Below are 57,671 nucleotides of genomic sequence, written 5' to 3' on the forward strand. Positions count from 1 at the left end.
CGAACCCCCGGTGGGTTTGACCCCACGTCTGATTTCAAGTCAGGTGCATTAAACCGGGCTCTGCCAACTCTCCTGAATTGCTGCGTATCTTAATGATATTTTTATGACTGTAAAGCGAAAAATTAAAAAAGTTGTCTAAGTGCCGAGATTTCAATCAAATAGACTGTTTAGCACGTATAAGAGATGTTTTTATATTCACCTGACACCATTTTCATCTGAAACTACTTGAAAATGGGAACTAAAACCCATACAACATACACTAAATAATTGTGTACCATTTTGGTCATATCATAAGTCCTGTTGGAGGAAACAATGGATCAACGTTCGATGTATTCAAGTGCATCTCAACCATCGGTATTGCAGACGAACAAGGTTCTACGCAACACCTATATGCTGCTTGCGATGACACTGGCGTTTAGTGCGGTTTGTGCTGGTATAGCAATGGCAGTAGGCATTTCTCCTATGATGTCTCTTGTTATGACTATCGGCGCTTTTATTACGTTATTTGTAGTTCAGAAAAAAGCTGATTCAGCATCTGGTATCTACTGGGTGTTTGCATTCACAGGTTTAATGGGTGCATCACTAGGTTACACGCTTAATTTCTATCTAGGCGTTGCGGGTCCAGGCTTGATCATGGAAGCGCTGGGTGCAACTGCGCTTGTATTCTTCGCGCTATCTGGCTACGCGTTAACCACAAAGAAAGACTTCTCATTCATGGGCGGCTTCTTGGTTGTAGGCCTAGTTGTAGTGCTTGTTGCGGCAATTGCGAATATCTTTTTCGCGGTTCCAGCGGTAAGCTTAGCAATCAGTGCAGCGATTGTGTTTATTATGTCAGGTTTCATCTTGTTTGATACGAGTCGTATCATCCACGGTGGTGAAACAAACTACATTCGTGCAACAGTTTCGCTATACTTGAACATATACAACTTGTTCACGTCTATCCTTCACCTTCTAGGTGCGTTTGGTGGCGACGATTAAAACAGCGTTAAAGGTTTAAAGAGAAACACCCCTTAACCGGGGTGTTTTTATTTGTATGGCAGAATATTCAGTACTTATCACATCATCACCGTTTCAAGGCGATACAGCGTTACGCGCCCTCTCCTTTGCACAAGGTGTAATCGATAATGGTGATGTAATAAACAACGTTTTCTTTTATAGCGAAGGTGTACACCACACCAATAACTTAATGCTAAAGACGGGCGACGAGCTGTTCGTACTTGATAGCTGGAAGACTCTAGCTACTGAGCACAACGTGAAATTACTTGTATGCATTACCGCCGCCGTTAAGCGAGGTATTGTTAGTGAGTTAGAGGCGAAAGAGAATGGGTTGTCTCAGGCCAACTTAACCGCGCCTTTCGAGCAAGCTGGTTTGGGCGAATTCTTCACTGCGCTCCATGATTGCAACAGGTTGGTACAATTCTAATGGCGCAACTACTTATTAGGTTTACGCAAAGCCCTTTTTCCAATGCTAAAAGCCAAGACGGTTTAGATTTTGCGCTTGCTGCAACAAACTATGGGCACGATGTTAAAGTGCTTTTTGAAAGCCAAGGTGTACTGCAGCTTGTTAAGGCAGCGTCTACCAAAGGACTAAAAAATCACACCAAACGTTTAGCTAGCATGCCGTTTTTCGATATCGAAGATTGCTTTGTGTGTAGAGCAAGTGCAGATACCTATGACATTGAACAGGTTCTTGCTAATAACAGTTTAGTTGATGAGTTAGACTGTGAGTGGATAACCCCAGAAGAAAAAGTCACGCTTATCCAAAGCGCAGATCATGTGGTGACATTCTAATGCTTATTACTATTTCAACGCCAAATTTGTGCACTGAATACAAACAGCTTATTGAAGCCACTTATGAGCAATCGACTTCTACTTATGTTGTATTTGTTGGTGATGGCGTTTATGCCCCTGCATTAAACATCGCGTTTTTTGAGCGGCTGGCCAATACGGTAAAAGGCACGGCAAAAGACAAACCAACGCTAAACCTGTCGTTCTTGAGTACAGATGCGGATACCAGGGGCGCAAATCTTCCCGAACATTTTAATCCAATTTCCCACAAAGAACTTGCTGCAATATCAGCAAAAAATCAGCACTGGATACCCCTTTCATGACACAAGAAACCTATAGCTTCAATTATAAAGGGCAAGCGATCCCTACAGACAAAGCCGGGTATTTACTCGACTATACCCTTTGGGAAGAAGATATGGTTGAGTTGCTGGCGCAAGAAGAGAACATTGAATTAACCGAAGCCCACTGGGAAGTGGTGCGCTTCGTACGCGCATTCTATGAAGAGTACGAAACCAGCCCAGCGATTCGTGCTTTGGTGAAAGCTATGGCCAATAAGTTTGGGCCAGAAAAAGGTAATAGCCGCTACCTGCAGCGACTCTTTAAAAAAGGCCCGGCTAAGCAAGCCACCAAACTGGCAGGGTTACCTAAACCTGCGAAGTGCTTGTAAAGGCGATCGCACATTATATTTAAAGTGCTAGCGCCCCCGGCTAGCCTTCTGCTAAAAGCACTTGTTGATTTGCTTCACGGGTTGAAACCCGATTTAAGGTAGCTATCAGAAGAGCCACCCTATTGTTAACTGTTTTAGCCTTGGTGTTGATATTGCAACTCCCCTCCTACATTGGCGTTTTATCTCGGGTTTCAGGCATATTTTTCATACTTGCCTTTTACCGAACACCATAAACGTGAATGTTTTACATAAATGGACATAGGAGGCTGTATGACAGTTCAAAAACACTACGTAATTGTGGCCAACCACGACGACGCCACAGCTTACACCTATACCAACCACGGAAGTGCACTTGTTGAAGTAAAAAAGTGGCATAACGAGTTTAGTGGCGCGAGTGACCAAGACATTTATACAGATAAACCCGGCAGACAATCGGCTCCCGCTTCGCAAGTACCAGGCGTTGATAGCATGAATCGAAAAGATGCCGCAGAACTCGAAGATGAACGATTTGCTAGTGACATTGCTGACTGGCTAGATGGTGAGCGTAAACGAGGTGCGTTGGGCTCGATAGATATTATTAGTGGGCCTGGATTTCTTGGTAAATTGAGAAGCGGAATGTCATCTCAATGTTCAGACGTCGTCGACAAAGAAGTGAAAAAGAATGTTTTAGGCGCGGACGAAGAAACCTTGCTTTCCTACCTTAAATAAAACGTTATTTAGTAGTTAGATTGTCACAGGCGGCTGTTGTCATTGCCGCCTTCTCTTACTCGCTTATAAGTAAAAGTTAGCGGTTTTCGTCAGCTTTTAACACATTAACCTCACCGATTGCCTCGGCGCTTTTAAACGTCTTTACTCGCGTGACTTCAAGATCGGTATAAATACGAGGATTATTCAAAATATATTCTACCTCATTGTTCAATGAGCCTTGTTTGTCAGCCGCTAACCACGCATTTATCGCATGTGCATTATGTGGAAGAAAGCAAGGAATGGATTTTTCATGATACTGGCTAAATCTCTCTACGGGTGGGCGCGTCACTACTGCACAGGAAAATAGGCCATTACTAAACCGCCGGTATACCGCGCCAATTAACAATGCACCAGTAGCCGGTTTCATTAAAAAGTGCGCTTTCCCTTTACCAAGTGGGTTTGACTCCCCTACTGCAGTTGCGACAACCACAGCGCGTCGTTCACGAATGAACTTGCTCCAATAAGGGCTATCGAGATTTCGAGCGTTAAATGTTGTTCTATCACCTACGGTAAGCGCGTTTCCATTAGGTTTTGCGTCAAACCACCACGTTGCATCGATGGTGCTATCACCAGATACAATTAAATTGGTAATTTGTCGTTCTGGCACTTTTCCAAATGCAGGATAAAAGTTAATAACATTGCTTGTGGAAGATTCATTGACAAAAAGCGGAATGGTTTGTGTAAGCCCGACTTCTTCAAGTAGCGCAATAACGTCAGGTGAGTCAGTAATACGCTGTATAAATCCGCACATAAGTCCTCGTATTGAAAAATGCTTCCGCCATTTTAAAATTCTATAGGTTCCATATCTCAAAATATTGCATGGTAAATGAAAAAAAGGAAAAGGGATTCACCCATTTCCTTTTTTTAAAGATAAACTTCAGTTTGTTCAGACTAACTATTTAGCGGTGTGTTTATCAAAAAACTCAATCATTGCAGTCCAACGCTCGACGTTGTTTTCTTCTTTATAGAAACCGTGTGCCTCGCCAGACTTCATCATCCATTCGTACTGTTTATTGCGCTTTTCTAACTCTTCTCGTAACGCAAAAGCATGCTCTTTGGGTACGCGGACATCTTCCTCACCTTGGATGATGAATACAGGTACCTTTATTTTATCGACGTTTTTTACCGGAGATTGGCTATCACCATCAGGCAATACACGATTCAAGTAGTTTATACCAGATTGAGACTCTGGAATGTCGCCTGCAGATTTCATCAGTGCTAGGTCATACACTCCTACAAAACCTACTGTACACTTATATAAGTCAGGTTCTCTAATGACACTTTGGAGGGCGGCATAACCACCATAAGAAGCACCATAAACACACATTCTATTTTGATCAACAATGCCTTGCTCAATTAGATAATTGACGCCGTCGGTCATATCGTCAATCATTAGTGTTCCCCAAGATTTGAAACCTGCTTTCAGAAATTCTAAGCCATAGCCTCCTGAACCTCTGAAATTAGGTTGGAATACAGCATAACCGTGAGCCGCCAACACTTTAGCATCGCTTCTCATTTCAGTAAGTGTATCTTTTATACCGTGAGGACCACCGTGTGGATGCATTATTAAAGGAAGGTTTTTTGATACACCTACTGGTAAAGTAAGAATGCCCGAAATCTCCTGACCATCTCTTGCCTTATAGGTAACAATTTTAGATTGGGGCATATCAAAATCGTTTAACCATGGTCGCGTATCAGTCAGTTTTGCTAACTGTTTTTTATTTTTATTAAACAGATAATAAGCCGTGGGTTGATTAATCCCGCCAACTGCTACAATCATCTTTGAGCCGTCATACGTCGAAGATGTGATAGACACTACACTGCCCTTAAACGCTTGACGTAAACTAGCTAAAATTCGTTGTTCATCAGTATTTTTAACTTCACTAAAGTAAGTAGCACTGAGGTCTTTATATTCATATTCCGCGCCTATGACTTCTTGCACTTGCCCTCTAACTTCGTGCAATATCGGCTCCACATCAACCATTTCATGGGCAGCTAAAACAGTGTGCTTTTTAGTATCAATGTTATAAGTTGCGACAGCATCTGTATCAGTTTCAATAGTACTAAGTCCAACTAGCGTTTTATCATCGGCCAAAAATACTAATGGATTGAAAAATGAATCAAATGATTCCGCCTGAAATGCCACTTGCCAGTCGTCGTCTACTGAACTTCGTACCATTAGCGTTACTTGATTATTTTCATTAGGATCTGAGCTCGTCATTGCCAAAGCTTCACCTTTGCTGTTGGTTATGATTCGTAAGCTATCTCCTGTGGATTTATACATACGTAACGGCATTCTACCCAACGATGCTTTTCGCCCATTGCTCACCTTCATTTTATAGAGATCCAAAAAAGGCTCTTTTGTTGACCCTTGAACGCTAAAAACGACGATGGCATCTGGATCGTCTGGTAAAAAATCTACGACCTGAGAGTATCGGGTATCACCACTTTTAGAGCGGTAGCCAGTGAGGACCACGTTATCACTGCCATCTGCATCCATCGCTAACAACTCTCCAGTCGGGACTGGTTGCTCCAGGGCGCCGACTTCACGCACCATGCTCAGTAAGAGACGTTCATCATTTAACCAGTTGAAACTGCCGACTGACTCTTTTCCCCTTCCTCGAGTGATCGATTGTACTTTTTGCTTTTCAATATCAAGTACCGTAAGGAAAACAACGCCATCATCATCTCTGGAAGTAGATGCCAGATATTTACCATCTGGGGATATTTTAATTTGTAAATACTGAGAGTGTTTTGCGAAAGCCTCTAAAACGGGCGTTTTCACTTCAGCATTTGTAGAAAAAGAGAAAGCTAGGCTTCCCAGCATAATCGTTTTCAAAAGCGATAAACGAGCTTTCATTTATAATTATCTCCATGTAAAAAAGCCCCCTATATTCGGGGGGCTTAAACAATCAAATCACTAGATTAAAAGCTGTAGCGAACATTAGCAAATACGCGACGACCAATAAAATCATATTGAGAAAATAGCGCAGCATTACCCAACTCAAATCCGCTCGCAGAAATACGAGGAGGCTCTTCATCAAATAAATTAGCTACACCTACGATGACGTCAAAATCTTCGTAAGCAAATGAGCCAGACACCGCGTGGTAAGTTGTCCACCTCGTTTCGTCAATAAATGTTACTGTCTCATCATTCAGCGTGGTCGTGTTTGTTTCACTACCGTAGTACTCGTAATCATTAGTAGAGTCAAAGTAACTGGCCGTCCACGTTATACTCCAGTCATCTTTACCATAGGTAAGACGAGCTACACCTGTATGCTTAGGAAGACCATTTTCGCCTACTTCGTTGTTGTACGGTGAATCTTCAAATAGTAGACCGTACTTTTCAATTTGCATTGTATGTTCTACTCGGAATCGAACATTACCCCAATCGAACTCTTCGTCGTAAGTAAAATTATAATCTACACCACGAACACGCTGATATGAGATGTTTACGTATCCACCGTTAACCACATCTATACCATAATCGTTAGTTTCACTATCGTTACGACGCGTAAATAAATTACACAATGGTTCATTTTCAAAATCGATAGAGTCGTAACAGCGATCGACAATATCAGCACCACCAAGGTTGTCTATCTCATTTGAGATCTCGATATTGAAATAATCGATAGAGAAAGCATAAGTATCTTCGGGGCTGGTCAAAACAAGACCGATGCCTTCTGCAACAGAAGTTTCCGCTGAAAGACGCCCTTCACCGCCGCTCGTAATAAGTAAAGCTGAACTGCCGCCCTGATCATAATCAGCAGGAATGCCATCAGCCTGACAATTCGCGAAAACAGTATCGGTAATATTACCCGCTTCAAATTCACTTACATAATCAAGACATGGGTCAACAGATAACTGACCGCTAAAACCCGTCTGCTCAGCAAGATAAAGCTCATAGAGGGCCGGCGCTCTAAATGAAGTACCACGGCTAGCACGGACACTAACACCATCAACAATAGACCAGTTCATACCTAACTTAAACGTGGTGTCGTTGCCGTAAGTGTCGACATCATTCCAACGACCAGAGGCTGTCAGATCTAGTCTTTCTATGCCGGTTATACCTTCAAGAAGTGGAATTTTTACTTCTGCATAAATAGCTTTGGTTAACTGATCGCCAGCGGTGATGCCACCACCAGATAGCCCCCACGAGTTGCCATTTAACGTGTGCTCTCCAGGCGTATCTTCAATTTCATCTTTCTGGATTTGGAAACCAAACGCAGCGCCAACCTCACCAGCAGGAAGAGAAAAAAGATCACCCGTCACGTAACCTTCAAGCGTTTGTTGGTCGTAAGTGGTTTTGCCATTATCTCGTCCGAACAAAAAAGCTTCTTGTGCAGGCGTTCGATCACCATAGAGAAAATTAGGATCTGTCCACGGAATATCAACACATGTATTACCGCTAAATTCTGTTACCTCTCCAGAACAACTTACGCCATTAAAGGCATTGCTCTGCGCCATCCACATTGCATCATCATAGATGATATCCTGACCGTATTTACCGTCATTGTGGCTATATTGATAAGAAAGATCCCAGGTCCAAAAACCGATGTCGCCGGTAGCGCCGATTACGCCTCTAGTGTAATCGACTTCAATTTCAGAACTGAAATGATCGGTTAGTGCTACTGCCATTACACTACCATCACCATCAAAGCCATCTAAAACATCAGTTGGAAGTCGCGGAATATCGGCCGTCCAAAATTGGCGGTAATCATCAGTTTTTGTTTTACGTTTACTATAAATAAACTCACCGTAAAGTGTTACGCCATCTGATAAGTTATAATCTCCGGTTGCATAAATAGATGCATTCTGTGTTTCTGGTACTACCGTTTGTTGCCCCAGGAATGGATGATTTAAGTCCCACCACCCTTCACTTTCATAATTATCATTGAAAGAAACCGGATACCAACCTTCCGGTGTAGTGAACCCTACATTTGCATCATTAAAACTCTCAAAACCATTGTTTGCAAAAAAGTTGTCGTAGTCATAAGCAGCGTTCAAACCACGGCCATATGCATCATTAACACCACCCGAAAGCCACAGGCCATAACCGGCTTCACTACAATGATAGTCGCCAGTGCGCGGGTCAATTGGGTCGGCACGAGTTCCATCTTGGTTAAATTGAAGACGTTCAGTACAGTTAAAGTAGTCACGGTCTCCACGGCGAAGCATAGACACTTTACGATAGTCAGCGGTTACACGAAACGAGCCTTCAGAGTATTCTTCACCGAATGAAATGTTAACACGACGGTCTTCACCACCAGATTCCATCGGCTGACTAATATCAACGTTGATGGTCTTCTCATCACCTTTTTTAGTGATGATATTAATTACGCCTGCTACCGCATCAGATCCGTATAGCGCCGATGCACCATCTTTCAGTATCTCTACACGCTCAACAGCTGAAAGTGGGATACTATTCAAATCAAATGCAGAAACACCACCACGAGTACCGGCGGGCCCGGCACGACGGCCGTTTAACAATATAAGTGTTCGATTTGGACCAAGGCCTCGAAGACCTACCGTTTCTGCACCTGTACCACCATCAGTAACATAGCCTACGGTAAGTGCCGCAGTGATTTGACTTGAACCAGAAGCAGCGGTGCTTGTACGAAGTAGCTCGCCAAGTGTTTTTAAACCTTCACCTTCGGCGTCGGCAACTGAAATGATGTCTATAGGCGTATCATTAGCAAAAGAGTCTGTGCGGATACGAGATCCTACCACTGAAATCTGCTCTACTGTGTCAGCGTCTTTTTCTACCGTGTCCTGAGCAGAAACGAAAGGAGTAGCACTAATTCCAAGTGCGACGATTATCCCCTGAGATAATCTATTAAGTGTGTTTCGATTTTCCATATCTATTCCCTGGAAATTTGCTTTCCGGACAAACAGAAACACCCGATGGGTAAGTCCGTTTATCCATGAAGCTTTCATATGTAGGTAAAATGTAAATGCGACCTATTTTCATTTTTGAAGCTTGGGGAGATTTACATTTCATTAATGTTACGCAATGCGCAACAGTAGCCAAAAGTATAAGATATAGCTAAAGGTGTCAATTGTGACATTAGTGACTGAAATATAAGTAATTTAAGAGGAAAAACGCTTTTTATTTACATTTAGAAACAACTTTGATGGCACGAATAAATGAACCATAAGATGCTGTTTATATAATAAAATTATTACGTGTAAAGATAATTTTGCGCTGACTATACACGTCACTTTTTGATAGGTATGGAAGTAACGATGTAAAAAGAAAAAACCCGATAACTCTTCACAAGATATCGGGTTGTTACTAATTAAGTCGCAACTATTAGACTTAAATTAATGTTGTGATTTAAACTGAAAAGTAAATTTACACGCTAGTCGCTGTGATAACCTCTTGGCCTGCCATGTAAGGCACAAGCGCCTTTGGAATCGTAACGCTTCCGTCTGCTTGCTGATTGTTCTCTAAAATAGCTACAAGCGTACGCCCTACCGCTAAACCAGAACCATTCAATGTGTGCAGAAGTTCAGTTTTATTCGTTTCTGGGTTACGGAATCTAGCCTGCATGCGTCGTGCTTGGAAGTCCAACATGTTTGAACATGAAGAAATTTCACGATAGGTATTTTGCGCAGGTAGCCATACTTCAAGATCGTAGGTTTTACATGCACCAAAGCCCATATCACCAGTACAAAGCAACACTTTGCGGTACGGTAATTCTAGCTTTTGAAGAATAACTTCTGCGTGTCCTGTAAGTGCTTCTAGTGCGTCAAAGCTATCTTCCGGCTTAACTAACTGTACAAGTTCTACCTTATCGAACTGATGCTGACGAATAAGGCCACGGGTATCACGACCGTACGAACCAGCTTCTGAGCGGAAGCAAGGCGTATGCGCAGTCATTTTCACAGGCAGCGTTTTCGCATCTAATATTTCATCACGTGCAATATTAGTTAGCGGAACTTCCGCCGTTGGAATTAAGCTAAGCCCCTGTCCTTCTTCAGTTGCTGGCTTGGTGTGAAATAGGTCTTCACCAAATTTAGGTAACTGACCTGTGCCATAAAGGCTGTCAGCGTTAACCAAGTAAGGCACATACATCTCTTGGTAGCCATGTTCTTGTGTATGGGTATCCAGCATGAATTGAGCAATTGCACGATTTAGGCGAGCAATATCGCCGCGCATCACTACAAAGCGGCTTCCCGTAAGCTTACTTGCGGTAGCGAAATCTAAGCCGTTGTTTAAGCCTTCAGCCACATCAACATGATCTTTAACTTCAAAATCAAACGTGCGTGGTTCGCCCCATCGAGAAATCTCAACATTGTCATCTTCGTCTTTACCCGCTGGTACAGACTCGTGTGGCAAATTAGGAATGCCTTGCGTAAGGGTGTTAATTTCTTCCAACAGTTCGCTAAGTTCCGCTTTAGCGGCGTCAAGCTCGTCACCAAGCTTACCCACTTCAGCCAATAGCGGTGCAATATCTTCGCCCTGCGCTTTTGCTTTACCTATGGATTTACTTCGTACGTTACGCTCGTTTTGCAGATCCTGTGTTCTGGACTGAAGTGTTTTTCTTTTTTCTTCAAGCGAACTGAAAGCTGCTACATCGAGGTTAAAACCACGGGCAGCTAATCGCTTAGCTGTTTGTTCTATATCGCTTCGCAAACACTTTGGATCTAACATGTGTTTCTAATTATCCTTTCATCAATTGAATGGCTAGCCAACCTGCTATTAGGCAAGCGCCAACGTTAAGAAATACATTTGCTGCGGCTTTAAGCCACAACCCGTTTTCTAATAAAGTTAAGGTTTCAACGGAAAATGTTGAGAATGTAGTAAAGGCACCTAATAGCCCTACACCGATAAGCGCTCGGTAAGGAGAGTCGCTTAAATCATGACGTTCGATAAAACCGTACAGTAATGCGAGTGCAAACGACCCGACCACATTCACCGTTAGTGTACCAAACGGCATGTGTTTTCCAAATAAGGAATCAACACTTGTGGTAACAAAATAGCGTAAACAGGCGCCGGTCGCACCGCCAGCGGCAATAAAACAATACAAAGCTAACCCTTGAGGCACGAAAACTCCCTAGCGCATTTTTTTATTAACTAATTCATATAATCTGAACTAGTTGAGTTACTTGTCTGCAACTTTACCTTTTATTGTTACTTCTCGCATTAAGTGAATCGAGAAATTCACGCTTGGCTTTCAAAGCTTTCTCTAAACCGCGTTCATTGGGGTTATACAAGCGAGTTCCGGTAAGGCTTTCTGGGAAGTAAGACTCACCCGCGGCAAACGCGTTCGGCTCGTTGTGAGCATAGCGGTAACCATCGCCATGACCGAGCTCTTTCATTAGCGACGTAGGCGCATTGCGTAAATGCATGGGAACAGGTGCATCAGAGGTTTTACGCGCCAATGCTTTTGCTTCGTTAAACGCCATATATACCGCGTTACTTTTTGCAGCTAACGCACAATATACCGCAGCTTGAGCAATAGCGCGCTCGCCCTCTGCGGGCCCTACTCGGTGAAACGTGTCCCAGGCATTAATACAGAGCTGGATTGCTCTTGGGTCTGCATTACCAATGTCTTCAGACGCGATAGCAAGTAGACGTCTTCCTACATACAGCGCGTCTCCCCCGCCATCAAGAATTCTTGCGTACCAGTAAAGGGCTGCGTCTGGATCTGAGCCTCTAACAGATTTATGAAACGCGGAGATTAGGTCGTAGAAGGTGTCGCCTTTATTGTCGTAACTAGCAACTTTTTCGCCTACCGCATGCTCAACATCGCTTACGGTTATTTCGTTTGCTCCGGTGAAGTCGGCAGCAAGCTCTAAATAGGTGAGAAGACGACGTGCGTCGCCGCCACTTAAATCGATAAGCGCGTTTCTGGCTGTTTCTTCAATACCAAGGGCTCTGTCACCCAGACCCTTTTCGGTATCGCTTAGCGCTCTATCAATCAATTCAGACAGTGCTTCGTGTTCGAGTGTCTTTAGCACATAAACACGTACACGAGATAAAAGCGCTTTATTTAATTCGAACGAGGGATTCTCTGTCGTTGCGCCAATAAAGGTAACAACGCCAGACTCAACAAATGGAAGAAACGCGTCCTGCTGACTTTTGTTGAATCGGTGTACTTCGTCTACAAACAACAAGGTTCGCTGGTTATAACGGGCGTTTTCTTCAGCCGTATCCATGGCGGCTCTGATGTCTTTTACCCCAGAGGTAACCGCAGAAATACGCAATACAGATGCGTTGGTGTATTGAGCAATGAGTTCAGCAAGGGTAGTTTTACCGGTACCGGGCGGACCCCACAAAATCATAGAATGGCAGTGACCCGCCTCTAACATTTTACGAAGAGGCTTACCTTCGCCAAGTAAGTGTTCTTGACCGCTGTACTGCTCTATGGTGACCGGGCGCATTCGCGCCGCGAGGGGCGCGAAACCTTGATTAACGCTGGTCATCAATTATGAAGCTGTCTGGAATATCAACTGAGAACGTATCAGCGGGCACTGGAAAACGCGTTTCAATATTACTGAACTCCAAAGTGCTGATTTGCTGTTGCGCATCGAGCATATTAAGCGAAGCGAGTTCACTGTCTTGGTTAAAAGTTAATGTAAGCGTAGCGATTTGGCCGCCTTGTTCTTTAGGCGTGATTTGGTAGCTTTTTGTTGCGCTACCACCATTGATGTTGTCTGCCGCGCCCTTTTCAGGTTTTAAAGCCGATGAACCGCTATTTAATTGATCGATAGAGAACTTTGACCACGTTGCTTCATCTGTCGATGTAAGCAAAACAATAGGGTTATCTTTAATCGCATTGTCTTGAGATAGGACTGTCACCTGCTCTACAAAGGTATCCACATTCCAAACCGCTTCGCCATCGGCAACCAAAAGGGTTTCATCAGGAAACGTTGTTTCCCAGCGAAGCTTATTAGGGCGGGTCATGGTCAGCGTGCCTTGTGCTTCGTGAACGACATTTTGCTGTGCATCGACTACTGTCTGCGCAAAGCTTGCACGAAACTGCTTCATATTGCTTAACAAAGCCTGCAGTGAAGTACTCGCAGAATCTTTGATAAGCGATGAAGTTTTAGGCTGACTAGTGTTTACTGTGGCATTAGCCTGAATAGCGTCATGAGCACTGACTACCTCGTCAGCATTGTTCTTGCCATTAGTTGAACCTGTTGTATCTAATTCTACCGCAGCGTTAGCAGCAGTCATTGCTGTACCTGCCGTTACCAATGCACTCACAAAATAAACCGAAACTGCTTTATTCATTTATTCAATCCATTCGTTATTCTTTGTGGGGCGGCGGTGCAAGAACCTCACGGTTCCCGTTGTGCCCCTGTGCACTTACGACACCACTCATTTCCATTTGTTCAACCAAGCGCGCAGCCCGATTGTAACCAATTCTAAACTTACGCTGCACACTCGACACACTAGCTCGACGTGTTTCAGTAACAAACGCCACGGCTTCATCATAGAAGGCATCAAATTCTTGATCCTCACCCTCAGGCTGTTCGCCTGGCAGTAAGACTTCAGCCGTCGCTTCGCCATTCAGGATCTCATCAATGTATTCAGGCTCACCACGTTTCTGCCAGTCTGCAACTACAGCATGTACTTCGTGATCATCCACAAATGCACCGTGAACACGGGTTGGCACAGGGCTACCAGGAGGCAGATAAAGCATGTCACCCATCCCTAGCAAAGTTTCTGCGCCTTGTTGGTCTAGAATTGTTCTTGAGTCTATTTTACTAGAAACTTGGAATGCACAACGGGTTGGAATGTTGGCCTTGATCAGACCTGTAATAACATCTACAGATGGACGCTGTGTGGCAAGGATAAGATGGATGCCCGCAGCACGTGCTTTCTGTGCGATACGTGCGATAAGCTCTTCCACTTTTTTGCCCACTATCATCATCATGTCGGCAAATTCATCGACCACTACCACGATAGCAGGAAGCTTGGCTAAGTCAGGCGCTTCAGCATCCATACTTTCTTCATTCTTCCACAGTGGGTCCTTTATTGGTGTGCCATTAGCAATAGCTTCTTCTACTTTCGCGTTATAGCCTTTTAGGTTACGCACGCCAAGAGCGCTCATTAGACGATAACGACGCTCCATCTCACCCACGCACCAACGAAGGGCATTGGCGGCTTCTTTCATGTCGGTAACCACTTCAGCAAGCAAGTGAGGTATGCCTTCATAAACGGAAAGCTCAAGCATTTTCGGGTCAATCATGATCATGCGAACATCTTCTGGCGTGCTCTTATAAAGCAAACTAAGAATCATAACGTTCACACCTACAGATTTACCTGAACCTGTAGTACCCGCAACCAAAAGGTGAGGCATTTTGGCTAAATCGACCACCACTGGCTGACCTGAAATATCAGCGCCCAACACCATGGTTAATGGTGATTTATTAGACTGAAAAGTATCGCAGCTAATAACTTCGCTCAGCCGCACCATTTCACGTTTTTTATTCGGCAGTTCTAAGCCAATTACTGACTTACCCGGAATAACTTCCACTACACGCACCGAGATAGCTGACATAGCGCGGGCTAAGTCTTTCGACAGTCCTGAGATCTTGCTCACTTTTACCCCAGGTGCTAAATCAAGCTCAAACCGGGTAATAACAGGGCCAGGGAACACGCCAACCACCGTCGCTTCAATGTTAAAGTCAGCCAGTTTTTCCTCTACCAAACGAGAAATACCTTCAATTTCTTCTGGCGTAAGCGGGTTTTCATGTTTGTCGGCACGTTCAAGTAAATCAAAGGACGGCATAGGTGGTAAATCAGGATCTAGTTCACCTGCCCTCGCCTTCACGGGTTTGGCACCTAGTGCAGCAGGCGTAAATGCTTGGTTAGCACCTTGACTCGCTCCCTGAGTTTCAACAGTTTGCGACTGTAGCGTTTCCGTATTTGGTTCGCTACCTTCAACAGATGGCGCGCTGTTATTTGCAGAAGTTATTGGCTTGCTTCCAGTTTCGTAAGGCAAGTCTTCATCAAACTCTTCTAAGTCGTCGAAGTTAATATGCGGACTTTGCTGCGCTTGGTGTTTATGTTCATGTTGACTGCTATCATCTTCTGACTGAACTGAGTCATCTTGGCTCGATTTACCCAAACCCACTTTGTCTTTAAAGCTACCAGTAACCGCACTACGCATACCTGACAATGAGAACGACGACTTTTTCGTCTCAGCTGCATCTACATCTGCACTTGATGTCGCATCGTCTTCCTCGGCGTTGACAGTATCGTTGGGATTAGATTGAACAGACTTGTCTCCGTCATAGGTATAAAACGGCGGTTCATCATCTACATCGTCAATGCCAAAGGTAGGCTCACTGCGTGATGGCGTAGTTTTCTGTGTCTGTGATGGTTTTGTCTGTGCAGTAGAAGCCAAAGGTTCAGCGCGCATACTAGTAATATCTAGCTCTGCACCTTCGTCGCCACTTTGATTAGACGATTTGTTAGCTAGGGCTAGTCGCGGCATTTCGAATGCTAACAAACTCTGAGGCGCTGAAAGGGTCTTACGTCCTAACCACAGCGTACCTTCACCTAACCTGTCGATAATAGTGAGCCAGCTAATACCCGTTAGTAAGGTAAAGCCCGTACAGAAGAAACAAAGAAGTAGCAAAATTGTGCCAGCGGTATTGAAGTAAGGCACTAGCGCTGAACTAATTACGTCGCCAACAAAACCGCCGGCTGAAAAGTTGTAAATGTCGTCAAAATTTATACTGGCGATGCCCGTTGCACCTAGGGCCATCAACAGCCCGCCGATAATTCTTAATCCAATAGTAAGGTAATCGAATTCATCGAGTTCTTTAATGTGTTGGAATAGAAACCACCCTAAGAAGGCGGAGCCGAAAGGCAGCAAATACGCTAAAAAACCAAATGAGAATAGCAGAAGATCAGCGACCCACGCCCCTGTTGCTCCAACCCAGTTGTGAACGTCGAGTTGTAATCCAGCCTGACTCCAACCTGGGTCTCCTGGATGAAAAGATGCTAGTGCCAGCAATAAGAAGAAGGCGAAAACACAGGCGATAATCATACCTGCTTCCCACACTCGCTGAACCCCTGTTAATCGCGCCATAACCCTAAAAAACCTTCAATTTCCATCGCATGTATTACCGCAGATAGCTTTTTACGCTATGCGGTAACCGCAGTACTAACCGCAACAAAGAGCTTAGCGAACTCTTTGCTATTCCTACATAATTATTATTGATTTACCTTTTGGTAAGTTACTGAGCGCACAACTGAATTAATACACCCATCCCCTACCCTGTGCTTTAGCGTGCTGTTAATCCTTTGGTAAAACACAAACACTGTATTTTTGCACAGCCTACCACAAAACCACGCTATTGAGCCACGCTTTCATTACTTCAAATTAATGCGCAGCGACGATGTACTTTTTACTTCTTCCATCACAACGTACGTCCGCGACTCACTTACTCCGGGCAAGCGCAGTAAAGTATCACCTAATAATTTCCTATAGCTTCCCATATCTGCAACGCGTGCTTTAAGAAGGAAGTCAAAATCTCCGGACACCAGGTGACATTCTTGTATATCGTCATGCAGTTTTACCGCAGCAGAAAATTCTGCAAAGATATCTACCGATGTTTTCGTTAACGTAATCTCTACGAACACAAGCATAGCTGCGCCGAGCTTTTCTGGGTCAACGACAGCATGATATCCTTTTATATAGCCCTGAGCCTCCAGCCTCTTAACTCTCTCAAGACAAGGGCTGGGGCTTAATCCCACTTCTTTAGCAAGTTCGACGTTTGATATACGCCCGTTTTTCTGTAACTGTACCAGGATATTCCTGTCTATTCGGTCTAGGTGTTTTGGTGTCTTTACCAGCATATAAAATATCTTAAAAGCATCTTTTAGGAGAATTATATGCTACAAACGCCCATTCTTCAGCAGATAGTTCGTTTTTTTATCACGTATACTCCGCAAATATGTTCACGTGCTTCAAAGCCGAACACTATTCATCAAAAGTTCAACCAGAGCCGCTTAGAAGCTCACTATAAGATTGAGGACTATACATGTTAGTTGGTGTACCAAAAGAAATTAAGAACCACGAATACCGTGTTGGCTTGACGCCAGCAGCTGTAAAAGAGTTTGTTAGCCACGGTCACAGCGTTTTAGTAGAAACGAACGCAGGTGAAGCAATAGGTTTCACTAACGAAATGTATGTCGAAGCAGGCGCAGCCATTGCATCAACGGCTGAGCAAGTGTTTGCTGAAGCAGAAATGATCGTAAAAGTTAAAGAGCCTCAGCCTAACGAGTGTAAAATGCTTCGTAAAGGCCAGACACTATACACCTACCTACATTTAGCGCCTGATCCTACGCAAACAAAGCTGCTTGTTGAGTCTGGTGCAACGTGTATCGCATATGAAACAGTGACTGACGACCGCGGTGGGCTTCCACTACTCGCACCAATGAGTGAAGTAGCTGGCCGTATGTCGGTTCAAGCTGGCGCGCACTACCTTGAAAAAGCACACGGCGGTAGCGGTACACTTCTTGGTGGCGTTCCGGGTGTAGCACCAGGTAAAGTACTGGTTATCGGCGGTGGTGTTGTTGGTACTAACGCAGCAAAAATGGCACTAGGCCTTGGTGCTGATGTCACTATTCTTGACCGCTCGCTTCCTCGTCTTCGTCAAATCGATGATATCTTTAACGGACAAGTAAAAACGGTTTACTCTACCGTTGACGCTATTGAGCACTACTCTTCAAAAGCTGATCTTGTTGTTGGTGCGGTACTTATTCCTGGCGCTGCAGCTCCGAAGCTTCTTACTCGCGAACAGATTAAGGCAATGAAGCCTGGTTCAGTGCTTGTTGATGTTGCTATCGACCAAGGCGGATGCTTTGAAACATCTAAAGCAACAACACACCAAGACCCAGTTTATATTGTTGATGACGTGGTTCACTACTGTGTTGCAAACATGCCAGGTGGCGTTGCGCGTACTTCTACAATGGCACTTAACAATGCCACATTGCCATTCGGCTTAGCCCTTGCAAACAAAGGCCCTGCGAAAGCGATGCTAGAAGACAAGCACTTGCTTAACGGTCTAAACGTGCACGAAGGTAAGGTAACGTACAAAGCTGTGGTTGACGCGCTAGGTGAAGAACTAGGCCTTACCTATACACCAGCTGAAGTAGCGCTTAAAGGCGAATAATTTCTAAAGATTAGTCTCGGGTAGGGCTGTGGCCATACCCTTGAATAAGAATATCGGAATAAAAAAGCTCGGTATGTGAACATCACATCCGAGCTTTTTTGTATTTGAAATAAGTCTAACCGTTTATTGATGCGTTTACTGCTTTCAGTACGGCAATAGGGTCTTCCGCTTTAGTGATAGGTCTTCCCATAACTAAATAGCTCACGCCAGCTTTCATAGCATCGGGAGGCGTCATGACGCGCTTTTGATCACCAGCATCTGCGCCTACTGGGCGAATACCTGGTGTAACTAGCAGAAAATCGTCGCTGTGTTTTTCGCGTAATGCGTTGGCTTCCTGTGCCGAGCAGACAATGCCGTCTAATCCTGCTTTTTCTGTTAGTGCCGCCAGACGCAGCACTTGTTGCTCTGGTGTCACACCGCTTACTACATCCGCCAACTGCGCTTCATCCATGCTGGTAAGAACGGTAACCGCAATAAGTTTAGTTTGAGGGTTGCTGCTTGTTGCAATCGCCTCTTTAGCTGCTTGCATCATAGGTAGGCCGCCCGATGCATGTACATTTACCATCCATACACCCAGCTCCGCCGCTGCTTTACACGCTTTCGCTACAGTATTTGGAATGTCATGGAATTTAAGATCCAAGAAAACGTCAAAGCCTTTAGCGATTAGCGCTTTTACGAATTCTGGTCCAAATAAGGTGAACATCTCCTTGCCCACTTTTAGCTTGCACAAGCTTGAATCTAATTTATCAACAAACGCCAATGCAGTATCTTTATTGTCATAGTCTAATGCAACAATAACGCGTGGGTCATGCATGTTCTTTTATTCTCCGTCTAGCCCTTTGATAGGTTTTACTACGCCCCACTTTTTACAGCTAGGGCATAACCAATATAATTTTCGACCGGAAAAGCCACAGCTGCCACAGCGGTATTTAGGGCGCTGCAACATTTGCTTTTCCACCAATTCTTTAAGTAAGCGTAAGCTATCAGCCGTGGTTTTATCTGAAAGCTGGTCAATGTAAAGCCCCATAAGGGTTTTAAAGCCGCGCATAGTCGGGCGTTTGCGAAGTTGCTCAAGTAAGTATTCAGCCGCCTGTGCCGTTTCACCGCGCTTCATAAGCACATCAACCATGGCTAAATAGGACGTAGCACACTCTTGCCAGTGTGCTTCTAAGTTCTTCTGAAAACTTTCCCAGTCGTCAGTTTCTTCAGCAATTTTTTCCAAACTAGGTACGGCTTCGCTGAACCAATTGATATCGCGTTCGGCCACTTGCGTAAAGTACGCGCTGGCATCAGTAAAGCGTTTTTGATCAAGCGCTATATCACCTAACATAAGCCACGGCCTAACCGCATGTTCGTCGGCATTTACCGCTTTTTGTAATAAGGTCAATGCCGCCCCTTGGCTATCGTTCTTCAACTCAACCGATGCTTGTTCACAATAAAAGTGTGCAAGGCGTTCGCACAAATCATCATTGTCACCATGACACTGCACCATACGTTCGGCTAATTCGATGGCTCTTTCCCACTCTTTCGTGGTCTGGTAGATACTGAAAAGTTGCTGTTGAGCTACAAGGTAGTGTTTATCGCTGTTAAGCAGTTGAAGAAAAGCATTTTCAGCACGCTCTAGAAAGCCTGCTTGTGTGTAGTCGTGACCAAGCTCCCTCAGTGCATTTTCTCGTTGAGCCGGCTGGAGCTCATCACGGCTAACTAAATTCTGGTGGACTTTAATTGCGCGGTCTATTTCACCTCGGTGACGGAAAAAACTCCCCATCGCGATATGCGTCTCTACTGTGTCGCTATTCACGTTAATCATTTTGATTAGCGTATCGACTGCTTTATCAGGTTGGTCTGAGAGAAGGAAGTTTAGCCCCTTGTAATAATGCTTAGATAGAATGCTAGACTGCTTTCGCTGCGCTTGACGGACACTATTTCGGCCCATTATCCAGCCGTAACCTGCCGCAACAGGCAAAAGGAGAAACAGCAGTTCGAGCATTAGTGTTCTTGTTCCAGACTCTGTATTTTAGACTGCGCAGACATCAGCTGAACACGTAATTTTAGCCAGCTCATTAGCATTACCAAAATTCCGATACCAACGCCAATTGAAAGTGTTATCGCTATTAACGTCGATAAGCGAAGATTCGCCTGAGCAATTAAATAATTAACTGTTACTTGTGCTTCATTTTGTGAGCCAATGACAAACGCGATCGCGAGCAGCACCAAAATGATAAGAAACGTTAGGATCCCTTTCAACACTCAACCCTTTTTTGTTGATTTATTTACAAGAATAGCAAAATGCGAAAAGAGATAACACTAAAAGCGTAAGTGAAATGATGTTATACCAATCCGCATAGATATTTGCCCACTCAGAAGGCTTTGGCATTAAGCAGCGCCTTCGCTTTCTAGATCCTGACGTTGGGGTTTGGCAATAAGATTGTCTACCACTAAATCGTGGTGAAGGGCTGACATATTAGTAATAAAAATACAGTGTGTATAACCCGCCTGCATCGTTTCGAGCTTGTCATACATGGCTTTGTCTAGCTTTGATAGCTGGGCAAGACGCTTCTTAGTTAATGGCGTTATCGCGCCGTGACACCGGATAGCGGTGACATCTGTGGCACTGAGATGTATTTTTTCTTCATCTAATTGAGTTTTTATTTGTGTTCGCAACTTAGAAAAAAGGAAGTCGCGTTCTTTTATATACACTAAGCGGCTGTCGCTCTTTCTAACGCAGTGAACCACTAACGCTTGTTCAGATGTTTCTTTGAACATCGCCTCTAGAATTTGTGACTTGGGCTTAGCCTGCCCTTTGTCTGCAAAAAAGCCGTGCAGTGGGATAATATTTTGAGTGCGCGAAAAAGGATAAAGGTCATCAGATGCGTCACTTTGATACACCGTTTTGAGCCTGTCTAACGTAAAGCGGTTCATCACACATAGTACCGATAAAGACGGCATATGCCTAACCGCCAATTCCCAGATATAACGGTGAGTTGAGCGTTGAATACGCGCAATATCTCTTACTTTGAAATACGCGGTATTTTCTTCAACCATATGATCGACGCTCGAGCTCACTTTAGCCTTACGTGTATCTTCAACAAGACACAACCTCACCACGCCCGTTTCCGCTTGGTAGTGCACAACCTTATATTTTTCACCTTTAATTTTCAGTTCCGGTACTGAAACACGAATTTCCTTTTGTAGCTCACTTTTCGGTGCAACAATTAACTTCATTCCACTTGCACTTAAATCAGCAACCCGCGCATCAATCGATGTCAGCAGTCCAACTTTAATAGAGGCAGGTTTATCAATAACGTAACGTGTCTCACTGCGTCTATCTAAATCCTCTTCCATTACATAATCAATTCGCCAATTATTGCCGCTAGCCCTCAAGGTTTTTGACAAGGGTTTGAAATCGCATTTTGCTGAAAGAGTCAGATTAGTAAGATAAGCAGACACGTCTTTACAGTAAAGAACATGGGAGATCTGCGCCAGTTGCTCAAATTCTTTACTGGCAATATCGTGAATAGCAAACGCTTTTTGTTTATCTTCTCGCGTCACGCTATCAAGTCGACAATGGGTACAGATGAAGTCGCCACTTTTGGCAAGAAGATAAACCAACGCGTTAAGCTGTTTTAATGCTAGCAGTTGTCTATGCGTCGCTGTTATTTGAACGTTACCATTTTTGGTTTTGATGTTGCCATGAAAGACATATGCTTCATTATACTTGCGTAGCTCGTCAACTAACGTCGCGAAGATAGGCTTATCTTGTAGGCTAGCCAAGAGTTTTTCGGCGTCGTTATGCTCGACATTGGCTTTGGTAAACAGGGCAATAATGGGCTTAAGCGACTTCTTCTCTGGCGCGAGAAACACGGGCAACCACGGGCTATTTTCAAGTATTCGGTCGCGTTCTAGTTCTTGCATGGCGCGTTCTATTTCTAAATCACGCTGCAAAGGCTGTTTATACGCGGTAATCGCTACATATCGTTTAAGGGTTGCAAGAAAGCCTTTATCCACGTCGTCTTGAAAAACAAACGATGTCTCATACTTCCCTAAGTGCTTGTTGTATTTTACCGACTCTAGTTCAAGCGTTATTTCAGTCGGTTCTTTAGTAAGTCCTTTAACTTCAGGAATAGTGAACGTAATAATGTCACCAGTAGAAGCGTTCGGTGGCCTTTTCGTTTCAAGAGCAATGCCTTTGTGTGACATCGAACTGATTGAACAATGACGGCCTTTCTCAAAATCGGGGGAAGAAATAGTAAAGTTTGGACGAATTGCGATGTCATCGCCGAAATCTATATCAGTAAACGATTGGCTTTCAACATTAAAAGCATCGACAATTTTTTTGAACTGTTCTTTTTTTATTTGGTTTTGGTAGAAGTCTGAGTTCATTACTGACTCAAACACGCCTACCGTATATCTGTCTTGATAAAGTGATGTTTCGTTTTTGAGTATCTGCGCGCCGACTTTATCAAGGCGCATTTGAACCCCGAAGTGCTTGAATTTCATGACGGGGAATTGAGCAAAGGCAGAGTTATCAGCAGGAGCGTCGGTTAACGACGTTAATCGAACAACCTCCTCTTTTACTACTTTTCGAACACTACTAGGTAGACGCTTCGAAAACTTGTTAATTCCTTCTAACAGCTTGTTTTGTTGTTCATAAGGAATTAACGCGCGAATGAGCGGCTGATATTGTTTTATTATTGCTTGTTCGTCGCCGGCTGACATTACTTCTATGAATACCGTTTATTATTATTTGAACAATATATAACCCTATTCGAGTTGGGGTCAATAGGTATCAAAAATTAAACGAAAGTATATCAGCAATAACGAGCGCCTTATTTTAGCTAAGGAAAATAGACCATTGAATTTTACTAAATAACAATAAGGCAGCAGACACAAAAAAGCCGCTTTTCAGCGGCTTTTAAAATGCATTATGCGATTGAGGCGTCTACCCTTTCGCGAAGCTCTTTACCAGGCTTAAAGTGCGGTACATATTTACCGTCAAGTTTCACTGTCTCACCCGTTTTTGGGTTTCTACCTACGCGTGGAGCGCGGTAGTGAAGAGAGAAACTGCCAAAACCTCTAATTTCAATACGCTCACCCTTTTGGAGAGTTTGCGCCATTTGCTCTAGAAGTTCTTTTATCGCCAGCTCAAGTTCCTTCGCCGGAATATGACGCGCTTGATCCGCGAGCCGTTCAATTAATTCAGACTTGGTCATGCTTAACCTCATTGTCAATATTATTGTTTAAACAGCTATCGCGAATTGGGTGTGCATCTGCACACCCACAAAAGCATTATTCGCCTTTAGCAGCTTTAAATGCTTCTGCCATCGCGTTAGCGAAACCAACATCTTCTTGCTGGTTAACTTTATCGATAGCTTCTTTTTCGTCAGCCTGATCTTTCGCTTTAACAGATAGGTTAACAGTGCGGTTCTTACGGTCAACGCCCATGAACTTCGCTTCGATGCTATCACCAACGCTTGCTACTTCTGTTGCGTCTTCAACACGCTCTACAGCAAGATCTGCAACGCGGATGTAGCCGTCAACTTCTTCAGCTAGGTTTACAGTAACGCCTTTCGCATCAACTGCTGTTACTGTACCAGTAACGATAGCACCTTTCTTGTTATCTGTCAGATACTTGTTGAAAGGATCTTCTTCGATTTGCTTAACGCCAAGAGAGATACGCTCACGCTCTGGGTCGACTTGAAGTACAACTGCAGAGATTTCGTCGCCTTTCTTGTAGTCGCGAACCGCGTCTTCACCAGACTTGTTCCAGCTGATGTCAGAAAGGTGAACTAGACCGTCGATGCCGCCGTCAAGACCGATGAAGATACCGAAGTCAGTGATTGACTTGATCTTACCAGACACTTTGTCACCTTTTTCGTGTGACTCAGCAAATGTTTCCCAAGGGTTAGCAATGCACTGCTTAAGACCTAGAGAAATACGACGACGCTCTTCGTCAATTTCAAGAACCATTACATCTACAGTGTCACCTAGGTTAACAACTTTAGATGGGTGGATGTTCTTGTTAGTCCAATCCATTTCAGAAACGTGTACAAGACCTTCAACGCCGTCTTCGATTTCAACGAAGCAGCCGTAGTCAGTAAGGTTAGTAACCTGACCGTTGATCTTAGTACCTTCTGGGTAACGAGAAGCAATTTCTTGCCATGGATCGTTGCCCATTTGCTTCATACCAAGAGAAACACGCTGCTTCTCTTTGTCGAACTTAAGTACTTTAACGTTGATTTCGTCACCAACATTCACGATTTCACTTGGGTGCTTAACGCGCTTCCAAGCCATGTCAGTGATGTGTAGAAGACCGTCTACGCCACCAAGGTCAACGAACGCACCGTAATCGGTAAGGTTCTTAACGATACCCTTGATTTCATGACCTTCTTCAAGGTTAGCAAGAAGCGTCTCGCGCTCTGCGCTGCTTTCTGCTTCGATAACTGCACGACGAGAAACAACAACGTTGTTACGCTTAGCGTCAAGCTTGATAACTTTAAATTCAAGCTCTTTGCCTTCAAGGTGCGTAGTGTCACGTACCGGACGTACGTCAACAAGAGAACCAGGAAGGAACGCGCGTACACTGTTAACTTCAACAGTGAAACCGCCTTTAACTTTACCGTTGATAACGCCTTTGATAGTAGCTTTATCTTCGTAAGCTTTTTCCAGCTCAACCCACGCTTCGTGACGCTTCGCTTTTTCGCGAGAAAGGATAGTTTCACCGAAACCGTCTTCAACTGCATCTAGTGCTACGTCTACTTGGTCACCGATAGCGATTTCTAGTTCGCCTTCAGCGTTTTTGAATTGGTCAGCTGGGATAGCACTTTCTGATTTCAAGCCTGCATCAACAAGAACGATGTCTTTGTCGATAGAAACAACAGTACCTTTTACAATTGAACCAGGACGTGTTTCTAGTTCTTGTAAGCTTTCTTCAAAAAGTTGTGCAAAATTTTCAGTCATAAGTCTCAAATAACTTTTAAGTTGATATCCACGCTTCTTATCCGGATAACGCGGGGTTATTAAAATTAGTCGCCACTTCCTGTAGCAACACTGCTTTGGATGCGATCAGCTCTCGTCATTAAAGGCGTGAGGAAATAATATCCATCGCTTTTTCAAAGACTTGGTCAATATCCAAGTCCGTTGAATCTATAATTACTGCATCTTGTGCCGGTACCAAAGGAGCCACTGCACGCTGTGTATCGCGCTCGTCTCTTGCCTTGATATCGGTTAAAAGGCGCGCAATATTAACATCCATGCCCTTTGCTTTCAACTGGCTATAGCGGCGTTCTGCACGGGCTTCTGCGCTTGCTGTAAGAAAAATCTTTACAGGCGCTTCGGGAAATACCACTGTACCCATGTCGCGACCGTCGGCAACAAGACCAGGATCTTGTTGGAAAGCACGCTGTCTGCGAAGTAGTGCTTCGCGAACCCGGGGTAATGCCGCAACTTTTGACGCCACGGCGCCAACTTCTTCGGTGCGAATATCGTCAGTAACGTCTTCGCCTTCTAAGATTATGCGAGTGCTATCGCCATTCGTCTCGAAACTAACATCAAGACCGGTTGCTAGAGGAACAACACATTCTTCATCATCACACGGAAGGTCGTGGTGAAGTGCAGCAACTGCTAATACGCGGTAAATTGCGCCGCTATCTAGAAAGTGCCACCCTAATTTCTTTGCCAGCAAGCTACTTAACGTACCTTTACCAGCACCACTAGGACCGTCAACCGTGACTACGGGTGTGGAATGCATACCTGCTCCATCGTTTAAATTACTAAAAATCGCGCGCAATTATACGCTTTAGTGAGAGATAAGCAATGCCGCCTCTAATTGGCGGCATTGAACATCAGGTTAAACCTGATTCAGATCAATGGGGCAAGTAAGGCGATTACCGGCATTGCCTACCATTATTTATGAGGAATATTTTTTGAGCCTTTACGCGCTATACAGTGTTTTAAAGCGGGTAAAGTAGTCTGGGAACGTTTTGCGCGTGCAGCCCGGGTCGTTTATTGTTACCGGCGTATCGCTTAACGCAACAAGCGAGAAGCACATGGCAATGCGATGGTCGTTATACGTGTCTATCTCAGCATGTTTTAGCGAGTCAGTCGGCCACACTTTAATATAGTCATGCCCTTCTTCCACTTTCGCACCCAACTTTTGAAGCTCGGTGGCCATAGCCGCAAGACGGTCTGTTTCCTTAACACGCCAGTTATAAATATTAGTCATGGTAGTTGGACCTTCAGCAAACAATGCCGTAGTCGCGATGGTCATGGCCGCATCTGGAATATGGTTCATATCCATGTTCACGCCTTTAAGCGGCGCACCCGTTATTTCAACATACTCATCGTTCCAAACCACCGTTGCACCCATGGCCTCAAGTACATCAGCAAAACGAATGTCACCTTGAATGCTGTTCTGGCCAATTCCGGTTACGCGTACCGTTCCACCTTTAATGGCACCGGCTGCAAGGAAGTAAGATGCTGACGATGCATCGCCTTCTACCATAAATTTACCCGGCGCAATATACTTAGCGTCACCAGAAATCGTGAACGTTTGGTAGTTATCATTTTTAACAGTAACGCCAAACTTCGCCATGGTATCTAACGTGATATCGATATAGGGTTTAGAGACCAACTCACCTTTTATTCGTATAGTCACATCACCTGAAAATAATGGGGCAGCCATTAAAAGCGCAGTCAAGAATTGGCTAGATACGCTGCCGTCTACCGACATTTCACCGCCGTTTAAAGTCTTACCTTTAACTTGTAGCGGCGGGTAACCTTCATTTTTAAGGTAAGTTACTTCAGCATCGGCTTCGCGCAGCGCATCGACTAAGTCGCCAATTGGGCGCTCTTCCATACGCGGCTCACCGGTAAGTACTGTGTCGACATTACTAGCAGCAAGTGCCGCGCACAAAGGTCGCATTGCTGTACCGGCATTGCCTAGGAAAAGCTCTAAGGGCTCAGCTACGTTGAACGCGCCACCGTTACCTTGTACAACACATTGCGTTTTGTCTTCGCTCAAGCGATAGTTAATGCCTAATTTAGTGAGTGCATTTAACATGTGCTCAATATCTTCGCTATCAAGCAAGTTAGTTAATTCAGTTTCACCTTCAGCTAACGCGGCTAGCAGTAGTGCGCGGTTAGACAGACTTTTTGAGCCAGGTACATTGACCTCTCCCGATACTTTTGCAATCGGGTCTAATGTTAACTGCTCCATTTTATCCATTCACTCTTTCAAATTCGCGCATAAATTCAACTAGCGCAACAATGCCCTCTACTGGCATTGCATTATAAATACTGGCACGCATGCCCCCTACTGAACGATGCCCTTTAAGAGCAAGTAACCCTGCTTCTTGTGACTGTTTAAGGAACAATCCGTCAAGTTCAGCATTGGCTAAATGAAACGGCACGTTCATTTTTGAACGGTTGTCAGGGTGAACTTTACTTGAATAGAAGTCAGAGCTGTCGATAGCTGAATACAATAACGCCGCTTTTTCAGCATTGCGTTTAGCCATAGCGTCAACGCCGCCCATATCTTTAAGCCATTCAAATACAAGCCCCGCTAAGTACCAAGAGAACGTTGGCGGTGTGTTGTACATAGAGTCAGACTTTGCCGCTAGTGCATAATCGAAGATAGAGGGCGTTTCTTTACGTGCTTTGCCAACCAGGTCTTCGCGAACAATAACAACTGATAAGCCGCTTGGGCCGATATTCTTTTGTGCGCCAGCGTATATAACGCCATGTTTTGCTACATCTAATGGCTGAGACAATATAGTCGAAGACATATCAGAAACCAGCGGAACCTTGCCCGACTCTGGTAGCCAATCAAAAGCGATTCCGTCAACGGTTTCATTTGGACAGAAATGGTAATACGCGGCAGATTGATCAATATCGCTCAACAGAGGCTGCGCAATGTAGTGACAGCCGTCTTTTTCAGACACTTCACCCACCACTTTGGCGTGGTTGTATTTGTTTGCTTCGTCAACGGCACCTTTAGACCAAGAACCGCTGACTAAGTGAAGACTGGTATCGTTAGCGTTGGATAAGTTGAGCGGTACAGCGGCAAATTGCCCACGTCCACCACCGTGCGTGAACAGCACATGGTAGTTGGAAGGAATGGACAATAAATCTCGCAAATCTTGCTCAGCTTTTGCCGCTATTTCAATGAAGTCTTTACCACGATGGCTTACTTCCATTACAGAGCAGCCTAAATCGCGCCAATTTGTAAATTCTGATTGTGCTTTTTCCATGACTTCTTTTGGAAGCATAGCCGGGCCAGCACTAAAATTAAAAACCTCTTTCATCGCGTTTTTCAACACCTGTAGATAATTACCGTTTAACTCGCTTTTTTTTGAACGTTTTGCGGGTCTATTAGGTAAACAAGCGGCTTAAGCCGCTTGTTTGAAAGAACACTGATAATGCGCAAGTATGAATACCTGCGCCCTATCCCTACTCTTCTGTCGTTGAGCCATCACCGTCTTCTGCGGTGTTCTCTTGCTCTTGAACAGCAGTTTCTGCTTGTTCTGGCGCATCGTCTGAAATGATTAGGTTACCGTCTTCGTCGAATTCTTGTAACTCTTCCACTTCTTCAATGCGTTGTAACCCTACAACGTGCTCACCTTCTACTGTACGTATTAAGCGAACGCCTTGTGTGTTACGGCCTACTACTGACACTTCGCCTACACGGGTACGAACCAGTGTTCCTTGGTCACTAATAAGCATAATTTCATTGGTTTCGTCTACTTGAACCGCGCCAACCACTTTACCATTACGCTCAGACACCTTAATTGATACAACACCTTGTGTCGCACGGCTCTTCGCAGGGTAATCTTCAAGCGGAGTACGCTTACCGAAACCATTCTCTGTTGCTGTCAGGATTGGGCCGTCGCCTTTAGGAACAATAAGTGATACCACTTTTTGACCATCTTGCAGACGAATACCGCGAACACCTGTGGCTGTTCTTCCCATAGGACGAAGTGCCAGAAGCTCTTCACCCGTCTCTGGGTCACGCTTAACTTCACCGGTTTCGCTGTCGCGAAGCTTCTCGTTGAAGCGAACCACTTTACCTGCATCAGAGAACAACATTATGTCGTCATCACCGTGAGTGATATCAACACCAATCAGCTCATCACCTTCGTTCAGGTTAACGGCGATAATACCGCTTGAACGTGGGCGAGAATATAGGCTCAGGTCAGTCTTTTTAACCGTACCGTTTGCCGTCGCCATCAGTACAAACTTGCCTTCTTCAAACTCTTTAATAGGAAGAATAGCAGTAATACGTTCGTTCTCTTCAAGCGGTAGGATGTTAACAATTGGGCGTCCGCGCGCGTTACGGCTAGCAAACGGCAACTGATATACTTTCAACCAGTACAAGCGACCACGGGTTGAGAAGCAAAGTATGTGATCGTGGGTATTAGCTACCAATAATCTTTCGATGAAATCTTCATCTTTCATCTTGGTTGCTGATTTACCACGGCCACCACGACGCTGTGCTTCGTAGTCTGTAAGTTTTTGATATTTCACATAACCTTCGCGAGAAAGCGTTACTACAACATCTTCTTGCTCTATAAGATCTTCAATATCAATATCGTGACTTGCTGCCGTAATTTCAGTACGACGCTCATCACCAAATTCATCACGTACTTTTTCAAGTTCTTCTTGAATCACTTCCATCAAACGCTCTGGGCTGTTTAGGATGTGAAGAAGTTCTGCGATGATCTCTAGAAGTTGCTTATACTCTTCTAGAATTTTCTCGTGCTCAAGACCTGTTAGCTTGTGTAAGCGAAGGTCAAGAATAGCTTGCGCTTGCTGTTCTGTCAGGTAGTACTTGCCGTCGCGAATACCAAATTCTGGCATTAGCCAATCAGGGCGTGCAGCGTCATCGCCTGCGCGCTCCAGCATTTGCGCTACATCACCTAAGTCCCAACCTTGTGCTACAAGCGATTTCTTGGCGTCTGCTGGGCTTTGTGACGCTTTAATCAACTCGATAATTGGGTCGATGTTCGCAAGCGCTATCGCCAAACCTTCAAGAATGTGAGCGCGGTCACGGGCTTTACGTAATTCAAAAACAGTACGACGTGTTACTACTTCACGGCGGTGAAGAATAAAGCATTCTAGCGTTTCTTTAAGGTTGAATACCTTAGGCTGACCGTTATCAAGCGCAACCATGTTAATACCGAATACCGTTTGAAGCTGGGTATTCGCGTATAAATGATTAAGTAGGACTTCGGCAGATTCGTTGCGTTTAACTTCGATAACAATGCGCATACCGTCTTTATCAGACTCGTCTCGCAGTGCAGAAACGCCTTCGATGCGCTTTTCTTTTACCAGTTCAGCAATCTTTTCAATAAGACGCGCTTTGTTAACCTGATAAGGGATCTCGTTAACAACAATGGTTTCTTTACCGTTGCTGTCAGTTTCAATTTCCGCCTTAGCACGAAGATAAATTTTACCGCGACCTGTGCGATACGCATCTTCAATTCCCTTGCGCCCACTAATCATAGCTGCCGTTGGGAAATCTGGACCTGGGATGTGTGTCATCAAGTCGTCGATGGTAATAGACGGATCTTGAATTAACGCTACGCAGCCGTTGATCACTTCGGTGAGGTTATGTGGCGGAATATTCGTCGCCATACCAACCGCAATACCCGATGAGCCGTTAACAAGAAGGTTAGGCACCTTCGTTGGTAATACTTCAGGAATATGCTCTGTACCATCGTAGTTAGGTACGAAATCTACGGTCTCTTTATCTAAATCGGCAAGTAACTCGTGCGCAATTTTAGCCATGCGAACTTCGGTATAACGCATCGCAGCAGCAGAGTCGCCGTCTACCGATCCGAAGTTACCTTGACCGTCTACTAGCATATAGCGAAGTGAGAACGGTTGGGCCATACGAACAATAGTGTCGTAAACTGCAGAGTCACCGTGAGGGTGATATTTACCAATTACGTCACCTACCACACGGGCAGATTTTTTGTATGGCTTGTTAAAGTCGTTTTTCAGTTCGTTCATTGCGAACAGCACACGACGGTGCACTGGCTTCAAGCCATCTCTTACGTCAGGCAAGGCTCGCCCGACAATAACGCTCATCGCGTAATCAAGGTAAGAGTTCTTTAACTCTTCCTCAATATTAACGGGGAGGATTTCTTTAGCGTTATCAGACATAAACTGCTTAATCCCTTTATCTTGGTTTGTTCTGCGTTATCCAGCACTTCGCTTCACATCATTGTGAAAACAAGGCGTGGGAGCGCACTGTTATTATTATGTGGGTCATAATCGTGCTTCGAGTGTACCACTTGATGACAGAATTATGTAGCGCTTAATTACGCTTATTAATCAACTAAAAGGCAAGCGATTATTTTTCGTTCGACCCTTCTTATAATTTGTCTATTTCTGTTTAAAAACAGTGAAACACAACCTCGATTTACGATATCTTAAAAAGAGATAGATTAAGGATTGTTTTACTCATGACGAACGTCGATCAACAAGAAATCAATAAGTTCTCTGAACTCGCTTCACGCTGGTGGGATCCAGAAGGCGAATTTAAGCCATTGCACCTTATTAACCCACTTCGCTTAGACTTCATTAATCAACACAGTGAAGGCCTGTTTGACAAAAAAGTCGTCGATATTGGCTGTGGTGGCGGTATTTTAGCAGAATCTATGGCGCGTGCAGGCGCGACGGTAACAGGTTTAGATATGGCAGAAGCCTCGTTAGAAGTAGCGAAGCTGCACGGTTTAGAATCAGGTGTAAAAGTTGACTACGTATGTTCAACTGCCGAAGCATTCGCAGAAGCAAATGCAGGACAGTTCGACGTGGTAACCTGTATGGAAATGTTAGAGCATGTACCCGACCCTGCTTCTGTTGTACTGGCCTGTGCTAAGTTGGTTAAGCCTGGTGGCCATGTTTTCTTTTCTACGCTTAACCGAAACCTAAAGTCGTATCTGATGGGGATCGTAGGAGCGGAATATATCCTTAAACTGGTTCCAAAAGGCACCCATGATCACAGTAAGTTCATCAAACCATCTGAACTTATGGCGATGACCGATCATGCTGGTTTGCTGCCTCGAGATATGACAGGTCTACACATGGACCCAATTTCTCAAGGCTTTTATCTCTCTGCGAATAATGTCGACGTTAACTACTTACTATATACAGTAGCGCAAAATTAATTTAACACTATATATTGGGTTGCGGCGATATTTTAAACACCATATATCGTGTTTATATAAAAACTATTTTCTAAGAATAAATTAATTTTTATGTCGAAGAATTAATTAAAAATGCTTGCAATCCAGATATTTTACGCTTGTAGAACGCTAAAAAGTTAGTTGTTACTAACATAAATTTCATGCCAGATTGAGTGCTTGAAATACCACCAGATATTGGGTTGCATTAAGACTAAAACCTCACTATCTTGTGTTTAATTCAGCACGTGATCCCAATGCAGATTTTCTGGGATCGCACAGATCGCTAACGAGATTATGGCAATGCCATATGCAGTGTGTGACATCAACCTCGCTGAAAATATAAATGCAGTGAAAAAATTAAATGAGCAGTCTCTACTTTGTACTTTCGGTATTGGTTTAGGCCGCTTTCGTGTGTGTTGTTATCTGGCGTGAGCCAATGGTGATAATCTCACTCACACTCAATAAATTAAAAATGAAAATGGGCATTACATAGCCCACGCATCAAGCGCTAACAGACAAACGGCCAGTAACATGAACAACAACTTATTAGTCACCAAACGCAACGGTGAAAAAGAGTCCATCGACTTAGAGAAAATCCACAAAGTCGTGACATGGGCAGCCAAAGGACTTAAAAACGTTTCAGTTTCACAAGTTGAAATCAAGGCACAAATCCAGTTTTATGACGGTATCAATACTAGCGAGATCCATGAAACCCTGATCAAATCAGCGGCAGATCTTATTTCTACCGATGCGCCAGATTATCAATACCTGGCTGCGCGCTTGGCCATTTTCCACCTTCGCAAAAAAGCCTATGGTCAATTTGAGCCGCCTGCCCTACTTGAGCATGTAGGTAAAATGGTTGATATGGGCAAATACGATAAGCACCTGCTTGAAGACTACACGCCTGAAGAATTCGCTGAAATGGACTCGTATATCGACCATTGGCGAGACATGAACTTCAGCTACGCTGCAGTTAAACAGCTCGAAGGTAAATACCTGGTTCAAAACCGAGTTACAGGTGAAATCTACGAAAGTGCTCAGTTCCTATATATTTTAGTGGCGGCATGCCTTTTCGCAAATTACGATAAAGCGACGCGTATGGACTACATCCGCCGCTTCTATGATGCCGCTTCAACATTCAAGCTGTCATTGCCTACACCTATTATGGCTGGCGTACGTACGCCTACTCGCCAGTTTAGCTCATGTGTACTTATCGAAACCGGCGACAGCTTAGATTCAATCAATGCAACGGCAAGTGCCATTGTTAAATACGTAAGCCAGCGCGCTGGTATCGGTGTAAATGCAGGCCGTATACGCGCACTAGGTAGCCCTATTCGCGGCGGTGAAGCATTCCATACGGGTTGTATTCCGTTCTACAAATACTTCCAAACAGCCGTTAAAAGCTGTTCACAAGGTGGTGTTCGTGGTGGCGCTGCTACGCTGTTCTACCCTATCTGGCATATGGAAGTTGAATCACTGTTAGTGCTTAAGAACAATCGTGGTGTTGAAGAAAACCGTGTACGTCACTTAGATTACGGCGTTCAGTTCAACAAACTAATGTACCAGCGCATGATGAAAGACGGCTATATCTCACTATTTAGCCCGTCTGACGTTCCAGGTCTTTACGATGCATTCTTCGCTGACCAAGAGAAGTTTGAAGAGCTATACGTTAAATACGAAAACGACGACAGCATCCGCAAAAAGCAAATTAAAGCCATGGAGCTATTCAGCTTGTTCATGCAAGAGCGTGCAAGCACAGGTCGTATTTATCTACAAAACGTTGACCACTGTAATACGCACAGCCCGTTTAACCCAGAAGTTGCACCAGTTCGTCAGAGCAACCTGTGCCTTGAAATTGCGCTACCTACTAAGCCGCTTCAGCACGTTAATGATGAGAACGGTGAAATTGCACTATGTACGCTGTCAGCGTTTAACTTAGGTGCGATTAAGTCACTGGACGAGTTTGAAGAGTTGTCTGACCTTGCAGTACGTGCGCTAGATAACCTGCTTGATTACCAAGACTACCCCGTTCCTGCTGCATATAATGCTACGATGGGACGTCGTACGCTAGGTGTTGGTGTTATCAACTTTGCATACTACCTTGCTAAAAATGGCGTTAAGTATTCTGATCACAGCGCGAACGGTCTAGTTCACCGCACGTTCGAAGCAATGCAGTACTATCTACTTAAAGCGTCGAACAATCTTGCTAAAGAAAAAGGTGCGTGTCCTAAGTTTAACGAAACCACCTATTCTCAAGGCATCATGCCAATTGATAGCTACAAGAAAGATCTTGATAGCGTATGTAATGAACCACTTCATTACGACTGGGATGCACTTCGTGAAGAAATCAAAACTCACGGTTTGCGTAACTCTACGCTGTCAGCATTAATGCCGTCAGAGACGTCTTCTCAGATTTCAAACGCGACAAACGGCATTGAGCCACCGCGTGGTTTTATCAGCATTAAGTCGAGTAAAGATGGTGTTCTTAAGCAAGTTGTACCTGAGTACGAAACGCTAAGAGACCAATACGAGCTACTTTGGGATATTCCTTCAAACGATGGTTACCTACAACTTGTTGGTATCATGCAGAAGTTTATCGACCAAACTATCTCAGCGAATACCAACTACGATCCAAGCCGTTACGAAGGTAACAAGGTACCAATGAAGCTTCTTCTTAAGGACCTTCTTACTACGTATAAACTGGGTGTTAAAACACTTTACTATCATAACACTCGCGACGGCGCGTCAGACACATCTGCTCTCGATGCTAAAGCGAGCGAGCCTATGCCACGTCAAGAAGAAGTGGTTGTAGAGGAAGATGATGATTGTGCAGGCGGTGCGTGTAAGATTTAGAACACGCCCCCTGTTTAAATGGCAAATGCATAAAAGGAGTTAACTGCATTTGCCATTAACGTTTCGCAGCAAGAACACAAACAATAATACGCGTTAATCATTAAGTTTTTAGTTAGGCCATCATGAAATACACTACGTTTAATCAGCAAAGTACTAATCCATTGATCGAGCCGATGTTTTTCGGTAACCCCGTAAACGTTGCACGCTACGACCAGCAAAAGCATGCCATATTCGAAAAGCTTATTGAGAAGCAAATTAGCTTTTTTTGGCGCCCTGAAGAAGTTGACGTTTCTCGCGACCGTGTTGATTTCCAAAAATTGACCGACCCAGAAAAGCACATCTTTATTTCAAACCTTAAGTACCAAACCCTGTTAGATTCGGTGCAAGGCCGTAGCCCGAACATCGCGTTCTTGCCTATTATTTCACTACCAGAGTTAGAAACTTGGGTTGAAACATGGTCTTTCTTCGAGACTATTCACTCACGTTCGTATACTCATATTTTGAGAAACTTGTTCTCAGACCCAAGCGAAATATTCGAAGATATCGTAGTGAATGACGAAATTAAGCGACGTGCTGCTGATATTTCTAAATATTACGATGATCTCATTTTCGCCACTCAGCTTTGGCAGACACAGGGTGAAGGCGTACATACAGTGAATGGTGTTGCACACACTATCAACATGTATGAGCTTAAGAAGAAGCTTTACCTATGCATGAACTCGGTGAACGCACTGGAAGCAATCCGTTTCTACGTGTCTTTTGCCTGCACATTCGCTTTCGCTGAGCGGAAGCTGATGGAAGGTAATTCTAAGATTATTCGTTTGATTGCCCGTGACGAGAATCTGCACTTATCTTCAACACAGCATATCCTTAATTTGTGGGCTAAGGGTAAAGATGACCCTGAAATGGCGCAAATTGCAGAAGAGTGTAAAGAAGAAGCGCGCGCTATCTTCATGAACGCTGTCGAGCAAGAAAAGCAGTGGGCTGACTACTTGTTCCAAAACGGCTCAATGATTGGTTTGAATAAAGAAATTCTTTGCCAGTACGTTGAGTACATTGCGAATCAACGTATGTCTGCTATTGGTCTAGACACCCCGTTCGAGATAAGCAGTAATCCACTTCCATGGATGAATAACTATTTGAATTCAGACAACGTGCAAGTGGCACCTCAAGAGTCTGAAATCAGCTCTTATCTTGTTGGTCAAATCGACTCTGCCGTGAGCGAAGACGACTTTGCTGATTTTGAGCTGTAAAACTACAGCTTAATGAGCAGCAACGATAAATCACTCCACATCGACGTTGTCGATGTGGGGGCGATTATTTCCCCTTCTGATTCCACTATCTTAAACGCCCTTGAAGCAGCGGACGTTCATATTCACTACCATTGTCGTGAAGGCTTTTGTGGTGCATGCCGCACAAAGCTAATTGAAGGCGAAGTTGAGTACACCACAGATCCCCTCGCCTTCATTGACGACGATGAAATTCTTCCTTGTTGTTGCGTGGCTAAATGCCCACTAAAAATAAAAGTACCGCTGTAAAATCTTCATTCATCGTTCTCACTATCACTCTCACAGTGTTTCTGCGCGTTAAAGTAATCCACTTCAATAGTTTTACGTAGCAACTTAACACTAATCAAACGTAAAGATAATGTTATGAGCGAAGTTTCTGGAAAAGTTGTCATCATTACAGGTGCAAGTAGCGGGCTTGGAGAAGCAACGGCGAAAATGCTTGCGGATAAAGGTGCTAAATTAGTGTTGGGCGCCCGCCGTGAAGACCGTCTTAAAAAACTTGTAGATGAAATTGAATCTTCAGGTGGCCAAGCTACTTATCAAACGGTAGATGTCACGAAAAAGGATGAAGTCAAGGCGCTTGCGAAAGCGGCCATAGATGCCTATGGGCGTATTGACGTGCTCGTCAACAATGCTGGTCTTATGCCACTCGCTCCGCTTGACGAGATGAAAGTTGACGAGTGGGATCAGATGATAGATGTAAACATAAAAGGCGTTATGTATGGAGTAGCAGCGGTATTAGGACAAATGCGAGAGCAAAAAAGCGGGCATATTATCAATCTTTCCTCTGTGGCAGGTCATGTTGTGTTCCCTGGAGCAACGGTTTATTGCGCAACTAAATTCGCTGTTAAAGCAATAAGTGAAGGCATTCGCAGGGAGTCAAATGGTGAAATTCGCTCTACCAACATCTCACCTGGTGCAGTGGCGACAGAACTTACTGACCACATTTCTCACAAAGACTCAAAGCAAATGGCAGATGATATGTATGACGATGCTATCGATGCAGATGCTATTGCACGTGCAGTAACGTTTGCCATAGAGCAGCCTGGCGACGTAGACATAAACGAAATGATCATCAGACCTACCCGTCAGGAACTCTAATACAGCTCATTTCTAACGTAATGGTATTGATTGGCCATCTAATGATTAAGCCTGCAAATGCAGGCTTAATTTATTTCTGAATTTAAAGTACTTTTTCGATGGCATACAATTCTTCATCAATGACCTGTAAGCGAGATGCAACAACGGCTCTCGCGTCGTTTACGCCTTTATTATAAAACGATGTGCCCATTTCTTTACTAATGAAGTCCAGAAGAAATTCTCCGTCAAATTGACCAAGTTCCACGCTTAATTCATCATCAAAATATCGTTGCAGTTTAGAGACTAGCGCGTCTTTTTCCTCACGGGTAAATGCAATATCACTCATTGTCATCCTTCATTTGTCACTTATAAAATGTCACGTTCTTTGTGTTAGACTCAACTATCGTTTTTCTTGCTCGTTAGCAATTATAAACGTTTTAACGTTAACACGCCGCACGCCTAATTTTAGATTTTTTTAGCATGTAGACTCGGCCTGGTATGATTTTCGTATACACCTTGTAGGCTTCTCTATTTTTAATTGCTGATTGTCTAAAAACAGTTATTTTAATGCAGAGTCTACATGCCCTTTTGTTCAAAGCACTAGCGCAATAGTTTGCGTAGATAATTACATCAAAATGGGGCATCGCTTTCACGTAATTTGCGAGGTTAACAATGAAAGTTCTACCTATTATCGGAATAACAACCGTACTAGCAGCAAATAGTTTACCTGCTTGCGCCAACCCTAACCCTCATAAAGATAAATCACTCCCTCCGGGTATAGAGAAGAAGTATGAACGAACAGGTGAATTACCGCCGGGTTGGGAAAAAAAGCTAGCCGTTGGAAATCGTTTAGATCGTGATATTTACAGCCATGCCCGCATCATTGTGCCTTTGGGAGAAGACGGGTTAGTAACAGTTCGCATTGAAAACAAAGTGGTACGCCTTATTCAAGCCACAAGGGAAATTGTAGAGATTTTAGATTAAGCCTGCTCATATCTGAAAGAGAGCTTCTGATATGGAGCTCTTAGCTCACTTTTACTTATGGCTTACTATCAACATTTGAAAATTGACTTGCCCTCACTCGACAGTAGTATCTGGAATCAACCATAGTTTTTTAGTTGGGTAGCCATCATGTTATCCCTGCAACACATCACGCAGGATATACTAGAGCCAGTTATTCTTTGTTGTACATCAAGACTCAACAATCCCCAACTTAATGACTTGTTTAACACTTCTATAATAATGGCGGCGTTTCATTTTCTATGATGAAAGTACAAACGGCCCCAATTGCAATAAAGAAATCAGGAACAAAAAATGGCAGCTAACGCACTGTTTAAGCCTTACTCAAAGGGCAACTTATCGTTAACCAACCGAATTGTTATGGCCCCCATGACTCGTCAATTTTCGCCTAACGGCGTACCTACCAACGATGTAGCTGGTTACTATAAACGCCGAGCTCAAGGTGGCACAGGTTTGATTATCACCGAGGGCACTACAGTAAACGATACAGTCGCTACGATGGATGCAAATATCCCTCAATTCCATGGCGATGAAGCGCTAGCCGGTTGGAAAAATGTGGTAGATGAAGTTCACAGTGTCGGTGGGAAAATTATGCCTCAACTATGGCACGTGGGTATGGCGAGGGTAGCGGAAAAAGCGCCTTATCCTGAACTTCCAAGTGCAGGGCCATCAGGTTTATTCAAACCAGGAAAACAGGGCGCTGAACCTATGACCGTTGAACACATTGAATCCGTGATTACTGCCTTTGCACAAGCAGCAGCAGATGCCAAAACTATCGGTATGGATGGAATTGAGATTCACGGTGCTCATGGTTATCTAATCGACCAGTTCTTCTGGGAAGGTACAAACCAGCGAACCGACAGTTGGGGCGGTAACATGGAAAATCGTGGACGATTTGCGGTTGAAATAATTAAAGCCATACGTGATGCAACCGGTCCCGATTTTCCGATCGTACTGCGCTATTCGCAGTGGAAACAACAAGATTACACCGCTCGTTTAGCGCACACGCCCCAAGAACTAGAACAGTTTCTTCTTCCGCTAAGTGAAGCTGGAGTAGATGTTTTTCATTGTTCTCAGCGCCGCTATTGGGAAAACGAATTTGAAGGCAGTGATTTAAACCTTGCAGGCTGGACGAAAAAATTAACTGGCAAGCCCACCATAACGGTAGGGTCAGTTGGGCTCAATGACGACTTCTTCGGCGCATTCAAAGGGCAAGATTCCAGCACTCGCTCAGTCGATGATTTACTTGAACGTTTAGACGCTGGCGAATTTGATCTGGTTGCTGTAGGAAGAGCGCTACTACAAGATCCGAACTGGGCAAACAAAATAAAAGAAAACCGCACCAACGAACTAGAGCAATACTCTGGTAAAGCGTTAGCAACGCTGTCTTAAGCCCTATTAAATTAAGCACTAGCGCGGCAAAGTTGCGCTAGTGCCTCTCCCAAAAGGACTCAAAGTCTGATTTGCTGAGCGGTTTTGCAATGAAATAACCCTGCGCATAATCACAGCCCATGCTTTTTAGAATATCGTATTGTTCTTGTGTCTCGACACCTTCCGCTACTACCTTTATTCCGAGTCTATTCGCCATCACAATAATGGCTTCGCACAGCACCTTATCATTGCTAACGTCAGTCATCGACTTCACAAAGCTCCTGTCAATCTTGATAAAGTCTGTAGGAAAGCGCTTTAAATAAGAAATAGAGCTGTAACCTGTACCAAAATCATCCAACGCGATATCAACGCCTGCTTGCCTAAACTGGAAAAGCTTCTTGGACACCATCTCATTGGCTTCCATTAATAAGTTTTCCGTGACTTCAAGAAGTATAGAACGCGCAGAGATCTTCTGGTCTAAAAGCAGGTTTAACCATTGAGTTATATTAGATTCTAAATTGAAGTAGTGGCTAGGTGACGTATTAATACTCACCTGCAGCTCTTGACGGTTTTGGGCTTTCCATTGTTTGATATTGGCACAGACTTCATTAAATACCCAATTACTGATATCAATGATGAGTCCAGATTCTTCCGCAAGTGGAATAAATTCATCTGGTGTAATTCTCCCCTTCGTGGGATGCTGCCATCGAAGTAACGCTTCAGCTTTCATCACTTTCTGGCTGCTGAAACATGCAATTGGCTGGTACTCAATAAACAATTCTTTGTTCTTAACTGCATAGCGCAAATCATTCAACAAGGTCATTCTCTTGATTGCTGCAGTTTGCATGTCGTGGCCGTGAGTGTCGTTGATACGTTTAAAAAAATCGATATCGAGCATCACCACTGACAGCGAAAGCTTGTAGCGGTAACTATCCGCTATTGCTTGTTGGAAAATTCAAATATTGCTCTTTAGTCTAGAAATATGCGTTAACGCTCCCCCATTAAACTCTTTAGAACTATTTTGCCACGGCGGAAATAACGCTTTTGCTGTTTTAAACGTAGCGTATAAAACGCTATTTTTTTATAACCAAGTAGATGCCACCCAACGTAGCTATTGAAGCAACCAGGATCTGCATTGTGAGTGGCTCACCAAGCGCTATCCAACCCATAAGTGATGCTATGACAGGCACGCTCAGTTGCACTGTCGCGGCGGTGGTTGATTTGATAAGGGGAAGCGCGCTGTACCAAATAGCGTATCCGCAACCCGATGCAAACACCCCTGATGCAAGCGCGTAATAAACACCCTCGCTATCTAAGACAAAATTATCTGCGCCCACGAAGCAAACCACACCAACCAAAGGAACACAGAAAAACGCGGCATAGACAAAATTACCCGATGTAGATAAAAGGGCTGAGCTACTTTTTTTACCCAAAAGCGAATAGACGCCCCAAGCCATACCCGCCAAAACCATAACCGCGCCAGCTAAAAGAGGCGGTGCTGCCGCGCTAGGCAACAGTAAGATAACAAGGCCTAAAAATGCCAACACAAACCCCAACCACTGCCATTTTTTAAATCGCTCGCCATTGAACAACCCTACGGAAATCATAGTGAGTTGCACGGCACCAAATAATAAAAGTGCCCCCGTTCCCGTGGACATTGAAATATAGGCATATGAAAAGCAGATAGCGTAAACGAACAACGAAATGCCACCGAGTACGCTGGCGTTGGTTTTTAGGCCATGAAAAAGGCCTTGAGAAGGCACGCTCTCACTTTTGCGACGTAGGAAATAAGAAGACAAAAGTAACAACGCTATCGCCCCGCTCGCTAAGCGTAAGATAGTAAAACTAGCAGGGTCTATATCGGTGTTAGCAAGAGCCATGCGGCAAAGTAGCGAATTAGCAGCAAATGCAATCATGGCAATAGCGACCAATACAAAGGTTTTCAACAAACCGAATCTCCCTAGTTTTAAACGCAAAAATGCTTAGCAGTACACTAACTTATCCCGTAATGCATCGAAAAGTAAATGCTTAAACGCAAGAGACAATATTTTACAACGACGTAGACAGGTCAAACTGCCTAAAACGAAAAAGAGGACCGAAAGGTCCTCTTTACATTGGTTATTACTTGATGAGAGTTTTAAAGCGATAAGCCTAAGCGCTCAGCCACTTCAATATAGGTCTCGACTACAGAGCCCAAACCTTGTCTAAAGCGGTCTTTGTCCATCTTTTTACGGGTTTCTTTATCCCACAAGCGACAGCCATCTGGTGTGAACTCATCACCTAGTACGATATTGCCATCTTTGTCGACACCAAACTCTAGTTTATAGTCTACAAGCAACATACCCGCGTCATCAAAGAGTGCTTTCAAAACACTGTTAACCTTGAAGGTCAATGCTTTCATTTCAGCAATTTGCGCTTCGGTTGCCCAACCAAATGATAAAATATGGTAGTCATTTACCATTGGGTCGTGAAGTGCATCATTCTTTAAGAAAAACTCGAAAATAGGTGGGTTAAGCTCTTTGCCCTCTTCCACACCCAGTCTGCGAACTAAAGAGCCAGCAGACAAGTTTCTCACCACACACTCAACAGGGATCATGTCGAGCTTCTTAACCAAAGACTCAGTGTCAGAAACCAGCGCCTCAACTTGCGTTGCAATGCCTGCTTCTTCAAGCTTTGTCATAATAAAGTGATTAAACTTGTTGTTTACTTCACCTTTGCGTTCTAGCTGTTCAATCTTCTCACCATCAAACGCCGAAGTGTCGTTTCTAAAGTGAAGAATAAGTTTATCGCTATCATCAGTGTAATAAACAGTTTTTGCTTTACCGCGGTAAAGCTCGTCGCGTTTTTCCATTCTCAGTCTCAGTTATATATCAAGGTTATCTTCTGACATGACCTCAGCAAATGCACTGTAAAGGTCGGAAACCTGATTTGCTTCAAACGGTACACTTTCATTATTCATGAAGGTAACTGACGTGCGATCCGCACCCGCTCTTGCAACTTTCAAACGATAGTCACCTTTCTTTAGCAACTCTTTATCGCTTGAGAATAAACCATCCCACCAACTACCTTGATCACCATTGTAAGTGACAAATAATAGGCCGTTTGATTTATCTAAATCTTTAACGTCAAAACCAAGCTTACGCAGTACTAACAGCATTCTTGGCCACGCTACATCATACTTAGCTTCTACGATATACGCCGCATCACCATCGGCATTAAAGCCCATCTCGGTATTGATACCCTGACGGATACGAGCAATTCTTCGTGTCTCTGCTAGCTGAATTTGGTACTCATAGTGACCAACAACTTGGTTCAACACCTCAACTTCTTCGCGACGTTCTTCCATTGAAGAGACTTCTGCAACCACGTCGTTGCCCAATGTTTGCATATAGTCCTTTAATTCAACAGTAAGCGCAGCACTACGGCCGTGAGGTTTAACGTCTAAGCTGAATTCAAAACGTCGACCGATTTCGCTTTCTTCATCTATAAAGCTATACCAAGGACCTTCGACTTCTCTAGTTATCACCATCCAGTCAGTAACCAGCACTTTCTCTTCTGGACTAAAGCTATCTACACCAATACCTTGTTCATCTAAGAAACTTAAAAGCGAGTTCCAAATTGCTTGGCTTAGCGGCTGACTATCGTCAACCTGGTCAAACCAAATGGTTGCTGAACTCTTACCTTCCTCAATGTGAGAACCCGTAACTAACGGTAAAACTAATGCTGGCGAGCGAACCATCAACGACTTGCCCACCAAATTTGAATCGGCCTCTTGACCTAACTCAGGTAATACAAAATCACGAGAAAAAGCAGGTGCATCTAAGTCAGAAGGTACTTTTAGCGATTCTTGTTCTTTAGTTTTTAAGTATTCGTAGCTGCCAGACGCGGTCTTTCTATCTATTTGGCTTGAACAACCTGCAAGTGCAACCATCGCTACTGAACTTGCTATAGCCAGCGTTCTTTTCATCTGTGTTCCTTATTAACCAGAAATCAATGCGTATTTTTTTAGTAGTTCTTCGATACGTTTTTGGCTTGATAGTTCCGGTAAAACCATAGGTAATCGCATAACTGCGCTTTCCATCATGCCCATTTTATACAATGCCCACTTCGGCATTACAGGATTTGGTTCAATAAATAGTTCGCTGTGAAGTAATTTAATGGTTTCATCGATATCGCGACATTTATCAAAATTATTTTCTAGCGCAGCTTCACACATTTGTGCGATTGCTTTAGGCACTATGTTAGCCGTTACGGAGATAACGCCATGACCGCCTTCACACATAAACTCGCAGCTTGAACCGTCATCGCCGCTAAGTAAAACGAAGTCATCGGGAACCAAAGGCTGAGTAGCCTTAAGGCGTGCAATATTGCCAGTCGCGTCTTTAAGACCAACGATATTTTTGTGCGTTGCTAATTTAGCCACCGTTTCAGGCAGCATGTCGGCTACGGTGCGGCCTGGCACATTGTAAAGAATAACAGGTAAGTCACTAGCGTCTGCAATTGCATTAAAGTGCGCGACCATACCCGCCTGTTGAGGCTTATTGTAATAAGGTACTACGCTTAGGAAACCGTCTATACCTGTAGAGCCTAATTGCTCTGTAAGAAAAATAGCCTCTGCCGTAGAGTTTGCGCCACTGCCGGCAATAACCGGAATTGCTCCTGATGCCATAGCAACGGTTTCTTTAACCACATTGATGTGTTCATCAAAAGGTAGCGTTGCTGACTCACCAGTAGTTCCAACCGACACTATACCGTGGGTGCCCTGCTCTACATGAAACTTCACAAGTTTCTCTAAAGACTTGTAATCAATATCGCCGTTTTCGAACATCGGCGTGACGAGTGCTACGTAACTACCAGTAAACATAATCTCTCCGAAAAATGTGAGCGCACATGGTAAATATGTCGGTGCTTAAACACAAGTAATAGCGCAAGTAAAATGACAAGAATTTGACAATATCTTATTCAAAGGCAAGAAAAAGGCGCTGACTTATAAAAAAACTCTGTGCTAACATCCCGACATTATTAACATTGAAGTGAAGTAGATGTCGAAACACCAACTTATCGTCACCATCTTGGGGACAGACAAAAGTGGCATTTTAAGCGAAATTGCAACGACGGTATCAGAAGCTCAGTGCAATATTCTAGATAGCAGGCAAGCCATTTACGGCAAAGAGTTCTCGTTGACCATGATCATAGAAGGAACGCAAAGCGCTATCACAAAAGCTGAATGTATTTTACCTTCGCTATTTCAGCGTCTTGACCTGCTTTCTATGATGAAGCGCACTAGCCATCACGAAAAGCAAAACCTTGCCCATCTTTTTAATGTCGAGTTTAGTGGCGAAGATGCAGCTGGCTTGATTAAAGCGGTGACCGGCTTTTTTGCCGAGCGTCATGCAATGATAAGTGCATTTAGACAACGCACATTTAAAGACAAGACATCGGGTAAAGACAACATGCGCTGCAAATTTGTTGTTTCTCTTCCCTCTAATGAAAATGTAGACGCACTAGAATCTGATCTAATGTCCCTGTTCACTTCGTTAAATGTGACAGGCAAAGTTGTAGACAAACAAAAAAAGGATCCCAATGAAAACGTTACAAGCTGGTGATAAAGCCCCACAATTCTCATTGCAGAACCAAAATGATGAAACCGTATCTTTAGCTGATTTCGCAGGTAAAAAAGTACTGGTTTATTTTTACCCTAAAGCGATGACGCCTGGTTGCACAGTACAAGCCCAGGGCTTACGCGACGTAAACGAAGAACTAACGGCGAAAAATGTGGTTGTGCTAGGAATTAGCCCAGATGCAGTTAAACGCCTGCCTAAATTCATCGAAAAGGAAAACCTAAACTTTACGTTGCTTTCTGATGAAGACCACGCCGTTGCCGACGCTTTTGGTGTGTGGGGACCTAAAAAGTTTATGGGTAAAGAGTATGATGGCATTCATCGCCAAACATTCCTCGTGGATGAAAACGGTGTTATTGAGCACGTTTTCAACAAGTTCAAAACAAAAGAACACCACACCGTAGTACTTGATTATCTAAACAGCTAAACCGGTATAGAATTTAAAAAGCCCCGATAACATTATGTTTTCGGGGCTTTTTTATACTTGTTCAATTCGTATCAGTGTTTACCTATAACGCCTATTTGAATCAGTACTCGTTTTGAATCTCGTACTGGATGGCGCTGACTGGTTCGCCAAATGGGAATAACTACTTTGCCTCTTCGGGTACAATAACGGGGTTACTAGACCACGCTGTAATTACCGCCTTCACGAGGGTAGCGAGAGGAATAGCGAAAAATACGCCCCAGAAACCCCAAAGACCTCCAAACACTAATACTGCAACGATTATATAAAGCGGATGCAAGCTAACCGCCTCCGAGAATAGCAGCGGTACCAACAAGTTACCGTCTAACGCCTGAATAATGCCGTACGCTATCATTAAATACCAAAATTCTGGTGAAATACCCCACTGAAACATAGCGACAACGGCCACGGGTATAGTAACCACTGCTGCACCGATGTACGGAATAAGTACTGAAAATCCCACCAATACGCCAAGCAAAATAGCATAACGTAAGTCCATCAATACAAACGTTACGCAGCTCACCGCGCCCACAATTATAATCTCGATCACTTTGCCGCGAATATAGTTGGCAATTTGAGAGTTCATTTCGTGACCAACTTGCGTAATTAAGCGTCGCTCCTTAGGCAGCAAGCGAGATATGCTGTCTAAAAAGAAAAGCTTATCTTTTAGCATGAAAAACACCATAAGCGGTACGAGGATCACGTAAACGAGCAACGCAGCTAAGTTGGCGATATTACTAAACGAAGCAGAAATAAGGGTTTCGCCCACCTCAACCAATTTGTCATTTAAACCTTCCATCATTTGATGGATTTGATATACCTGAACGTAATCTGGATATTTGTCCGGAAGCGTTAATATCCATTCTTGTGCTTTCTGCCATATTAGCGGCGTTTCTTGAATCAAGTTAACGCTTTGCTTTGATATAATTGGAACAAGGCCAATTAAGGTTAATATGGTTATAGTGATAAAGCCGAGCATTACAACGACGCAGGCGAGCGTTCTACTTACACCGACATTTACCAAGCGACAGACTGGCCAATCGAGTAAATACGCAATCACTGCTGCAACCAACACAGGCATAATTAGCCCGCCCCACAATAGCAACACTGCCGTGGTCAAAAGGATCAAGATAAGCAACATTGCTGCATCAGGATCAGAAAATTTGCGTCGGTACCAACGACCAAAAACGCTAATCATATAAACGCCTAGAAATTACTAAGAATAGGACACGCATCATAGTTGATAGCGCTAGCACTTAGCAATAAGTAGCACTTAAGAATCTTTCAAAATCAAACTGGTATGATGTTTTTACAGTATAAGCATTAGTGTGTAGAGTGGTTGTTACAACAGTAAAAGAATAAACTGGATGCGTTCGTGTCGCATTGGTATAACTGACGTGTCATAAACGAGATGGCATAGGCGATATTGCCTTGTGTCTTCGAAAATGATGCATATAAGAAAAAAATAAAATTTGAAACTGTTTAGCAACTTAGCGCTCTAAGGATTAAGCAGTATTAACCGTATACAATGATTGTAGGTTCATGAGAAAAAAGTTTTCAGCATCTTTGGTTGCCCTTTCCTTCGTGCTCACATCGAGCCTAACGGCTGTTGCACAAGATGCCAATTACAGCAATAAAAATGCGTTACCTGAAATAGGTGTTGTTGCGTCAGACGCCATATCGCTTGATAAGGAGATGATCGTAGGCGATGCCGTAATGCGGCAAATGCGCGGTCAAAGTCCTGTAATCTCAGATCCGGTGCTGGATGAATATTTACAGGATGTTGGCAACCGATTGGTTGTCCATGCTGACAACGCCAAATTTCCTTTTGAATTTTTCTGGGTAAATAATGATGCCATTAACGCGTTTGCGTTTTTTGGCGGTCACATTGGTGTTCACACAGGTTTAATGCGTCGTGCTGAAAATGAAAGTGAACTGGCTTCGGTGCTAGCGCACGAAATTTCTCACGTGACTCAACGCCACATAGCACGACGTATGCAGGCGCAGCAGCGCTCATCTCCCCTAGCCTTGGCGTCACTTATTGGCGGGGTGCTAATTGCTATGGCCAACCCAGAAGCGGGTATTGCGGCCATGCAGGCAGGAACCGCAGCCTCTGCACAATTGCAAATCGACTATACCCGTTCAAATGAACAAGAAGCCGATAGAATTGGTATCGCAATGCTTGCTCGTGCGGGCTTCGATCCGAGTGCGGCTGCTTCATTCTTTTCTACCATGGCGGAAGAGTACCGCATGGTTTCTCGTCCACCCGCAAGGCTGCTCACTCACCCTTTAACCGAAACCCGTATTGCTGATGCGAGAAATCGCGCTGGTGACTACCCTAGACGCTACTTACCCATTAACAAGCAATTCGAGTTGGCTAAAGCACGCATAAAGGCACGCTACTCGTTTAAAGCTGATTACGCTGTAGAATATTTCGAAGCGGCCGTGGCTCAAGACGTACAGCGCAGTAAAGAAGCGTCATTATATGGTTTAGCGCTTGCTTATATGCGCGCCGAAAAAATCGAAAAAGCCAAAGACATTATGGATGAGTTAATAGCAAAAGATAGAGGAAACCTCTTTTATCTCGACGCTATGACAGATATCTATATTTCGCAAGGTGAGCCTTTAAAAGCCGTTGAAATGCTAAGACCCCACGTTACGCATAACCCTAGAAATCAAGTATTGGCACTAAACCAGGCCAATGCTTACATAAGCGCAAACAAATATGAAGAAGCGGTGTCTCTACTTAAGGATTTCCTGCTGGTTAAAAAAGATTATCAACTGGCACATCAGTTGATGAGTGAGGCGTATCAAAAGTCGAAACGTTTCTCGCAAATGCATCAGAGCAAAGCGGAAGTATATGCATTGTATGGTGCTTATAACCGCGCGGTTGACGAACTTCAATATGCGTATAATTTCGCAGGCGATGATCACCTTGAAAAACAAAGAATCAGAGCGAGAATAAAACAATTTCGCGACCAAGAAGAGCGTTTACAACGACTCTAGACCATCGCACTTCCCTGCTATTCGTCAGCGCCTTTCAATTCAGCTAGGCGCTGACGCAGATGCGCTGCCGTAATTTCTCCCATTATCGTATCTTTTATTTTCCCATCAGGTCCAAGAATAAAGGTCGCTGGCAAATAAGGGGGTTTTTGCATGGGCAGTTTAGTGTCTGGCGAACTTACAATAACAGGCAATTCAATATCAAACTTCTTAGCCATGGCTTTGAGTTCAGGCTTCGTTTTAAGGTCGTAGTTAATAGCAAAAAGACGGGTATCGTCAGGTAGCGACTGATTAAATGTGACGAGCTCAGGCATTTCTCGTAGACATGGTGCACACCATGGCGCAAAGTAATTTACCACAACCCACTTCCCCTCAAGATCTTGCCAAAGGTAAGCAGTTCCATCTAATGTTTCAAAGTCATGTTGAAGACGCTGATACGTATATGCACCGGCAAACGCAACAAGCGCTAACAGCACTAGAAAGAGTATAGGCTTTATTTTTCCTGCATTGCTTTTTAGCTGTGACAACAACATATAACCTTCTAATTTTGACTATTTTTTCATAGTGCCAGATTCTAACTTCGCGCACTAACATAAATTCAACCACGCTTTTTAAACACCGCTTTCCAGAAACGATGCTGTAAATAAAGAATAGTACGAATTTATTACCCGTTATCGGTAAACTGCTTGATATTCTATGGCAAAAACGCAATAGTTCGCGCCAATCCATATAATCATGAACAAGAGTATTTATGACAGACATTACCATTATTCACAATCCTCGCTGTTCAAAGAGCAGACAAACCCTAGCACTACTTGAAGAGCAAGGTGTAGCGCCTGTTATTGTTGAGTACCTAAAGCACCCTCTTGACGCAAAAGAACTGAAAGAGATATTTAAAAAACTTAACCTTGGATCGGTTAGAGATATGATGCGTACTAAAGAAGCAGAATATAAAGATGCTAACTTAGGTGATAGCGCACTGTCTGATAATGCGCTTTTTGAAGCTATGGCTCACACGCCTAAGTTGATAGAGCGTCCCATTGTTATAAATGGCGAGAAAGCCAGAATTGGTCGTCCGCCAGAATCTGTCTTGGAAATTGTATAGTGCAACCTGTTCTCGTACTTTATTACAGCCGCAACGGCAGCACAAAGCGATTAGCTGATGCCATCGCCCAAGGAGTATCGTCATTAGATGTTCCTGTGATAGTACGTACAGTCAAGAGTATCAGCGATGCAGCTAATGACGCGGCATCTAGTGCTGTACCCGAGGTTTCCCTTCAGGAACTCGAACAGTGCAGTGCCCTGGCGTTAGGTAGCCCTACGCGTTTCGGCAATATGGCAGCGCCAGTAAAACACTTTTTGGATTCTACAAGCAGTCAATGGTTAAAAGGCGCGTTGATTGACAAGCCTGCGTGTGTATTTACATCTTCTTCTTCCATGCACGGCGGCCAGGAATCCACATTACTTTCCATGATGGTTCCGCTTATCCATCACGGCATGGTGATTTGCGGGCTACCTTACAGTGAGCCTGCGCTACACAACACCACAATGGGTGGCAGCCCTTACGGTGTAACACACGTCGCTCATCACAGTTTGAGTGCACCAGAGCAATTGAGTGCAGATGAAAAAGCGCTATGCATTGCTCAGGGTAAGCGACTTGCAATGTTCGCTAAAAAGCTAGCTGACAACGCCTAACAGTTGCGTTATTTGGCGCATAAAACGTAGACCTTATAAAGAACATTAAAAAACAAATTGTTTCGGAGACATTACCATGGCACCAGATACGCGTTTTTATCGCTATCTCGCACTTATAAGCCACACCGGGTTAATCGTATGGATAACACTGTGGCAATTTACTTTTACTAAAGAGCATACTTACTCTCCTTTGTTTATTGCCTTGTTTTATATTTTACCTTTATTGTTACCTTACTGGGGTATATTAAAAGGCAAGCCATATACTCACGCATGGGCCAATTTTGTCGTTTTGTTTTACCTCATTCACGGATGCACTGTGGCATACGCTGTACCTGATGAACGTTGGTATGCAGTGGTAGAGATTATTCTATGCACGGGTATGTTTGTCGGCTGTAGTGCGTTTGCTAGAAAACGTGGTCGTGAATTGGGTTTGGGCCTTAAAAAGCTTAAAGAAGAGATGCAAGAAGAAAAAGCACGCTTTGAGCAAGGTCAACAATGATCATGTAATACACAGCGAAAACACATGCTGCCAAGGGGTTAATATGACACGCCATTTGCCTGAACTTACATTAGTAATCGCATCGTTATCGTTACTTGCAGCATGTGGAGGCTCTGGTTCAGGCGATAGTTCAGCCCCAAGCATTCCTTCCATTCCTCCAACCATTAGCATTTCAGGCCCTACAAACGCCGTTGTAGGCGATGCGGTCGACTTTGCTGTCGCCTCGCCTACTGGCCACGCTATTGTAGATATCGATTGGCAAGTCTCAGGCGTATCACAGCAGCCTCTCAGTGCTCACACGCAGGCTATCGGCTTTGATGTTACATCTTCAGGTAGCTTCGATATCGCCGTAAACGTTAGCTTAGAAAATGGCACAACGCTTACAGACACCATAACGTTACAAACGAACGAAAGTACCGCGCCGCTAGCCGCATTACGATTGGGTCATGAGGCATCCGAAGGCGGCAGAGTTTCTCTTCGCGTTGACACCGTTAACTCGCAAGGGTTAACAATCTCAAATATCACGTGGCAACAAACGTCTGGACCAATCGTCAATAACTTCAACTTTGATGAAGGCGATTATTCTCATTCGATATATTTTCAAGCGCCTCGAGTCAGCAACGACACAATCATTGAAATAGAAAGTACCGTTACACTCTTAAATGGCGAGGTGTTAACCGATAGCGCGCAAGTTCTAGTGAAAAACATCGACATTAACAATAGCGGCTTTTTTGTAGATGACGAGACAAGTATTCCCGAAACGGTAAGCGCGCATATGCAGCCCTATAGCGCCGACAGCCCTTACGCGTCGGCACTTATTGATTGTGTTTATAACAATCAGGTTTCAAACAGCTGTACGTTCTCTCAGCTACCACTGATTGGCCAAGTCACCGAAAGCCCCACTATCGATGATATTTTAGATAGAACATACGTCTCGCATCCGTGGATGGGCGATGCATTTAGAACGTATTTAGAAACTTCAGCAACCCGTGATGACATGCTTAAGTTACTACGCGCAACTAACGCGATTGTGATTTCTTACGATATCCGCCCGTCATTTTATTGGGTTGCCACTGGTGCCATTTACTTAGATGCCAACAACTTTTGGCGCACACCGCAAGAGCGAGACACGCTAAATACTCGCCCAGATTATAGAAGTGGTTTTGGTAGTGAGCTCGATTTTACGACGTCATGGCGCTACGTGAAAAACGGGGCCTATTATTTTCCTAATATCAGCACAGCGAACGTAGCAGATAGACTTCCACGTGACGTGAGCGACGTAGAAGCAGCATTAACCTATTTGCTATACCACGAGCTAGCTCACGCCAATGACTTTTTCGACTACACCGAATGGCAACAACTCAGCAATAGCGCGAGCCCACTGTCGTCTTATGATGACAGCTCTCCCATTTCTACGGGGCTAACAACTTCATTGCCTCTTACGTCGTCACAACTCCATGCTTTGGCCGAAGTTCGATACGGCGGCGCAACCGCTTCAAGCGCGCAGCGAAATTATACCGCGCTACAAGTGGCAAATTGGTTTGAGGATGATGGTGCGGTTGCTTTCTACTCTTACTTTACGGAACGAGAAGATCTCGCCATGTTATTCGAGCGCTTCATGATGCTTTACCGGCTTGAGGCAGAAGCGGATGTAGGCGTATTTACAAGAGAGACACTGGAAGACGGCAGTTTCATTCCCACTTGGGCTCAGAGAAACCGTGTTAATGATGATAACGTTACTATGCGCGTAGATTACGTATTAAGTAGAATTTTACCCGAACTCGATGTACCTGCTATTCAAGCGTCACTTCCAAGCCCTTATCTGCTTCCGAACGATATTACCTGGCGGGACTCTGCGTCTAGTACAAATCCAAACGTACAGTCTGCGAGCGATAAGTTAATGCTACAGAACGGCGGAAACAATTCGGTTACTTCCGATGGAACTCTAATGACGGTAGCAGAAGAATTTAGCACCACATCAAGCGCTCATAGTTTAAGAAAAGAACAATAAACGGCAACACAGCAGCGCTTTGACTAACGCAGGTTAAACTCGCGCTTTAGCTAACTTAGGTTAAGCTCGCGCTTAGACTATCTTAGGTTAAGCTCGCGCTTTGGCTATCTTAGGTTAAGCTCGCGCTTAACCATGCCCACCGATAAGCGTTTTTGTTCTTGGAGTGAGCGTGTGTCTAAACGAGCTAATAGTGACATGAGGCTTTTTAGGTCTCGTTCACTATGGTGCAAAAGAAACTGTAGTGCTTGGTTTGATAGCTTTAATCCACGTTCCGCTGCACGTAAGCGCACGGCTTCTTCACGACCATTGTCATCCAGTTGGTTTACGTGATAAATAACCCCCCACGCCAAGCGAGAACGTAAGTCAGGTAAAACAAAAGCCGGGTTAGATGGGCCTAGGTGACTAGAACAAAGTACCATGGTTTGTTTAGTCTCAATCACTCGGTTTAACAAATCGAATAACGCTTCTTCCCAACGTAAATCGCCCGCTATCGCGTGAATGTTGTCTAATGCGATTAACGAAAGATTCTCTAGGCCTTCAAAAATATCGAGCGACCACGCTTCGTAATTATTAAGATTTAAATAAAGGTGACTAACCGATTTTTCGGCTAGTTGATGACAAGTGGCAAACAATAAGTGACTTTTACCGATAGCGGTACTGCCTAGTAAAGTAAGCAAAGGCAGCTGAAGCGATGCTAAAGGCCCCAATTCAGGAGCCTCGCGCCAGTGTGGCAGCGCATCTGCAATCTGCTTAAGGACTGAAACTACTTCTTCGTTACCCGTATTGACAAAACTATCGAAGTTTTCGTCAACAGGTAGCGTGACAGGCAAAGGCAGCTGCATGCTAAATTAATTGCTCCAATAGAAACTGTGTCCTTTCACGGTTTGTCCGTACGAATCGGTTACGGGGCGTAATTTGCTTTCTAGTTTAATACTGTTAAGTAAATCGTCCACCGTTCCAATTAATGTAAGTGAGTACGTGGCAACAGAACCAGATTGCTCTACTAGTGTAGCGTTTTCAATCACACTTAAACTATTTAAATAGTCAGTAGCGCTGGCGTAACTTTTTACCGAGCCAATATTGGCAATCGATACCTTGATAACTTCTCGCTCAGACGCTTCGATTCCTACGATGGCATAAAGCGACGATAAGTAATTTGAGTAGGCATCGATTAACTGATTGCCAAGAGCTTCGGGCGAATCACCGTATATGCTGCCATAGCTAACCTTACCGCCACCAACGAACACCCAGTCTAGTGCATAGTCACCTTCATCGGCACGCTTCGCATAGTTGGCAAACTCGTTCATGGTGAACGGCATCGTTGTGCTCTCTTCCTGCGCCAGCTCCTTCGCCGAGGTTCCGTCAGCATTATTTAAGTTTTGGTTTGTAGCGTCATAACCGTCATTTAACTGAGCATCAACACCGTTATTCATCGCACCAGACTCAACGTTATCTGAAAAAGTGCGCTGTGCGTCCGTATTATCTACACGCGGATTTCGCTCATCGAAACTTTGTTCATCAGTTTGTGCTCTAAACTGTGCTTCTTCATCTAGCACGCTATCAAGAGACTCTACTGTGCCAGAAGGCACAACGTTTTCCGGCAAATCAGGAATTGCACTCGCGTCGTTACGATAAACTCTGGCACCAATAATGTTGTCGACGCTATAGCGTGTAGATGCTTTGCGCAAAGGCTCAACAAATCGTCCCCACACATCATAGGTAGAAATATTTACATTGTCGGTAAGGTCCATTAAAGGCAAGCTTAATGGTACGCCTCGTTCTTTCGCTGTTTGTTTGAGCGTATGTTGTAATTCTGTATTGAGAGATTCATCTAAGATGACGCGAGTTTCGTTTTCGTCTTCCTGCGCAAGCCACACTATCGTTTCAGGGCGTCTATCACCCCAGAGCGGTAGCATTTCACGCTGAAGAAGTTCATTGAGTTTTGCTTGATCGAACTCCGCAACGTAATACGTTCTACCTTTGTCAAAAGCAAATCGATAGGAACGAAGCAGCGATTGAGGCGACGATAACGCTGCTCTAACACCGGCATTATCGAGCACGCTTGTGCTGCCCGACATCTTCACAAAAACCTGCCTTAATGCTTTTTTAAGCGCGTTTTGTTGGGTACGCTGAGTTTGATCTTCAACTTGAATCTGCGCTTCGTTGACCACAACGCGTTGAGCCGCATTTATAAAGGGGGCGTAAGTCAGCGCAGCAAGAAATGAAATGCCCAGAATGCCTTTCAAGCTAACTCTCGTTAAATTAGTTCCATTGGTGTTACGCTTTACTGCCGTTAACATTGACACTCCATACTCTCTTAAAATCAATTCCTTACCTATCGAATCGTCAGTTAATCTCGTTTACCTTTATACGGTATACTTGGACTAACCTGCGCGCAATTCACTCTACTTTTTAGAGCGAGACATTTTATCAAGCAAGATGTTCACCAAAAGATAGCGTTCTATTGTCTTTTATATTGGGTTTAATTTCACCCCTAAAATAAAAAAGATCAAAAAGCGCATAAAATAGCCTTCACAAATTGGACTTGTGACGACTTGCTGGTAGAATCCGCGGTTTTCTACCTCTTAGTTTCAGGGCCCAACCGTGAGCGAAAATAAAACCTCTTTAAGTTACAAAGATGCAGGCGTAGATATCGATGCAGGTAATCAACTTGTTGAACGCATTAAATCTGTTACCAAGAAAACCCATAGACCAGAAGTAAAAGGTAATCTGGGTGGTTTTGGTGCACTTTGTGAACTGCCTACTAAATATAAAAAGCCGCTACTTGTTTCAGGTACTGACGGCGTGGGTACAAAACTAAGAGTTGCTATGGATGCTAACCGTCATGACGGTGTTGGTATCGACTTAGTAGCAATGTGCGTAAACGACCTAATTGTGCAAGGTGCTGAGCCCCTATTCTTTCTAGATTACTACGCAACTGGCAAGCTTGACGTTGATGTAGCCGCGTCGGTTGTTACCGGCATTGGCGCCGGCTGTGAGCAAGCAGGTTGTGCATTAATTGGTGGTGAAACAGCCGAAATGCCTGGAATGTATCACGATGGCGACTACGATATTGCAGGCTTCTGCGTAGGCGTGGTTGAAGCTGATAAGGTTATTGACGGCACTAACGTTAAACCAGGTCAAAAACTAATTGCACTTGGTTCATCGGGCCCTCACTCAAACGGTTACTCATTAGTTAGGAAGATTATTGAAGTTAGTGGTGCAGATGTAAACGTCGATCTAAACGGCAAGCCTATCATCGACCAACTTCTTGAGCCTACTCGCATCTATGTTAAATCGGTATTGGCATTGCTTGAAGAAGTGCAAGTAAGCGCTATTTCTCACATCACGGGCGGTGGTTTTTGGGAGAACATCCCTCGCGTATTACCTGAAGATGCGAAAGTGGTTATTGACGAAAGCACCTGGGAATGGCCTGCAATCTTCTCTTGGTTACAAGAAAACGGTAACGTGACTCGCCACGAAATGTACCGCACGTTTAACTGTGGTGTTGGCCTTGTAATCGTTGTTGACGAAAGCGATACCGATGCTGCGCTGAACATTCTTAAACAACACGGTGAAAATGCTTGGGTTATTGGTGATATCGCAGCAAAAGATGGCGAAGAGCAAGTAGAGATCAACGCGTGAGTAACAGTGTAACCAAACTATGCGTACTTATTTCAGGTAATGGCAGCAATTTACAAGCCATTATCGATGAAATAAAAGCAGGCCGTCTGAATGCAGAAATCAGCGGCGTGATCAGTAATCGCCCTACTGCTTATGGTCTGGAACGCGCTAAAGAAGCCGGGATCAATGCGGTTTGCTTAGATCATACAGGCTTCGATTCACGAGAGTCTTATGACGGGGCGCTCAAAGCACAAATTGAGGCTTTTGGCGCAGACTGTGTTGTTCTTGCGGGCTTTATGCGTATCTTAACACCGGAGTTCGTCGACAGCTTTGCTGGAAAATTAGTGAACATTCATCCATCTTTGTTGCCGAAGTACAAAGGTTTGAATACGCATCAGCGAGCTATCGACAATGGAGACAAGGAGCACGGTGTTAGCGTGCACTTTGTTACACCTGAGCTCGACGGCGGCCCTGTTATCATTCAAAGCCGCGTACCTGTGTTTGAAGACGACACAGCAAGCGACCTGGCCGAGCGTGTTCAAGAACAAGAACGTCGTATCTATCCGCTTGTGCTATCTTGGTTTAGTGCAGGCCGATTATCGATGCG

General features: G+C 44.1%; 51 protein-coding genes and 1 pseudogene (1 of these 52 running past the window's edge). 23 read left to right on the forward strand and 29 right to left on the reverse strand.

What is annotated here, in order from left to right; translation table 11 throughout:
- Positions 1–312 precede the first annotated feature (312 nt).
- The 6 genes from QME20_RS13640 (at position 313) to QME20_RS13665 (ending at position 3,163) form a co-directional block, all read left to right on the forward strand.
- Positions 313–978, forward strand: coding sequence for a Bax inhibitor-1/YccA family protein (locus tag QME20_RS13640; protein WP_014949619.1), 666 nt, complete (start codon positions 313–315; stop codon positions 976–978).
- 55 nt (positions 979–1,033) lie between these two features.
- Positions 1,034–1,423, forward strand: a complete 390-nt coding sequence (gene tusD, locus QME20_RS13645) for a sulfurtransferase complex subunit TusD (protein ID WP_014976653.1) — start codon at positions 1,034–1,036, stop codon at positions 1,421–1,423.
- Entirely contained in the window at positions 1,423–1,791 is a 369-nt protein-coding gene (locus QME20_RS13650; protein ID WP_202942829.1) for a DsrE family protein, read from the forward strand. Before tusD ends, QME20_RS13650 begins: the two co-directional genes overlap by 1 nt.
- A complete protein-coding gene (locus QME20_RS13655; protein ID WP_281716077.1) occupies positions 1,791–2,111 on the forward strand; it encodes a hypothetical protein in 321 nt (106 codons plus the stop codon). The genes QME20_RS13650 and QME20_RS13655 overlap by 1 nt, the downstream gene beginning before the upstream one ends.
- Complete coding sequence (locus QME20_RS13660) at positions 2,108–2,455, forward strand: TusE/DsrC/DsvC family sulfur relay protein (RefSeq protein ID WP_014949623.1); 348 nt, start codon at positions 2,108–2,110, stop codon at positions 2,453–2,455. The genes QME20_RS13655 and QME20_RS13660 overlap by 4 nt, the downstream gene beginning before the upstream one ends.
- Positions 2,456–2,725: 270 nt before the next feature.
- Positions 2,726–3,163, forward strand: coding sequence for a host attachment protein (locus QME20_RS13665; RefSeq protein ID WP_014979395.1), 438 nt, complete (start codon positions 2,726–2,728; stop codon positions 3,161–3,163).
- Positions 3,164–3,239: 76 nt separating this feature from the next.
- Here the strand turns inward: QME20_RS13665 and QME20_RS13670 are convergent, their stop codons facing one another.
- The 9 genes from QME20_RS13670 to lrp form a co-directional block, all read right to left on the reverse strand.
- The gene (locus QME20_RS13670) at positions 3,240–3,953 is read right to left on the reverse strand and encodes an SOS response-associated peptidase family protein (protein ID WP_281716078.1); all 714 of its coding nucleotides are present in this window, start codon (positions 3,951–3,953) and stop codon (positions 3,240–3,242) included.
- A 144-nt stretch (positions 3,954–4,097) separates the two neighbouring features.
- Complete coding sequence (locus tag QME20_RS13675) at positions 4,098–6,062, reverse strand: S9 family peptidase (protein ID WP_281716079.1); 1,965 nt, start codon at positions 6,060–6,062, stop codon at positions 4,098–4,100.
- Positions 6,063–6,127: 65 nt separating this feature from the next.
- Positions 6,128–9,061 carry a TonB-dependent receptor gene (locus tag QME20_RS13680; protein ID WP_281716080.1) on the reverse strand — a complete coding sequence of 978 codons (2,934 nt, stop codon included), beginning with the start codon at positions 9,059–9,061 and terminating at the stop codon, positions 6,128–6,130.
- Positions 9,062–9,557: 496 nt separating this feature from the next.
- On the reverse strand, positions 9,558–10,859 hold the full coding sequence (gene serS, locus QME20_RS13685) for a serine--tRNA ligase (RefSeq protein ID WP_281716081.1): 1,302 nt from the start codon (positions 10,857–10,859) through the stop codon (positions 9,558–9,560).
- Positions 10,860–10,869: 10 nt separating this feature from the next.
- Complete coding sequence (crcB, locus tag QME20_RS13690) at positions 10,870–11,253, reverse strand: fluoride efflux transporter CrcB (protein WP_014949631.1); 384 nt, start codon at positions 11,251–11,253, stop codon at positions 10,870–10,872.
- Between the two features lie 73 nt (positions 11,254–11,326).
- Entirely contained in the window at positions 11,327–12,634 is a 1,308-nt protein-coding gene (locus tag QME20_RS13695) for a replication-associated recombination protein A (RefSeq protein ID WP_281716082.1), read from the reverse strand.
- Positions 12,621–13,445: an outer membrane lipoprotein chaperone LolA gene (gene lolA / locus QME20_RS13700; RefSeq protein WP_281716083.1), complete on the reverse strand. Its 825-nt coding sequence runs from the start codon at positions 13,443–13,445 to the stop codon at positions 12,621–12,623. The genes QME20_RS13695 and lolA overlap by 14 nt, the downstream gene beginning before the upstream one ends.
- Before the next feature lie 16 nt (positions 13,446–13,461).
- Positions 13,462–16,257, reverse strand: a complete 2,796-nt coding sequence (locus QME20_RS19710; protein ID WP_014949634.1) for a DNA translocase FtsK — start codon at positions 16,255–16,257, stop codon at positions 13,462–13,464.
- Between the two features lie 284 nt (positions 16,258–16,541).
- Positions 16,542–17,027, reverse strand: coding sequence for a leucine-responsive transcriptional regulator Lrp (gene lrp / locus QME20_RS13715; RefSeq protein WP_014949635.1), 486 nt, complete (start codon positions 17,025–17,027; stop codon positions 16,542–16,544).
- 185 nt (positions 17,028–17,212) lie between these two features.
- On the opposite strand from lrp, the gene ald reads away from it, so the two are divergent.
- Positions 17,213–18,346 carry an alanine dehydrogenase gene (ald, locus tag QME20_RS13720; protein ID WP_014949636.1) on the forward strand — a complete coding sequence of 378 codons (1,134 nt, stop codon included), beginning with the start codon at positions 17,213–17,215 and terminating at the stop codon, positions 18,344–18,346.
- A 115-nt stretch (positions 18,347–18,461) separates the two neighbouring features.
- Here the strand turns inward: ald and pyrF are convergent, their stop codons facing one another.
- The 10 genes from pyrF to gyrA all read right to left on the reverse strand — a co-directional run bounded on the left by pyrF (position 18,462) and on the right by gyrA (position 31,510).
- On the reverse strand, positions 18,462–19,160 hold the full coding sequence (pyrF, locus tag QME20_RS13725) for an orotidine-5'-phosphate decarboxylase (protein WP_101564731.1): 699 nt from the start codon (positions 19,158–19,160) through the stop codon (positions 18,462–18,464).
- A gap of 6 nt (positions 19,161–19,166) precedes the next feature.
- Entirely contained in the window at positions 19,167–20,336 is a 1,170-nt protein-coding gene (gene lapB, locus QME20_RS13730; protein ID WP_168463694.1) for a lipopolysaccharide assembly protein LapB, read from the reverse strand.
- A complete protein-coding gene (locus QME20_RS13735; RefSeq protein WP_014949639.1) occupies positions 20,336–20,593 on the reverse strand; it encodes a lipopolysaccharide assembly protein LapA domain-containing protein in 258 nt (85 codons plus the stop codon). The genes lapB and QME20_RS13735 overlap by 1 nt, the downstream gene beginning before the upstream one ends.
- A 129-nt stretch (positions 20,594–20,722) precedes the next feature.
- On the reverse strand, positions 20,723–23,065 hold the full coding sequence (locus QME20_RS13740) for a PilZ domain-containing protein (RefSeq protein ID WP_014949640.1): 2,343 nt from the start codon (positions 23,063–23,065) through the stop codon (positions 20,723–20,725).
- Positions 23,066–23,271: 206 nt separating this feature from the next.
- Positions 23,272–23,559: an integration host factor subunit beta gene (gene ihfB, locus QME20_RS13745; RefSeq protein WP_014949641.1), complete on the reverse strand. Its 288-nt coding sequence runs from the start codon at positions 23,557–23,559 to the stop codon at positions 23,272–23,274.
- A 76-nt stretch (positions 23,560–23,635) separates the two neighbouring features.
- A complete protein-coding gene (gene rpsA / locus QME20_RS13750; RefSeq protein ID WP_014949642.1) occupies positions 23,636–25,306 on the reverse strand; it encodes a 30S ribosomal protein S1 in 1,671 nt (556 codons plus the stop codon).
- A 118-nt stretch (positions 25,307–25,424) separates the two neighbouring features.
- The gene (gene cmk / locus QME20_RS13755) at positions 25,425–26,096 is read right to left on the reverse strand and encodes a (d)CMP kinase (RefSeq protein ID WP_039227644.1); all 672 of its coding nucleotides are present in this window, start codon (positions 26,094–26,096) and stop codon (positions 25,425–25,427) included.
- Between the two features lie 183 nt (positions 26,097–26,279).
- Positions 26,280–27,563, reverse strand: coding sequence for a 3-phosphoshikimate 1-carboxyvinyltransferase (gene aroA / locus QME20_RS13760; protein ID WP_239257483.1), 1,284 nt, complete (start codon positions 27,561–27,563; stop codon positions 26,280–26,282).
- Position 27,564: 1 nt separating this feature from the next.
- Entirely contained in the window at positions 27,565–28,650 is a 1,086-nt protein-coding gene (serC, locus tag QME20_RS13765; protein ID WP_281716084.1) for a 3-phosphoserine/phosphohydroxythreonine transaminase, read from the reverse strand.
- Positions 28,651–28,795: 145 nt separating this feature from the next.
- On the reverse strand, positions 28,796–31,510 hold the full coding sequence (gene gyrA, locus QME20_RS13770) for a DNA topoisomerase (ATP-hydrolyzing) subunit A (protein WP_014949646.1): 2,715 nt from the start codon (positions 31,508–31,510) through the stop codon (positions 28,796–28,798).
- Positions 31,511–31,812: 302 nt separating this feature from the next.
- Between gyrA and ubiG the strand changes: the two genes are divergently transcribed.
- From ubiG to QME20_RS13795, 5 genes are all read left to right on the forward strand, one after another.
- Positions 31,813–32,517, forward strand: coding sequence for a bifunctional 2-polyprenyl-6-hydroxyphenol methylase/3-demethylubiquinol 3-O-methyltransferase UbiG (gene ubiG, locus QME20_RS13775; protein WP_014949647.1), 705 nt, complete (start codon positions 31,813–31,815; stop codon positions 32,515–32,517).
- 549 nt (positions 32,518–33,066) lie between these two features.
- Positions 33,067–35,388, forward strand: a complete 2,322-nt coding sequence (gene nrdA / locus QME20_RS13780; RefSeq protein ID WP_014949648.1) for a class 1a ribonucleoside-diphosphate reductase subunit alpha — start codon at positions 33,067–33,069, stop codon at positions 35,386–35,388.
- A gap of 122 nt (positions 35,389–35,510) precedes the next feature.
- A complete protein-coding gene (gene nrdB, locus QME20_RS13785) occupies positions 35,511–36,641 on the forward strand; it encodes a class Ia ribonucleoside-diphosphate reductase subunit beta (RefSeq protein ID WP_014949649.1) in 1,131 nt (376 codons plus the stop codon).
- A 12-nt stretch (positions 36,642–36,653) separates the two neighbouring features.
- Complete coding sequence (yfaE, locus tag QME20_RS13790) at positions 36,654–36,926, forward strand: class I ribonucleotide reductase maintenance protein YfaE (protein WP_281716085.1); 273 nt, start codon at positions 36,654–36,656, stop codon at positions 36,924–36,926.
- Positions 36,927–37,040: 114 nt separating this feature from the next.
- Positions 37,041–37,778, forward strand: coding sequence for an SDR family oxidoreductase (locus QME20_RS13795; protein ID WP_014949651.1), 738 nt, complete (start codon positions 37,041–37,043; stop codon positions 37,776–37,778).
- 82 nt (positions 37,779–37,860) lie between these two features.
- On the opposite strand, the gene QME20_RS13800 is transcribed toward QME20_RS13795, so the two are convergent.
- Positions 37,861–38,103, reverse strand: coding sequence for a DUF2164 domain-containing protein (locus tag QME20_RS13800; protein ID WP_281716086.1), 243 nt, complete (start codon positions 38,101–38,103; stop codon positions 37,861–37,863).
- Positions 38,104–38,429: 326 nt separating this feature from the next.
- Here QME20_RS13800 and QME20_RS13805 point away from each other — a divergent pair, with 326 nt between their 5' ends.
- Both QME20_RS13805 and QME20_RS13810 read left to right on the forward strand, forming a co-directional pair.
- Positions 38,430–38,741 carry a hypothetical protein gene (locus tag QME20_RS13805; protein WP_239219590.1) on the forward strand — a complete coding sequence of 104 codons (312 nt, stop codon included), beginning with the start codon at positions 38,430–38,432 and terminating at the stop codon, positions 38,739–38,741.
- A 330-nt stretch (positions 38,742–39,071) separates the two neighbouring features.
- Positions 39,072–40,169, forward strand: a complete 1,098-nt coding sequence (locus tag QME20_RS13810; protein WP_281716087.1) for an NADH:flavin oxidoreductase — start codon at positions 39,072–39,074, stop codon at positions 40,167–40,169.
- A 37-nt stretch (positions 40,170–40,206) separates the two neighbouring features.
- Here QME20_RS13810 and QME20_RS13815 read toward each other — a convergent pair.
- From QME20_RS13815 to dapA, 5 genes and pseudogenes are all read right to left on the reverse strand, one after another.
- Positions 40,207–40,998 (reverse strand): annotated as a pseudogene (locus tag QME20_RS13815) (EAL domain-containing protein); the annotation flags it as partial.
- Between the two features lie 223 nt (positions 40,999–41,221).
- On the reverse strand, positions 41,222–42,097 hold the full coding sequence (locus tag QME20_RS13820) for a DMT family transporter (protein ID WP_039227637.1): 876 nt from the start codon (positions 42,095–42,097) through the stop codon (positions 41,222–41,224).
- Between the two features lie 188 nt (positions 42,098–42,285).
- Positions 42,286–42,999, reverse strand: coding sequence for a phosphoribosylaminoimidazolesuccinocarboxamide synthase (gene purC, locus QME20_RS13825; RefSeq protein WP_014949658.1), 714 nt, complete (start codon positions 42,997–42,999; stop codon positions 42,286–42,288).
- Between the two features lie 12 nt (positions 43,000–43,011).
- Complete coding sequence (gene bamC / locus QME20_RS13830; RefSeq protein ID WP_049588660.1) at positions 43,012–44,115, reverse strand: outer membrane protein assembly factor BamC; 1,104 nt, start codon at positions 44,113–44,115, stop codon at positions 43,012–43,014.
- A 12-nt stretch (positions 44,116–44,127) separates the two neighbouring features.
- Positions 44,128–45,012 (reverse strand): 4-hydroxy-tetrahydrodipicolinate synthase, encoded by an 885-nt coding sequence (gene dapA / locus QME20_RS13835; protein WP_014949660.1) that lies wholly within the window; start codon positions 45,010–45,012, stop codon positions 44,128–44,130.
- Between the two features lie 178 nt (positions 45,013–45,190).
- Between dapA and QME20_RS13840 the strand changes: the two genes are divergently transcribed.
- Together QME20_RS13840 and bcp are read left to right on the forward strand one after the other, a co-directional pair.
- Complete coding sequence (locus QME20_RS13840) at positions 45,191–45,754, forward strand: glycine cleavage system transcriptional repressor (protein ID WP_014976680.1); 564 nt, start codon at positions 45,191–45,193, stop codon at positions 45,752–45,754.
- Positions 45,732–46,196, forward strand: a complete 465-nt coding sequence (bcp, locus tag QME20_RS13845; RefSeq protein ID WP_014949662.1) for a thioredoxin-dependent thiol peroxidase — start codon at positions 45,732–45,734, stop codon at positions 46,194–46,196. The genes QME20_RS13840 and bcp overlap by 23 nt, the downstream gene beginning before the upstream one ends.
- Positions 46,197–46,356: 160 nt before the next feature.
- On the opposite strand, the gene QME20_RS13850 is transcribed toward bcp, so the two are convergent.
- On the reverse strand, positions 46,357–47,430 hold the full coding sequence (locus tag QME20_RS13850) for an AI-2E family transporter (RefSeq protein ID WP_014949663.1): 1,074 nt from the start codon (positions 47,428–47,430) through the stop codon (positions 46,357–46,359).
- Positions 47,431–47,774: 344 nt separating this feature from the next.
- Here QME20_RS13850 and QME20_RS13855 point away from each other — a divergent pair, with 344 nt between their 5' ends.
- Complete coding sequence (locus QME20_RS13855; protein ID WP_014949664.1) at positions 47,775–49,238, forward strand: M48 family metalloprotease; 1,464 nt, start codon at positions 47,775–47,777, stop codon at positions 49,236–49,238.
- 17 nt (positions 49,239–49,255) lie between these two features.
- Here the strand turns inward: QME20_RS13855 and QME20_RS13860 are convergent, their stop codons facing one another.
- Positions 49,256–49,768 (reverse strand): TlpA disulfide reductase family protein, encoded by a 513-nt coding sequence (locus QME20_RS13860; RefSeq protein ID WP_110289169.1) that lies wholly within the window; start codon positions 49,766–49,768, stop codon positions 49,256–49,258.
- 218 nt (positions 49,769–49,986) lie between these two features.
- Between QME20_RS13860 and arsC the strand changes: the two genes are divergently transcribed.
- The 4 genes from arsC to QME20_RS13880 all read left to right on the forward strand — a co-directional run bounded on the left by arsC (position 49,987) and on the right by QME20_RS13880 (position 53,440).
- The gene (gene arsC, locus QME20_RS13865; RefSeq protein WP_014949666.1) at positions 49,987–50,340 is read left to right on the forward strand and encodes an arsenate reductase (glutaredoxin); all 354 of its coding nucleotides are present in this window, start codon (positions 49,987–49,989) and stop codon (positions 50,338–50,340) included.
- On the forward strand, positions 50,340–50,930 hold the full coding sequence (gene wrbA, locus QME20_RS13870; RefSeq protein ID WP_039234602.1) for an NAD(P)H:quinone oxidoreductase: 591 nt from the start codon (positions 50,340–50,342) through the stop codon (positions 50,928–50,930). Before arsC ends, wrbA begins: the two co-directional genes overlap by 1 nt.
- Positions 50,931–51,006: 76 nt before the next feature.
- A complete protein-coding gene (locus tag QME20_RS13875) occupies positions 51,007–51,429 on the forward strand; it encodes a DUF2069 domain-containing protein (RefSeq protein WP_039220793.1) in 423 nt (140 codons plus the stop codon).
- A 43-nt stretch (positions 51,430–51,472) separates the two neighbouring features.
- A complete protein-coding gene (locus tag QME20_RS13880) occupies positions 51,473–53,440 on the forward strand; it encodes a hypothetical protein (RefSeq protein WP_281716088.1) in 1,968 nt (655 codons plus the stop codon).
- A 104-nt stretch (positions 53,441–53,544) separates the two neighbouring features.
- Here the strand turns inward: QME20_RS13880 and hda are convergent, their stop codons facing one another.
- Together hda and QME20_RS13890 are read right to left on the reverse strand one after the other, a co-directional pair.
- Positions 53,545–54,282, reverse strand: a complete 738-nt coding sequence (hda, locus tag QME20_RS13885) for a DnaA regulatory inactivator Hda (RefSeq protein ID WP_168463074.1) — start codon at positions 54,280–54,282, stop codon at positions 53,545–53,547.
- A gap of 6 nt (positions 54,283–54,288) precedes the next feature.
- A complete protein-coding gene (locus QME20_RS13890; RefSeq protein ID WP_281716089.1) occupies positions 54,289–55,740 on the reverse strand; it encodes a DUF2066 domain-containing protein in 1,452 nt (483 codons plus the stop codon).
- Between the two features lie 304 nt (positions 55,741–56,044).
- Between QME20_RS13890 and purM the strand changes: the two genes are divergently transcribed.
- On the forward strand, positions 56,045–57,085 hold the full coding sequence (gene purM / locus QME20_RS13895) for a phosphoribosylformylglycinamidine cyclo-ligase (protein WP_281716090.1): 1,041 nt from the start codon (positions 56,045–56,047) through the stop codon (positions 57,083–57,085).
- A protein-coding gene (gene purN / locus QME20_RS13900) for a phosphoribosylglycinamide formyltransferase (protein WP_014979424.1) crosses the window boundary here: on the forward strand, positions 57,082–57,671 show its 5' portion. The gene runs 61 nt beyond the window's last position; 590 of the gene's 651 nt are visible here — the first part of the coding sequence; its start codon is at positions 57,082–57,084; its stop codon lies beyond the right edge, outside the window. The genes purM and purN overlap by 4 nt, the downstream gene beginning before the upstream one ends.

The organism is Alteromonas sp. CyTr2, from assembly GCF_947311905.1.
In the GTDB taxonomy this organism is placed as follows: Bacteria; Pseudomonadota; Gammaproteobacteria; order Enterobacterales; family Alteromonadaceae; genus Alteromonas; species Alteromonas macleodii.

Excerpts from the sequence above, each read along its gene's own strand:
- QME20_RS13640 (WP_014949619.1), top strand. The coding sequence starts at position 313 with ATGGATCAACGTTCGATGTATTCAAGTGCATCTCAACCATCGGTATTG.
- tusD (WP_014976653.1), top strand. The coding sequence starts at position 1,034 with ATGGCAGAATATTCAGTACTTATCACATCATCACCGTTTCAAGGCGAT.
- QME20_RS13650 (WP_202942829.1), top strand. The coding sequence starts at position 1,423 with ATGGCGCAACTACTTATTAGGTTTACGCAAAGCCCTTTTTCCAATGCT.
- QME20_RS13655 (WP_281716077.1), top strand. The coding sequence starts at position 1,791 with ATGCTTATTACTATTTCAACGCCAAATTTGTGCACTGAATACAAACAG.
- QME20_RS13660 (WP_014949623.1), top strand. The coding sequence starts at position 2,108 with ATGACACAAGAAACCTATAGCTTCAATTATAAAGGGCAAGCGATCCCT.
- QME20_RS13665 (WP_014979395.1), top strand. The coding sequence starts at position 2,726 with ATGACAGTTCAAAAACACTACGTAATTGTGGCCAACCACGACGACGCC.
- QME20_RS13670 (WP_281716078.1), bottom strand. The coding sequence starts at position 3,953 with ATGTGCGGATTTATACAGCGTATTACTGACTCACCTGACGTTATTGCG.
- QME20_RS13675 (WP_281716079.1), bottom strand. The coding sequence starts at position 6,062 with ATGAAAGCTCGTTTATCGCTTTTGAAAACGATTATGCTGGGAAGCCTA.
- QME20_RS13680 (WP_281716080.1), bottom strand. The coding sequence starts at position 9,061 with ATGGAAAATCGAAACACACTTAATAGATTATCTCAGGGGATAATCGTC.
- serS (WP_281716081.1), bottom strand. The coding sequence starts at position 10,859 with ATGTTAGATCCAAAGTGTTTGCGAAGCGATATAGAACAAACAGCTAAG.
- QME20_RS13695 (WP_281716082.1), bottom strand. The coding sequence starts at position 12,634 with ATGACCAGCGTTAATCAAGGTTTCGCGCCCCTCGCGGCGCGAATGCGC.
- lolA (WP_281716083.1), bottom strand. The coding sequence starts at position 13,445 with ATGAATAAAGCAGTTTCGGTTTATTTTGTGAGTGCATTGGTAACGGCA.
- QME20_RS19710 (WP_014949634.1), bottom strand. The coding sequence starts at position 16,257 with ATGGCGCGATTAACAGGGGTTCAGCGAGTGTGGGAAGCAGGTATGATT.
- lrp (WP_014949635.1), bottom strand. The coding sequence starts at position 17,027 with ATGCTGGTAAAGACACCAAAACACCTAGACCGAATAGACAGGAATATC.
- ald (WP_014949636.1), top strand. The coding sequence starts at position 17,213 with ATGTTAGTTGGTGTACCAAAAGAAATTAAGAACCACGAATACCGTGTT.
- pyrF (WP_101564731.1), bottom strand. The coding sequence starts at position 19,160 with ATGCATGACCCACGCGTTATTGTTGCATTAGACTATGACAATAAAGAT.
- lapB (WP_168463694.1), bottom strand. The coding sequence starts at position 20,336 with ATGCTCGAACTGCTGTTTCTCCTTTTGCCTGTTGCGGCAGGTTACGGC.
- QME20_RS13740 (WP_014949640.1), bottom strand. The coding sequence starts at position 23,065 with ATGTCAGCCGGCGACGAACAAGCAATAATAAAACAATATCAGCCGCTC.
- ihfB (WP_014949641.1), bottom strand. The coding sequence starts at position 23,559 with ATGACCAAGTCTGAATTAATTGAACGGCTCGCGGATCAAGCGCGTCAT.
- rpsA (WP_014949642.1), bottom strand. The coding sequence starts at position 25,306 with ATGACTGAAAATTTTGCACAACTTTTTGAAGAAAGCTTACAAGAACTA.
- cmk (WP_039227644.1), bottom strand. The coding sequence starts at position 26,096 with ATGCATTCCACACCCGTAGTCACGGTTGACGGTCCTAGTGGTGCTGGT.
- aroA (WP_239257483.1), bottom strand. The coding sequence starts at position 27,563 with ATGGAGCAGTTAACATTAGACCCGATTGCAAAAGTATCGGGAGAGGTC.
- serC (WP_281716084.1), bottom strand. The coding sequence starts at position 28,650 with ATGAAAGAGGTTTTTAATTTTAGTGCTGGCCCGGCTATGCTTCCAAAA.
- gyrA (WP_014949646.1), bottom strand. The coding sequence starts at position 31,510 with ATGTCTGATAACGCTAAAGAAATCCTCCCCGTTAATATTGAGGAAGAG.
- ubiG (WP_014949647.1), top strand. The coding sequence starts at position 31,813 with ATGACGAACGTCGATCAACAAGAAATCAATAAGTTCTCTGAACTCGCT.
- nrdA (WP_014949648.1), top strand. The coding sequence starts at position 33,067 with ATGAACAACAACTTATTAGTCACCAAACGCAACGGTGAAAAAGAGTCC.
- nrdB (WP_014949649.1), top strand. The coding sequence starts at position 35,511 with ATGAAATACACTACGTTTAATCAGCAAAGTACTAATCCATTGATCGAG.
- yfaE (WP_281716085.1), top strand. The coding sequence starts at position 36,654 with ATGAGCAGCAACGATAAATCACTCCACATCGACGTTGTCGATGTGGGG.
- QME20_RS13795 (WP_014949651.1), top strand. The coding sequence starts at position 37,041 with ATGAGCGAAGTTTCTGGAAAAGTTGTCATCATTACAGGTGCAAGTAGC.
- QME20_RS13800 (WP_281716086.1), bottom strand. The coding sequence starts at position 38,103 with ATGAGTGATATTGCATTTACCCGTGAGGAAAAAGACGCGCTAGTCTCT.
- QME20_RS13805 (WP_239219590.1), top strand. The coding sequence starts at position 38,430 with ATGAAAGTTCTACCTATTATCGGAATAACAACCGTACTAGCAGCAAAT.
- QME20_RS13810 (WP_281716087.1), top strand. The coding sequence starts at position 39,072 with ATGGCAGCTAACGCACTGTTTAAGCCTTACTCAAAGGGCAACTTATCG.
- purC (WP_014949658.1), bottom strand. The coding sequence starts at position 42,999 with ATGGAAAAACGCGACGAGCTTTACCGCGGTAAAGCAAAAACTGTTTAT.
- bamC (WP_049588660.1), bottom strand. The coding sequence starts at position 44,115 with ATGAAAAGAACGCTGGCTATAGCAAGTTCAGTAGCGATGGTTGCACTT.
- dapA (WP_014949660.1), bottom strand. The coding sequence starts at position 45,012 with ATGTTTACTGGTAGTTACGTAGCACTCGTCACGCCGATGTTCGAAAAC.
- QME20_RS13840 (WP_014976680.1), top strand. The coding sequence starts at position 45,191 with ATGTCGAAACACCAACTTATCGTCACCATCTTGGGGACAGACAAAAGT.
- bcp (WP_014949662.1), top strand. The coding sequence starts at position 45,732 with ATGAAAACGTTACAAGCTGGTGATAAAGCCCCACAATTCTCATTGCAG.
- QME20_RS13850 (WP_014949663.1), bottom strand. The coding sequence starts at position 47,430 with ATGATTAGCGTTTTTGGTCGTTGGTACCGACGCAAATTTTCTGATCCT.
- QME20_RS13855 (WP_014949664.1), top strand. The coding sequence starts at position 47,775 with ATGAGAAAAAAGTTTTCAGCATCTTTGGTTGCCCTTTCCTTCGTGCTC.
- QME20_RS13860 (WP_110289169.1), bottom strand. The coding sequence starts at position 49,768 with ATGTTGTTGTCACAGCTAAAAAGCAATGCAGGAAAAATAAAGCCTATA.
- arsC (WP_014949666.1), top strand. The coding sequence starts at position 49,987 with ATGACAGACATTACCATTATTCACAATCCTCGCTGTTCAAAGAGCAGA.
- QME20_RS13875 (WP_039220793.1), top strand. The coding sequence starts at position 51,007 with ATGGCACCAGATACGCGTTTTTATCGCTATCTCGCACTTATAAGCCAC.
- QME20_RS13880 (WP_281716088.1), top strand. The coding sequence starts at position 51,473 with ATGACACGCCATTTGCCTGAACTTACATTAGTAATCGCATCGTTATCG.
- hda (WP_168463074.1), bottom strand. The coding sequence starts at position 54,282 with ATGCAGCTGCCTTTGCCTGTCACGCTACCTGTTGACGAAAACTTCGAT.
- QME20_RS13890 (WP_281716089.1), bottom strand. The coding sequence starts at position 55,740 with ATGTTAACGGCAGTAAAGCGTAACACCAATGGAACTAATTTAACGAGA.